This window comes from Xanthomonas sp. 1678, from assembly GCF_031455575.1.
In the GTDB taxonomy this organism is placed as follows: domain Bacteria; phylum Pseudomonadota; class Gammaproteobacteria; order Xanthomonadales; family Xanthomonadaceae; genus Xanthomonas_A.
Genome location: NZ_JAVDSZ010000004.1, coordinates 282,760 through 340,430, shown reverse-complemented (window position 1 = coordinate 340,430; position 57,671 = coordinate 282,760). Strand labels below are relative to the sequence as shown.

Below are 57,671 nucleotides of genomic sequence, written 5' to 3'. Positions count from 1 at the left end.
GAAGGCCGGCTGATCGCCACCTACGCGCTGTGCGGCTTCGCCAATTTCAGCTCGATCGCGATCCAGATCGGCGGCATCGGCGGCCTGGCCCCGGAGCGCCGCCAGGACCTGGCGCGGTTCGGCCTGCGCGCGGTGCTGGGCGGTTCGATCGCCACCTTCATGACCGCCACCATCGCCGGCGTGCTGTCGCACTTCGGCTGATGCAGTCCCCCTTTCCCCAGTTCCCGTTGAGAAGCAGCACATGCCTATGAGTTCGGTCATCGTCGTCGGTTCGTTCAATGTCGACCACGTCTGGCGCTGCGAAACCCTGCCCGCCCCCGGCGCCACCATCGCCGGCCGCTACAGCACCGGCCCCGGCGGCAAGGGCTTCAACCAAGCGGTGGCGGCGGCGCGCGCCGGCGCCCGCACCACCTTCGTGTGCGCGCTCGGCGACGACGCCGGCGGCGCGATGGCGCGCGCGCTGGCGGCGCAGGACGGGATCGACCTGGCCGCCGAGGCCAGCACCGAGCCGACCGGCACCGGCGGCATCTACGTCGATGGCCACGGCCGCAACACCATCGTCATCGGCGCCGGCGCCAACGCCGCGCTGAGCCTGGACTTCGTGCAGGCGCAACGCGCGCTGCTGGGTTCGGCGCGGGTGCTGCTGGCGCAGCTGGAATCGCCGATCGAGACCATCGAGGGCACCCTGGCGCTGGCGCGCGAGACCGGCCTGACCACGGTGCTCAACGCGGCGCCGGCCAATGCGCAGACCAGCATCGGCCTGCTCAAGCTGGCCGACGTGCTGACCCCGAACGAGACCGAGTTCGCCGCGCTGCTGGCGCGCCACGTCGGCGAGCGCGTGGAGGCCGACGACGTCGCCGCGGTCGACGGCGGCAGCCTGCACGCGCTGTGCCGCAAGCTGCTGCCGGGCGGCACCGTGGTGGTGACGCTGGGCGCGGTGGGCGCGTTCATCTCGCATCCCGACGAGCGCATGCGCGGCGACACCCAGCCGTACTACCGCATCGGCGCCGAGTCCGCACAGACCGTGGACACCACCGGCGCCGGCGACGCCTTCAACGGCGCGCTGGTGGCCTCGCTGGCGCAGTCGCCGAACGCCAGCTTCGCCACCCACGTGCGCTTCGCCAACCACTACGCGGCGCGTTCGACCGAGGCCGAAGGCGCTGCGGCATCGATGCCCGCGCTGGTGCCCGAGATCGGCTGAGCCGCCGGCAATATCCACCCAGGTCCCGCCAAAGCGCCCGTCGCCGCGGCGGGCGCGCATCCGACAAGGAGTTCCCGATGCCACGTTGTTCCTTCAGATCGTTCATCGCGCTATGCGCCTTGTTGGCGCCGCTGTCCGCGGCCGCCGCGCCACGCTGCGACTGGAACAGCATCGCTGCCGACGCCGACCGCGCCACGGTCACTGCGTCGGTGCGCACCCTGCAGCAGGCGATCGCGCCGCGCTACGAGGAGGCCGATCTGGAAGCCGGCGCAGCGCTGGCACGCGGCCTGCTGCAGCGCGCGCAGACGCCGCAGGCGTCGGGCAAGCTGGAAGGCCGCTGGAAAGTGCGCTCGATCCAGGTCGATCGCGGTTTCGCCTATGCCTATCCGTACTTCAAGGCCGAGATCGGCGCCGATCCGTGCGGCTACCGCCTGAGCAAGACCAGCGGTTCGCAGCGAAGGAGCGGCACGCTGTATCCGTTGGCCAGCGGCAGCCCCGCATTCGCGTTCCTGGGCGCCAGCACCGTCAACGACGAGCCGCAGGGCCGCTATGCGCCCGGCAACGTCTCCGACGGCACCCATGGCAACAGCGTCGGGCGCCTGGTCGCGCTCGGACCGGACGAACTGCTGCTGATCCTGGACGGCAACGCCGACGGCTTCGAGCTGTACCAGCTGATCCGCTGAGCGGTTGCGCCGGCGCCGGCCGCGCAGTTGGCAGCGGCCGCGGCGGCGGCGACAATGGCCGCATGCGCATCGGCCCCTACACGATCGAACCGAAGGTGATCCTGGCGCCGATGGCCGGGGTCACCGACAAGCCGTTCCGGCTGCTGTGCAAGCGCCTGGGCGCCGGCCTGGCGGTGTCGGAAATGACCATCTCCGACCCGCGCTTGTGGCAGACCCGCAAATCGCTGCAGCGCATGGACCACGCCGGCGAACCGGACCCGGTCAGCGTGCAGATCGCCGGCACCGAGCCGCAGCGACTGGCCGAGGCGGCGCGCTACAACGCCGACCACGGCGCGCAGCTGATCGACATCAACATGGGGTGTCCGGCGAAGAAGGTGTGCAACGCCTGGGCCGGCTCGGCGCTGATGCGCGACGAAGCGCTGGTGGCGCGCATCCTCAGCGCGGTGGTGAACGCCTCGCCGGTACCGGTGACGCTGAAGATCCGCACCGGCTGGGATTGCGACCACCGCAACGGCCCGGCCATCGCCCGCATCGCCGAGGACTGCGGCATCGCCGCGCTGGCGGTGCACGGCCGCACCCGCGACCAGCACTACAGCGGCCAGGCCGAGTACGCCACGATCGCGCAGATCAAGGCCGCGCTGCGCATCCCGGTGATCGCCAACGGCGACATCGACTCGCCGCACAAGGCCGCGCAGGTGCTGGACGCGACCGGCGCCGATGCGGTGATGGTCGGCCGCGCCGCGCAAGGCCGGCCGTGGATCTTCGGCGAGATCGCGCACTACCTGGCGAGCGGCGAGCTGCTGCCGGCGCCGCCGCTGCAGTTCGTGCGCGACACCCTGCTCGGCCACCTGCAGGCGCTGCACGATTTCTACGGCGAAGCGCAGGGCGTGCGCATCGCGCGCAAGCACCTGGGCTGGTACGCCAAGGACCGCCCCGAAAACGCGGCGTTCCGCGCCGTGGTCAACCGCGCCGAGACCGCGCAGGCGCAGCTGGCGCTGACCGCCGACTATTTCGACGCGCTGATCGCCGGCGTGCCGCCCGCCTTGCCCGCCTTGCCCGCGGCGGCCTGAGCGCCGCCAGGAGCACGCCATGAGTACGCCCACGCCGCCCACCTATCTGCATGGCTTTTCCGGCACCGAGCAGGCGCGGCTGCTGAAACAGGCGCGCCTGCTCGAAGCCACGCTGTTCAACCAGATCGACTACACCGGCGCGCGGCGCCTGCTGGAAGTGGGCAGCGGCGTCGGCGCGCAGACCGAAGTCCTGCTGCGCCGCTTTCCCGACCTGCACGTGACCGGCGTGGATCTCAGCGAGGTGCAACTGCAGGCCGCGCGCGACAACCTGCAGCGCATGCCGTGGTGCCGCGAACGCTACACCCTGCAGCAGGCCGATGCCGGCGACCTGCCGTTCGAGCCGCGCAGCTTCGATGCCGGATTCCTGTGCTGGGTACTGGAACACGTGCCGTCGCCGGCGCGGGTACTGAGCGAAGTGCGGCGCGTGCTGGCGCCGGGGTCGCCGGTGTACGTGACCGAGGTGATGAACGCCTCGTTCCTGCTGCATCCGTATTCGCCCAACGTGTGGCGCTACTGGATGGCGTTCAACGACTTCCAGTACGACCACGGCGGCGATCCGTTCGTCGGCGCCAAGCTGGGCAACCTGCTGCTGGCCGGCGGTTACCGCGACGTCAGCACCGAGATCAAGACGCTGCACCTGGACAACCGCGAGCCGGCCCGGCGCAAGACCATGATCGCCTTCTGGGAAGAAGTGCTGCTGTCGGCCGCCGAGCGGCTGCTGCAGGCCGGCGCGGTCGGCGAGGACACCGTGGCCGGCATGCGCCGGGAGATGGCGCAGGTGCAGAGCGATCCGGACGCGGTGTTCTTCTATTCGTTCGTGCAGGCGCGCGCGACGGTCTACTGACCGCCGCCGCGGTGCGCCCGCGGGACCAGGTGCACGCCCGTCGTGCTCAGTGCGCGGCAGGCGGCGCCGCGCCGACCGGCGTGGCCGCCGCCGGTTCGGTCCAGATCCGCCGCCACATCTTCGCCAGCGCGGTGCGGATCTGCCCGCGCGCCACCGGCGCGCGGTACGCGGCCTGCAGCTGGCGCGGTTCGATCGCCTGCCAGCCGCTGCCCTGCTGCCGGGCCACCGCGAAGTTGAAGTTGTAGTCCGGCTCCAGGCCCATGCGCAGGTCGCTGAGGACCAGCTCGCCGTCCTTGACCTGGGCGCGCATGAAGCCGCGGTTGAACCAGCTCAGCCGCTGCACCGCCGGCAGCGCGCGCACTTCGCCCAGCGCCTGGGCGTTGGACGGAAAGCCCTGGAAACGCATCGGTCCGTTGTCGGCGACCAGCGAGCGTTCGCCGATCACGTAGCCGCCCGGGGTCATCGCCACCACCCGCCACAGCAGCGTGTTGAACGGCATCGGCACCGAGAAGCGCGGCGCGTGCTGCAGGCCCATCGCCGCCAGCGCACGGTCGGCTTCGCGATCGACCATGTGCTTGGCCAGCAACGACCAGCCCAGGTAGGCGCTGCTCAGGATCAGCCCGGCCAGCAGCGCCTGCTGCGCGACGCGCCGCGTGCGCCCCCACCAGGCGACGGCGCAGGCCAGGATCAGCCACAGCGTGTAGCCCGGATCGATGATGAAGACGCTGGACCACATCGCCGGCGGCGGCCGCAGCGGCCACCACAGCTGGGTGCCGTAGACGGTGAACGCATCGAGCAGCGGATGGGTGATCAGCGCCAACTGGATCGCCCAGAACCAGCGTTGCGGGGCTGCGGCCACGCGGCCATGGCCGAAGCGCCGGTACAGCCACCAGATCAGCCAGCCGAGCAACGGCAGCACGAACAGCGAATGGCTGAAGCTGCGGTGCACCGTCATCAACGTGACCGGGTCGCGGGTCAGCGGCAGCAGGAGCAGCGAATCCAGGTCCGGCACGGTACCGAGCGCGGCGCCGGCGAGCAGCGCGGCGCGGCGATGCGCCGCGGGAGTGATGACGGCGGCGACGGCGGCGCCGAGCACGATCTGGGAGAGGGAGTCCATCGGGCGATGCTAGCAGGCGATGGGGCATCCGCGATCTGAAGCAACCGCGAGACCGCCGCTGCCAAAGGACTGCTGCCGATCAGTGTGGTGCACTCCGCTTGGCCTCGGGCCATCGGCCCGGAGCGCTTCCAGGACGAGCCTGCTTGCTGGCTTCGCTTGTCGCGGTTGAGAACGCTCCTACAGAGGCTTGCGGCAGGACCGCTGCATTGTGGAAGAGGCTTCGGCCCGAAGGGCATACGACACCGCAAGGCCTATCGCTCCGTTCGTCGCGACTGAAGTCGCTCCCACAAGGAGCGCTCCGCGGCGAACCCAGCATTTGTGGGAGGGACTTCAGTCCGACTGCATCCAGGCTGGCAAGCATTGCCGCTTCGTTCGTCGCGGCTGAAGCCGCTCCTGCAGGGATTGCGAAGACGGCTGGGTGCACTGTGGGAGGGACTTCAGGCCCGACTGCATCCAGGCTGGCAAGCATTGCCGCTTCGTTCGTCGCGGCTGAAGCCGCTCCTACAGGGATTGCGAAGACGACTGGGTGCACTGTGGGAGGGACTTCAGGCCCGACTGCATGCATGCTGGCATGCATTGCCGCTTCGTTCGTCGCGGCTGAAGCCGCTCCTACAGGTGAAGCCTGGCGCGAGTGGGTGGAAACGTCGCCGTCGCAATTCGCGCGCGATCAGGCCGCCTGCGGCAGGCGCAATATGCGTGGCGCCAAGGTCTCCAGAACCTGACCGGTATGCGACAGCAGCTGCAGCCGGCCCTGATGGTCTTCGCTCAGCGCGGTCAGGCTCTCGACCCAGTCGCCGTCGTTGGCGTAGACCAGGCCGTCGCGCTCGAACAGGCCGGCGCGGTGCACGTGGCCGCAGACCACGCCGTCCAGGCCGCGGCGGCGTGCGTCGTCCAGGCCGGCGTCGACGAAGCGTTCGATGTAGCGCTCGGCGGCGCTGCTCTGCCGCTTCAGGTAGTCGGCCAGCGACCAGTAGCGCATGCCGAAGCGGCGGCGCACGCGGTTGGTCAGTTGGTTGCCGGTGAGGATGCGGTAGTACAGCCAGTCGCCGAACTTCTCCTGCAGGCCGCCGAACTGGGTGACCGCGTCGTAGTCGTCGCCGTGCACCACCAGCAGCCGGCGCCCGTCGGCGGTCACGTGCACCGCGCGCCGGCGCACCTGCATCGCCGGCAGCGCCAGGCCGCAGAAACGGCGGATCGGGCGGTCGTGGTTGCCGGGCACGTAGATCAGCTCGGTGCCGCCGCGCGCCAGCGCATGCAGCGCATCGATCACGCGCTGGTGCGCCGCGCCCCAGACCGCGCGGCGTTGCGCCATCCACCAGAAATCGACGATGTCGCCGACCAGGTACAGCTGCTTGCAGTGCAGGCCTCCGAGGAAATCGGCCAGTTCGCGCGCATGGCAGTGCGGCGCGCCCAGATGCACGTCGGACACGAACACCGCGCGGCGCGGTGGGGACAAGCTGCTCACCTTGTTCATGCCATCACCTCTGCTTCGCTGCGGGGCCGTTCCAGGTAGCGCATGCGCTTCTTGCTGCGGATGCGCTGCAGATCCAGTTCGATCAGGCCGTCGACCGCGTCGTTGAACGCCGGGTCCACGCCGAAGGCGAGGAAGCGCGCGCCGCCGGGCTCGCACAGTTCGGTGTATTGCTTGTAGAGCATCGGCACCGCCGCGCCGAGCGCGTCCAGGTTGCCCTTGAGCACCTTGAACGCGGTGTCCGCGTCCAGCGCGTCGAACGCCGGCGGCGCCTGCGAATAGTCGAACGGCCGCGCCGAGGCCGCTTCGCCCAGCGCATCGCCGTAGTAGTGCGCGTAGTAGGCCACGATCTGCTCGCGCGCCTGCCGCGGCAGTGCCGCGCTGATCGAGACCGCGCCGTACAGGTAGCGCACCTGCGGGTAGTCGCGCAGGTAGGCGCCGATGCCCTGCCACAGGTAATCGATGCTGCGGCTGCCCCAGTAATCGGGCACCACGAAGCTGCGGCCCAGCTCCATGCCCGCGGCGATGCGCGGCAGCAGCGCTTCGCCGTAGCGGAACAGCCCGGCGGTATAGAAACCGGCCAGGCCGCGCTCGGCCAGCACCGGTGCGCCGCGGGCGACGCGGTAGGCGCCGACCACGCGCGCGGCGGCGCCGTCCCACAGCACGATGTGCTCGTACCAGGTGTCGTAGTCGTCCAGGTCCAGGCGCCGGCCGGTGCCCTCGCCGACCGCGCGGAAGGTCAGCTCGCGCAGGCGCCCGATCTCGCGCAGCAAGGCCGAGCCGGCGCGCAGCCGGCCGACCCGGATCTGCTTGCCGTCCACGGTCTGGCCCAGGCTGCGCAGCGCGGCCAATTCCGCCGCCACCGCGGCCGGGTCCTCGGCCTCGACCAGCGGCTCTTCGCTCGGCGCAGGCGCGCTGGCGCCGGCACGACCCAGCGCATACAGCTCGCGGCGCAGGCCGCGCATCAGGTCGGCGTCGGACTGATCCGGCGGCAGCGTGCGCGCATGGCCCAGGCTCAGCGCGATGCGGCGCTCGCGGCGGGCGAACATCTCCCGCGCCAGCAATGCGGTGCCGGCCGGCTTGAACAGCGCGGAGGCGCCGTAGAACAGCGCCGAGTTGCGCGCATGGATGCGCACCGGCAGCACCGGCGTGGCGGTGCGCAGCGCGAAGCGGGTGAAGCCGCGGCGCCAGCGCCCGTCGGCCACCCCGCCCCAGCCCAGCCGCGACACTTCTCCGGCCGGGAACACGATCACGCACTGCTCCTGCTCCAACGCCTGCTCGATCGCGCGCACGCTGGCCGGCGACGGCGCGCCGCCGAGGATGCGCACCGGCAGCAGCAGCTCGCGCAGGCCTTCCAGCGCCCACAGGAAATCGTTGGCGACGATCTTCACGTCGCGCCGCACCTGGCCCACGCAATCCAGCAGCGCCAGCGCATCCAGCGCGCCTGACGGATGGTTGGCGACGATCAGCAGGCGCCCACGCGCCGGAATGCACTCGGCGGGAGTCGGCGCGACCACGTAGCGCGCCTGCAGGAAATCCATCCCGGCCTGGACCAGGGCGAAGCCGCGCAGTTCATGGCTGGCGTCCAGGAACGCGTCCAGCGCGTCCAGGCCCGACCACTTCTGCAGGCCACGCAGCAGCGGCCGCACCAGCCGCGAGCGGCGGCCGGCGAACCAGTGCGGGTAGCGATCCTGCAGACGACGTTCGAGTGCGAGCACGGCAAGCCCCCTTGCTGACTGCGCACAGCTTCGGCCCCCGCGGCGACACCGATCTTGCAATATGACTACGGCAAGGTGACGGCGGGGGCCCTGCCGGCTGACCGGTTAACCTTGCCCAACGCCGCCAGGGGCACAATGCACAGCACCGCGCGCCCGTGTATCATGCGCGTCCATCTTTTCATCCGAATACAAGGATATAGCCGCGATGTCCAGCTATCTCTTCACCTCCGAGTCGGTCTCCGAAGGCCACCCGGACAAGATCGCCGATCAGATCTCCGACGCGGTGCTCGACGCCATCCTGACCCAGGACAAGCGCGCGCGCGTGGCCTGCGAGACGCTGGTCAAGACCGGCGTGGCGATCGTCGCCGGCGAGATCACCACCAGTGCCTGGATCGACCTGGAAGCGGTGACCCGCAAGGTGATCCTGGACATCGGCTACAACAGCTCCGACGTCGGCTTCGACGGCGAGACCTGCGGCGTGCTCAACCTGATCGGCAAGCAGTCGCCGGACATCAACCAGGGCGTGGACCGCAAGAAGCCCGAGGAACAGGGCGCCGGCGACCAGGGCCTGATGTTTGGCTACGCCACCCGCGAGACCGACAGCTTCATGCCGGCGGCGATCCACCTGTCGCACCGCCTGGTCGAGCAGCAGGCCAAGATCCGCAAGAAGAAGAACTCGCCGCTGGCGTGGCTGCGCCCGGACGCCAAGAGCCAGGTCACCCTGCGCTACGAAGACGGCGTGGCGACCGCGATCGACGCGGTGGTGCTGTCCACCCAGCACGACCCGGACATCAAGCAGAAGCACCTGATCGAGGCCGTGCGCGAGGAAATCCTCAAGCCGGTGCTGCCGGCCAAGTGGCTGCACAAGGGCACCAAGTTCCACATCAACCCGACCGGCAAGTTCGTGATCGGCGGGCCGGTGGGCGACTGCGGCCTGACCGGGCGCAAGATCATCGTCGACACCTACGGCGGCTGGGCGCGCCACGGCGGCGGCGCGTTCTCCGGCAAGGATCCGTCCAAGGTCGACCGTTCCGCCGCCTACGCGGCGCGCTACGTGGCCAAGAACGTGGTCGCCGCCGGCCTGGCCGACCGTTGCGAAGTGCAGGTCTCCTACGCCATCGGCGTGGCCGAGCCGACCTCGATCTCGGTCACCACCTTCGGCACCGGCAAGATCGCCGACGACAAGATCGAGAAGCTGATCCGCAAGCACTTCGACCTGCGTCCGTTCGGCATCATCCAGATGCTCGACCTGATCCACCCGATGTACCAGCAGACCGCCTCGTACGGCCACTTCGGCCGCACCCCGAAGGCGTTCACCTACACCGACGGCACCGGCGCGCAGCACAACGCCACCGCGTTCTCGTGGGAAAAGACCGACCGCGCCGACGCGCTGCGCGCGGACGCGAAGCTGAAGTAAGCCCGGTTCGACCGCGCTTGCACGAAAACGGGCCGCATCGCGGCCCGTTTTTTTTGGTCCGTCCCGGCGGCGATGACGCCTGCGTCGCGGTCGGAAGGCACTATCGCGACGGTATGCGGATTTCCACTGTGGGAGCGACTTCAGTCGCGACGGGCTTTATCGGTAAGTCCCGTCGCGACTGAAGTCGCTCCCACAATGTCCCCTGCACCGAATGCAGACATAGGTTTCGGGTCGCCGCCCCAACCGACTCAGCCGCGCCGCTGCAACGACTCCTGCAACACCTGCTGGAACTGCTGCAGCGTGCACAACCCGGTCTTGGCATCGCTGCAGCCGGGCACGCGCAAGGTCTGCAGCAGCGGTGGCGCGTGCAGGTTCAGCGGGGTCAGTTCGCGCAGCTGGTCCAGCGATTGCGCCTGGTAGCGCAGGCGCACGTAGCGCTGGCCGCTGCGTACGTCGCGCACCTGTTCCAGCACCAGCGCGCCGCCAGGCGGCGAATCGTCCAGGCCGAAGCCGGGCAGATGGAAGTGCAGGTCGAGCAATCCGCTGAGCGCGGCGATATGGGTGTCGCTGGCGACCAGCACGGTCAGTCTCGGCGCGTCCGCCACGCCCAGCGTGTCCAGCACCCGCTGCGCCAGCGGCGCGCCGGCGCGCGCGGCCATGTACTGCGGTCGCGCGTAGATCTCGAACAGCAGCGCATGCAGCCGCGACACCGCGCCGATGCGCGCGCGGGTGGCGCGGCCCCAGCCGACCTGGTCCAGCGGCAGGCCTTCGGCGTATTGCAGGATGAACACCTCGGCGGTGCCGGAGGTCAGGTCCAGCGGACCATGCAGGGCGATGCCGCGGCCGTCGGCGCCAGCGCTCAGCGACGACGGCATGCGCGCGAAATCGCAGTCCCTGGCGCTGCAGCCGAGGATCTTGCGCATCGTGCGCAGCTCCTTCGCATAGGGCGCCAGCACCGCGCCGGGACCGCCGGTCTGGCGCTGAATCGAAGCCACCGCGGCGGCGGCATCGAAGTCCACCGCGCCGGCCTCGACCGGACGGAACAGCGGATCGTCGCTGCCTTGCGCCCGATGCCCGGCCTGCAGCCCGCAACCGGGCGCCAGCGTCTCGGCCAGGACCTGCGCACTGGCGATGGTGCGCTGATCGGTGTTGGCGTAGACGCTGACCGCGCCGGCAGCGGGACAACCGCTGGCCGGCAGCACGCCGTCGCGAACCAGCCATTGCCGGGTGTAGTCGCCGCTCAGTTGCACGGCGACGCGGCCGTGCTCGGTGAGCAGGCTCGCCGGCGTGTTCCACACCGGCCACGGACGGTCGGCCAGCGCCGCCGCCGCGGCCTCGCCTTGCAGCGGCGCGCGCACGCCGTGGCGGAACAGCATCAGCACCTGCTCGACTTGCAGCTGTGGCGCCGTTGCCGCCTGCTGCGGTTGCCGCGCCTGTGCGCCCGCCGCCGTCGCCAGTACCACCCACAGCATCCAGCGCATGCGCTTGCTCATCGTCGTTCCAGGAAAAGGGAAAAGGAAACCGCTCACGGTCCGCCGCCATCGCAGCGCGCGCTGACCCGGTCGCAGCGCAGGCCCGCGGCGATGCCCAGCTGATAGCCCAGCCGCAGCGGGTCGGGTGCGCCGGCGTAGTAGTCGGTGCTGATCCATTGCGCGCCGGCGTCCAGCGCCGCCTGCGCGCGCCGCCGATCGTGGGCGCGCGCCTGCACGCCGTCCACGTCGGCACGGGTGCGCACGATGTAGCCCTGCGCGACCCGCGTGCGGATCAGCGCCGCATCGGCCTGCGGATCCTCGATCGACAGCACCGCGGCCTCCGCGGCGTCGGCCGCATACCAGCCGAACATCATGCGTCCGGCCAGCGAGGGATGGCCCTGCCGGTACAGCGCCTCGTGCCGCGGGTTGCCGTCGAGCACGAACAGCAGACGCCCGCGCGCCTGCGCCAGGGTCGGCCAGCGCCTGTCCAGCACCGCCGCGCGCAGACTCGGCGCAGTGCCGCGCACGTCGTCGGGCACGATCAGCCGCGCGCGGCCGAGGACCTCGGCGATGTCGCGGTCGAGCGCGTCCAGGCCGGCCGCATCGAACGCGGCGCGGTGCGGCCACACGCCCGGCGACGGATCGAAGTCCACCGCATTGACCAGCACCACCAGCGGCGCGTGCCGCGGATGCGCCTGCGACCAGCGCGCGAAGATCGCCAGGCAGTCGCGGAACCGCAGGCAATGGCTGGCGTAGTCCAGGCCCGGCTGGTGCAGCACCTTGGCGCCCGGCATGCGCATCTTCGCCAGCGTCGCCGCCGCGGCGCGGCCATGCGCATACGGCGCCGCGTACAGGCCGCCGTGCGGATCGGCGGCGACATCGAGTTCGAACTGCAGCAGGCCCAGCGCCAGTTGCGCCTGCAGCGGCGGATGGCCATAGGCCAGCGCCGGCCATTCGGATGGCGCATGCGCCTGCAGCCGGCGCTGCACCTGCGGCGTTGGCCACGGCCGGTAGCTGTTGTGCGACCCGAGCAGTTGCAGTTGGTCGAGCCGCAGCGATTCGGGCGGCGCCGGACGTTCCCGGGCACCGCCGTGCATGGCCGGCATCGCCAGCAGCGCGCCGATCCATGCGAGCCGCCGCACGCGCCCCGGCAGCATGCCGCGACGCGCGAGGGAAGCGGGCCCGTGCGAAGGCCGCCGGTTCAGAACGTGTACTTCACGGTCAGCAGGCTGGTGCGCCCGGCATCGACGATGTCCGAGATCGCGGTGCTGTTGCGGCCGACGTGCGCCCAGTAGCTCAGGCGGTTGGTCAGGTTGGCCACCGACAGGTCGGCGCGCAGGTGCTCGTTCACCGCGTAGCCCACGTGCAGGTCGACGCGGGTGATCGGCTTCACCCACAGGTCGTCCCAGCTGGCGCCCTGCTCCAGGTAGTCGTAGACCGACACGTATTCGCCCGAGTAGTGGTAGCTCAGGTTCACCGACAGCGGCCCCTTCTCGTAGAACAGCTCGGCATTGGCCATCAGGTCCGGCGCGTTCTGGATGCGCTCGTCGCGGAAGCCGGCCATGCCCAGGTCGACGCGGGTGGACTGGCGGGTGACGTTGGCGCCGATGCCGAAACCGTCCAGCGGCGCCGGCATGCCCTGCAGGGTCTGCCGCACCGCCGCTTCCACGCCCAGCACCTTGCCGTCGCCGCCGTTCTGCGGGCGCACGTAGCGCACGTTGCCGCTGCCGCTGCCGCTCGCGCCGGCATTGGCCGCGTCCGATCCGTTCTCGTAGATGTAGTCGGACAGGCGCTTGTAGTAGCCGGCCAGCATCGCGTGGCCGCCGGCGCCGTTGTCCCATTCGCCGGACAGGTCAACGTTGAGCGCCTTGATCGGCTTCAGGTCGGGATTGCCTTCGGTGATGGTGGTGACGCCGTCGCTGGACACGTCGTAGTTGGAACCGCCGCCGAGCTGCACGAACGCCGGGCGCGTGTAGCTGGTCCAGACCGAGGCGCGGTACACGGCACGGCCGTCGCCGGGGCGGTAGTTCAGGAACACGCTGGGCAGCGGTTCGTCGTAGGTGGTGTGGTTGTTCTGGAAGTAGCCGGCCAGCTCGTTGCCGCCGCTGTCCTTGGGCATCGTCCAGAACGTGTTGCGGATGCGGGTCTGCTCGAAGCGCAGGCCGGGGATGATCTCCAGGTCGCCGGTCTTGAACGTCGCCATCGCATACGCCGCGGCCACCGCCTCGGTGCCGCGCATCGTCGCGCAGTTCTGGTTGTTGATCGCCAGGCTGCCGCAGGTGTCGAAGGCCTCCGGGGTCATGTACTGGGCGATCGAAGCCTTCAACGCCGCATTGCTCAGCTTGACCGTTGGGTAGTCGTACTTGCCCGGATACACCGCATCGTATGCGCCGTTGACCAGGCCGGTGTCGGCCAGCAGGGTGCCGTCGGTGAACTTGGCGGTGGTCCAGTCGCGCGAGGTGAACTCGCGCGAGCTGTCCACGTACTTCACGCCGAACTGCAGGCTGCTCAGCGCGCCGTCGTCGAAGTCGTAGCGCGCGTCGAACTTGGCGCCGCCCTTCTTCTGCCCGCTGTAGGACTTGGTCAACTGGCCATGGCGGCGCGCGTACAGGCTGCCGATGTCGTTGGCCTGGTTCTGCATCGCCGCGGTCAGCTGCGGCACCGGGAAACCTTCGCTGTCGTAGCCGATGAAGCTGTTGGCGCCGTACGGGAACTGGGTGGAGGTGTACTGGTCCACGCGCGCGGAGACTTCGATGTGGTCCGGGCGATCGTTGTCGCCATAGCCGTAGAACAGGTTCGGCGACAGCGTCCAGTTGCCGAGCTGCTTGTCTGCGCCGAACTGGAACGTGGCCAGGTCCGCCACTTCCGGGTTGGTCTCGTACCAGTAGCGCAGGGCGACGCGGTTGATCTGCGGCTGGTACACGCCGCTGCTGCCGATCTGCGTGTAGCTGACGCTGGCCGGCACGAACTGCGTATAGCCGGTGTTCTGCTCGGTCTTGGCGTAGGCGTAGGTCATCCGCGCGTACAGCTGCAGGCTCGGATCGACATGCCAATCGAAGGAGACGTTGCCGCCGTAGCGCTTGGTGTCGCCGCCGGAATAGCCGATGTTGGTGCCGGTGGACTGCAGCGCGTCTTCCGGGTCGACGCCGGCGGCCAGCTTGCCGACGGCGGTAGTGCGGGAGAACTCCCACGAACCGTCGTTGCGCGCGGCGGAGGCGCTGGCCACTTCGCTGTTCACGTAGTGGCGCTCGTCGTAGTAGGCGCTGGCGTAGAGGCCGAACTGGCGTTCGCTGCCGAACTTGGCGTGGAATTCCCCGGCCGCACCCTTGCCCAGACCGCTCTGGTCGTAGTCGCGGGCGCGGCTTTCCATGCGCCCGCTGGCGGTGACGCTGCCGCCGATCGCGTCGCTGTAGTCGAAGCCGCTGGGCGTGCGGTAGTCGATGGTGCCGCCGATCGCGTCGCCGTCCATCGCCGCGGTGGAGGTCTTGTTCAACACGATGGTCTGCAGGCCCGAGGGCGGCAGCAAGCTCAGCTGCACGCTGCGGCTGTACGGCATACCCTGCGCGACGTTGACGCCGTTGATCAGGTTGACGTTGTATTCGGCATTGAGGCCGCGCACCGAAGCGAACATGCCCTCGCCGCGCGCGGCGCCGTCGACGCCGCCGAAATACGACTGCCCGGTGTTGACCACGTTGACGCCGGGCAGCAGGCCCAGCGCCTCGGCGATGTTGTGCACGGCGGTGTACTTCAGGTCGTCGGCCGACAGCACGTTGGCGGTGTTGCTGGCCGCCATCTGCATGTCGGCGGCGTTGTAGCGGTTGGCGGCGACGGTCACCGCCGACAGCGTCGTGGCGTTCCTGGCCGCGGCCGGCGCGGTGTCGTCGCTGGACTGCGCCTGCGCCTGTGCCTGCGCGGCATCTTCGGCGTGGGCGGTGGCGGCGACGGTCAGGCTCAGCGCCAGGGCGATGGAACCGGCAAGCCGGTGCGGCCTGGCGCGGTGCGATGCGTGGTTCATGGGGATTCCATCAGGACGTGGGGGTGTGACCCGGCGCGCAACGGCGTTGCGGCCGGGAAGGCAAAGCAGCGCCCGTATCGCCGGATTCGAGCCGGCAACTGGGCGAATATCTGGGGGAGGTTCCGTGTCGGAGCCGGACCGTGCGACTGACGGGCCGTTAGCAACTGCGGCGCATTGTGTGCGCCGATGTTTGCAGGTGCGTGACGGGGTTCATAGATGAACATGCGCGCACTGCTGGGCGATGCGTGCGTGGTGACATCGCGACCGCAGACGAGCGCAACGGTAAAACCAGCGGGGTCGCGTCGGGGCTGAAGCCCCTCCCACAGTGCACCCAGCCGACGTGCCGCACGGTCCTGTGGGAGCGACTTCAGTCGCGACGAGCGAAGCGGTGGATCTAGCGGCTTCGGATACGGTCAGGGGCTGAAGTCCCCTCTACAGTTCACCCAGCCGGCTTACCACAAGTCCCTGTGGGAGCGACTTCAGTCGCGACGAGCGAAGCGGTGGATCTAGCGGCTTCGGATACGGTCGGGGCTGAAGCCCCTCCTACAAGTACACCCAGCCGGCTTGCCACAAGTCCTTGTGGGAGCGACTTCAGTCGCGACGAGCGAAGCGGTGGATCTAGCGGCTTCGGATACGGTCGGGGCTGAAGCCCCTCCTACAGTGCATCCGGCCGGCCCGTCGCCGGACCGCGCCTCACTCCGCCGCGATCTCCGCGTGCAGGATGCGGCGGATCTCCAGGATCGCCTGCGGCGTCTCCTGCACGCTGTGCCCGGAGGTGATCACCAGTTCCGATTCGGCTCCATCGAGATGCGCGCTGCGGTACGGCACCAGCCCGTCGTCGGCGTCGGCCAACGGCACCGCCGGATTGCGCCGGGCGACGATCGAGTTGTAGCGCACGGCTGGCGAAATCGGGAGCTCGGCGGCCGCACGCACGAACGGATCGGTGTCGCGCAGGTTGTCGATGCCGTTGGGCAGGCGTTGCGGCACGCGGTCGTCGTCGCCGATATCGCGCATCACCTCGGTGAAACGCGCGAGCAAGGTCACCGGCAGGCGGATCAGCCCACCGACCAGGCGGCCGATGCGGCCCTCGGCGAACGCCGTCCCACGGTGCGGCGCGGCGATGAAGATGGCGCGGTCCACCTGCGGCAGCGGCGCGAAGCGCAACAACGGCTGCAGGCGCTCGCGTATCCGCACGCCGCGTTCGCCGCTCAGGTCGCGGCCGGCGAGCAAGTCGTTCCAGATCCGATCGCCGGAGCTGCTGACCAGCAGCCGCGCGATCACTCCGCCCATGCTGTGCCCGACCAGCACCATGTGCCGCGACGCCGGCGCCTGCCCCTGCGGATCGAAATCGTGCAGGGTCCGCTGCAGCAGGGTCTCGATCTGCGCGCGGTTCCAGGCGATCGGCATGTTGGTCGGGTAGTAGACCTGCCAGATCTGGTAGTGGCGGCGCAGTTGCTCGTCGCCCATGATCTCGTTGGCGACGTTGACCCAGGCTTCGGGACTGCTGGCCAGGCCGTGCAGCATCAGCACGATGCGTCGGTTCGGGTCGTAGGGCTGCATCAGGTACAGGTGCGGTTGCTCGATGCCGTGTTCGCGCCCGAGCATCGAGCGCAACGACTGCTCGGCGAAACCCGAACGCGCCAGCCACAGGCCGTAGGCGGCGGTGAAATTGGCCGCCAGCGGCAGCCGCTGGCCGTGCACGACGACCTCGTTGTCGCGATACGGATCGTAGGGCGCGATCACCACGCTGCGCGTTTCCAGCACCTGCGCCAGGCTGTCGCCGTCGAAGCGCAGCAGCACCGTGGTCGGCGCGTACGACAGTTCGCTGTAGCCGGCGGTGTCGGTGGCTGCTTGCCCTGGCTTCGCACCAGCCACGATCGCGGTCGGATCGCCGACCTGCGCCGGCGACACTTCCGCCACCAGCTCGGCGCCGAACCCGTCGCGGCGATAGGTGCTGCGCAGGCCATCGAAGCGCAGCGAAGCGGCAGGCACCATCGCATTCGGCCGCGCCACTCCGCCCGGCAGGCGGAAACTGTCCAACTCCGCGCGCACCTGCCAGCCGGCAGCGGCCTGCGTGTCGTCGTCGCGCAATTCGCCGCTGGGGCTGCGCGCGCGCCAACGCTCGAACATGGCGCCGACCACGTGCTGCACCGCGTAGTTGTAGTAGTCGCGCACCTGGGTCTGCCGGTCCTCGAAGGCGCGTGCACTGGCCGGGCGCTCGGTATAGAACAGGTAGGCATAGGCGTAGCGCGCCGTTTCCAGCCATGCCTGCAAGGCCGCATCGTCGAGCGTGACGATCGCCTTGGGCGTCCGCGTCGTCGCCGCGCGCAACCACAGCTCCGACAGCGTCGCCAGGCGCCGTTCCTCGTCCAGTCCCTGCACCGTGCGCAGCTGCGCGGCGCAGGCGGGGATGTCGGCCTCGCAGGGCTTGCGCTCGATCGCCACCACGCGCAGTGTTTCCTGGCTGGCGTCGCTGAGTTCGCCGGTGCTGAGCACGTCGCCGCGCTTGGTCGCGATGTAGTCGCCGGCCGCGCGCGACTGCACGGTGACCATGGCGCAGCCGGAGCCGGCGAGCAGGCCCACCGCCAGCAGCGCACGCGCCCCCAGCTGCCGTGCGGCCTGCGCGGCGCGCATCAGCGCGGCGCTCCGGGAAGCGCTTCGCCGGGAATGCCTTCGCGGATGCGCTGCGAGAAATCGGCGCCGCTGCCGGCCTGGCGCGCGCGTTCGCCGATGCGGCCGCGCGCCTGCAGCGTGGCCAGCGCATAGCCGGGCATGAAGCCGTGTTGCGCGTACACGTAGGACGGCAGGTAGCCGGACAGCAACAGCCGGTAGTCCAGCGGCAGCTGCGGATCGAGCTTGCGCACCAGTTCGAACACGATGGTGGTGCAGTTGCTGGTCGCGGTGTTGTAGAACTTCGGCCGATGCAGCAGTTGCTGCGCGTTCGCCACGTAGCCCAGGAACAGCTGGCGCAGCTGCGCGCGCGGGATGTTCAGCCGGTACAGGTAGACGTCCTCGCCGCGCACGTTGCTGCGCACCGCGAGGATGTCGCGCTCGTCGGCGGCGATCATCACCTGCTCGAAATTGCGGAAGAACCCGGCCAGCGCCGAAAACGATTCGCCGCGCTCCCGGCGGATCTCCAGCGAGAACACCACCCGGCGGCCATCGTCGAAACCGAACGAGACCAGGGTGTGGGCGATCGCCGGCCCCATCCAGTAGGACAGCGCCAGGTCCGCCGAGACCAGCCGATCCAGGTCGTACTGGCGGGTTTCCCAGCGCGGCGTGTAGTCGCTGTCGCTGCGCCAGGCGAAGTTGCGCACGTTGTGCAGGGTGACGATGTGGCCGTCGACCTGCGGCTGCAGCGGCTGCGCCACGTCGTCGGCCCAGTCGCGGTCCTGCTCGGGCCGCAGTTGCGACCAGCCGAACACCATGCCGGCGCAGCCGATGGCGAAGATCAGCGGCAGCACGCGGTAGTCGCGGGGGTGGCGCAGGCCCCACAGCGCGGCGCCGCCCATCGCCACCCACAGCAGCGCCGAGGCGTAGCGCACCAGCGCCCCGGTATGCGGCAGGTAGGCCAGGAACAGCGCGCCGCAGACGCCGGCCAGCACGATCGCCAGCGCCGCCGCGGCACGCGCCAGGCGTGCCGGCCAGCGCCGCGGCGCGCTGTCGCGCGCGGCTATGCCAGCGCCGCTGCCGCCCTGCCCTCGCCCGCGCCGCGTGCTCATAGCGCCGCCTCCGCCGCGGGCGTGGCCAGCGCATGGCACAGCAGCCGACAACCGCGCAGCGCCAAGGCCTTGCGTTCGGCTTCGTCGCCGCCGCGCTGGCAGGCGCCGAGCATGTCCATCAACAAAGCGAGATCGTCTCCATCCAGACCTGGGCGGCACAGGCCGGCAGCGGTGGCGCGCTGCAGGAACGGCAGCAGGATCGCCATCAGCCGCGCATGCGCCACTTCGATCTGCGGATGGTCGCGCGGCATCGAGCGCCAATAGTCGGCCAGCGGCGCGGACATCGCGATGTGCTCGGCGACATCGCGCAGCAGCAGGAACAGGCCGTCGGGGCGCTCGCCGATGTCGCGTGCGCAGTGTTCCAAGCCATCCAGGGCGCGCTGCAGCAGCGCGATCATCAGGTCGGTGCGATCGGCGAAATTGCGGTACAGCGTGGCCCGGCCGACGCCGGAGCGCTCGACCACCAGTTCCAGCGGCGCCAGCACGCCGTGCTCGCAGAACACTTCGTCGGCCGCGTCGAGCAGCAGGCGGCGGCGGTGGGCGGCATCGGCGCGGAGGTCCATGGCGGGGATTATCGGACAATTCTGTCCGCTTGCGATAGTGCCGCGGCTGCGGCCGGATTCGGAGCCCGTCCGGCAGCACTGCTGCCGGACGCGGCGGCCGCCGTCAGCCGGTGTTCTGCACGCCCTGGGAGACGCCGTTGACGCAGGCCACCAACGCGCGCAGCAGCTCCTCGTCCTCGCCATCGGTGGCGCGCCAACGCTGCAGCAGGTCCACCTGCAGCACGCTGATCGGGTCGATGTAGGGATTGCGCAGGCGGATCGACAGCGCCAGCCGCGGGTCGTGCTGCAGCAGCGATGCTTGCCCGGTCAGCGCCTTCACCCAGCCCTTGGTCAGCGCCAGCTCGTCGCGGATGCGCGGGAAGAAGCGCTCGTGCAGCGGCCCGGCCAGGCGCGAGAACATCTCGGCGATGTTGAGGTCGCCCTTGGACAGCACCATCGCGATGTCGTCGAGGAAGGTGCGGAAGAACGGCCAGTCGGCGGCCATCTCGCGCAGCGTGTCTTCATGGCCGGCGTCGATGGCCGCGCGCAGGCCGCTGCCGACGCCGTACCAGCCCGGGATCACCGCGCGCGCCTGGCTCCACGCGAACACCCAGGGGATCGCGCGCAGGTTGTCCAGCGCCGCGTCCTGGCCCAGCCGCCGCGACGGCCGCGAGCCCAGGGTCATCCGCTCGATCACGTCGATCGGCGTGGCCAGGCGGAAATAGCGCATGAACTCGGCATCGCCGACGAATTCGCGGTAGGCGCGGGTGCTGTGTTCGGCGACGATGTCCATCACCGGCCGCCACGCTTCCTCGCGCGCGTCAGGGGCGCGCGGGCGCAGGCTCGACAGCAGCACCGCGCCGGTCATCTGCTCCAGCGAACGCAGCGCCAACGCACGGATACCGTACTTGCGATGGATCACCTCGCCCTGCTCGGTCACCCGCAGCCGGCCGTCGACGCTGCCGCGCGGCGCCGCCTCCAACGCGCGCGTGGTCTTGCCGCCGCCGCGCACGATCGAACCGCCGCGGCCGTGGAAGAAGGTCAGGCGGATGCCGAGCTCGGCGGCGGCGTCGAGCAGTTCCACCTGCGCGCGCTGCAGGCCCCAGCGCGAGGCGGCGATGCCGCCGTCCTTGCCGCTGTCCGAATAGCCGAGCATCACCATCTGCACGTCGTCGCGCGCGGCCAGGTGGCGGCGGTAGACCGGATCGGCGAGCAGGTCGCGCAAGGTGTCGGTGCCGCCGCGCAGGTCGTCCACGGTCTCGAACAGCGGCACGATGTCCAGCGGCACCGCGCCGCCCGCGTCGACCAGGCCGCCGCGCCGCGCCAGCGCAAGCACGGTCAGCACGTCGGCGCGGTTGTGCGCCATGCTGATGATGTAGCTGCCCAGCGCATCGGCGCCGTGTCGCGCGCGCGCATCGGCGAGCGCGGCGAACACCGCGTCCAGGCGTGCGTTGCCGGCATCGTCGGGCGCCGCCGGCAAGGCCTGCTCGCCGCCGGCGTAGGCGCCGAGCACGGCCGCGCGCTCCTGCGCCGACCGCGCATCCCAGCCGTCGTCGCCCAGCGCCGTGGCCACCGCGCGCGCATGCACGCTGGACTCCTGGCGCACGTCCAGCCGCGCCAGGTGGAAACCGAAGCTGCGCACCCGCCACAGCAGGCGCCGCACCGCGAACCAGCCGGCGTGCAGGCCCTTGTTGGCCTGCAGGCTGTCCAGGATCAGTTGCAGGTCCTGCTCCAGCTCGGTCGGCGTGGTGTAGGCGCCGGGCGCATCGTCCAGCGTCGCCTGCAGGCGCGCGCGCATCAGATCGTTGAACAGCCGGTACGGCATGTCGCCGTGGCGCGGGCGCGAGTGCGCCGCGGCCTCGGGCAGCAGCTGCCGGTAGCGTTCCAGTTGCGCCAGCAGCGGCGCGCTGACCGCCACCAGCGTGGTCGACTGGCTGAGCAGGCTGGCCAGCTGCCACAGTTCCTTCAGGTAGCGGTCCAGCACCGCGCGGCGCTGCGCGTCGAGCGTGGCGGTGATGGTGCCGGCATCCACGTTCGGATTGCCGTCCATGTCGCCGCCGACCCAGGTGCCGAAGCGCAGCAGCCGCGGCAACGGCACCGGCACGCCGTAGGTTTCCTCGATCGCATGCTCCAGGGTCTCGTACATCACCGGGATCACCCGGTACAGCACCTGGGTCAGGTAGAAGCCGACATGCTCGCGCTCGTCTTCCACGGTCGGCCGCACCGGCGAGGAATCGGCGGTCTGCCACGAGGCGGTCAGCGCCATGCGGAAGCGCGCCGCGTCGGTGGCGCGCTCGCCGGGCGTGCGCATGCCGTCGAGGTTGTCGACCAGGCTGGCCACCATCAGTTGTTCTTTTTCCAGCAGCGCGCGGCGCACCGCCTCGGTCGGGTGCGCGGTGAACACCGGCTCCACGTCGATCCGCGGCAGCCATTCGCCCAGCTCCTGCGCGCTCACGCCCTGCGCCTTGAGCCGCTGCAGCGCATCGTGCAGGCCGTCCGGCTGCGGCGTGTCGGCGCTGTTGCGCTGGTAGTCGCGGCGGCGGCGGATGCGGTGCACGCGCTCGGCGATGTTGACCACCTGGAAGTAGGTGCTGAAGGCGCGCACCAGCGCCTCGGCATCGCGCGGCGCGCGGCCGGAAAGCTGCTCGCTCAGCGAGGACGGCGGCGCATCGCTCTCGCGGCGCGCGATCGCGGTGGTACGGATGGTCTCGATCTCGTCCAGGAACTCCGCAGACACCTGCTCGGCGAGCAGGTCGCCGACCAGCGCCCCCAATCGGCGTACGTCGTCGCGCAAGGGGATATCGGGCGTGGCAAACACGATGCTGCTGCGGTACTCGTTCATCGGAAACGCATGGCTCGGCTGTGGGGGCGCCGCAAGACTAACCCAAAAGTATTAGTCCCCCGCCCGGTCCTGATAACGGTTTCAAAGCGAACCATCGCCGGTGCCGCGACACGGGCACTCCTGTGGGAGCGACTTCAGTCGCGACGACGCCACGCCTGACGCGTCGCGACCAAAGCCGCTCGGCACAAGAGCCGGCCGCACTCGGCAACGCCGCCGGGGAGCCACCGGTCCGGAACGAGCGGCCCCGGCAGGTCTGGTCGCAACGCCGCCGCGGGAGCGGCGCCAACGCGCGCTGCATCCCAGGACGAGCGCCGCCCATTCAAGCAGCGCACGCCGCAGCCGCTATAATCGGCTGTCCCTCCGCCGAGGGGCGCTGCGACCGTGTCGATGCGGGGCTTCCCGCCTCCAGATCCGGCCAGGCTCGGCGGCAGGCTTGAGCGACAACGGCGCCCGGACCTTCGCGAGTTTTCTCGCCATTGACCGGAGCACTACCGATGAACGCTGTACGCAAGAGCTTTTCCACCGAGGGCGACTACAAGGTCGCCGACATCTCCCTGGCCGATTGGGGCCGCAAGGAGCTGGACATCGCCGAGCACGAGATGCCGGGCCTGATGTCGATCCGCCGCCAGTACGCCACCGCCAAGCCGCTGGCCGGCGTGCGCGTGACCGGCTCGCTGCACATGACCATCCAGACCGCAGTGCTGATCGAGACGCTGAAGGACATCGGCGCCGACGTGCGCTGGGCCTCGTGCAACATCTTCTCCACCCAGGACCACGCCGCCGCCGCGATCGCGGTCACCGGCACCCCCGTGTTCGCCTGGAAGGGCGAGAGCCTGGAGGAATACTGGGACTGCACCCTCGACGCGCTGACCTTCACCCTGGCCGACGGCACCCAGACCGGTCCGGAGCTGGTGGTGGACGACGGCGGCGACGTCACCCTGCTGATCCACAAGGGCTACGAGCTGGAGAACGGCTCCAAGTGGGTGGACGAACCGGCCTCCTCGCACGAGGAGCAGGTGATCAAGGACCTGCTCAAGCGCGTGGCCGTCGAGCGCCCCGGCTACTGGACCCGCGTGGTCAAGGACTGGAAGGGCGTGTCCGAGGAAACCACCACCGGCGTGCATCGCCTGTACCAGCTGGCCGAGGCCGGCACCCTGCTGGTGCCGTCGATCAACGTCAACGACTCGGTGACCAAGAGCAAGTTCGACAACCTGTACGGCTGCCGCGAGTCGCTGGCCGACGGCCTCAAGCGCGCGATGGACGTGATGCTGGCCGGCAAGGTCGCCGTGGTCTGCGGCTACGGCGACGTCGGCAAGGGCTCGGCGCACAGCCTGCGCGCCTACGGCGCCCGCGTCATCGTCACCGAGATCGACCCGATCTGCGCGTTGCAGGCGGCGATGGAAGGCTTCGAAGTCAACACCGTCGAAGACAGCCTGGGCCAGGCCGACATCTACGTCACCACCACCGGCAACAAGGACATCATCCGCATCGAACACCTGACGCAGATGAAGGACCAGGCCATCGTCTGCAACATCGGCCATTTCGACAACGAGATCCAGGTCGAGGCGCTGTACAAGTACCCCGGCGTGCAGAAGATCAACATCAAGCCGCAGGTGGACAAGTTCGTGTTCCCGAACGGCAACGCGATCTTCCTGCTGGCCGAAGGCCGCCTGGTCAACCTGGGCTGCGCCACCGGCCACCCGAGCTTCGTGATGTCCAACAGCTTCGCCAACCAGACCCTGGCGCAGATCGACCTGTGGCAGAACAAGGACAGCTACGAGAAGCAGGTCTACCGCCTGCCGAAGAAGCTGGACGAGGAAGTGGCGCGCCTGCACCTGGAAAAGATCGGCGTGAAGCTGACCAAGCTCAGCGACGACCAGGCCGCCTACCTGGGCGTGTCGGTCGACGGTCCGTACAAGCCGGAGCATTACCGGTACTGAGTGGTCGGCGGATTTGCCGCCGGACGCGAAGAGCAGGTAGAACGGGCGCCGAAAGGCGCCCGTTTTTTGTTGGTGTGGGCGCGCATCGTCGCTCGAATATGCAATCAGGCCAAAGCCGTTTCGCAACTGCGTCCAACTCAAGCGCCGGATGATAGGTGCTTCCTGCCCCCGGTATTGGCAGCCGGACCATCTTCGCAGACCGGCTAAACTCCCTCCGAGGGCCGCTCACGTCGGCAGTTCGAGGACTACGATGCCGTACGCGCTGATTCTTCCAATGGCCGCGCAAGTCGCACTTGCTGCATGCCTCTACGTACTACTTACCGTTGTGCGCGCTCCCGCAGTCTGGGGCATCGGCGGCCGCGCGGACGGCAGCAACCCATGGGCCGCCATCGAGCCACGCATCAGCGCCAACCTGTCCAACCAGTTCGAGTGGCCGCTGTTCTTCCATGTCGCCTGCCTGATTCTTCTCCAGCTTCATGCGGCGATCTCGGCCGCCGTGGCTCTGGCCTGGATCTTCGTGCTGGGCCGTATCCTGCACAGCGCCGTGCAGATCTTCACCACGAACGTCCGGCTCAGAGGCGCCGTGTTTACCGTCAATTTCCTCGCGGTGCTTGGCCTTTGGGTCCTGGCAGTGGTGGCCGCTGGCACAGTGGCTGCGAGCTGACATGCGGCCGAAGCCTGCCGTGGGAGCCGCGCTCGGCGCCCTCAGGGCATGCGCGGCGAGATTGCGGATTACGAGCTTGGGATGTGCAGTGGGCTCAGGATCGATTTCGATTCGCTGTATGTGGAGTACGCCGATGGCAACGTGCTGCGGGCTTATCACGTGCAGCACTGAAAGTCCCAACGATTCGTCCAGGCTTGCCTCTGCGAGTGCGAGCTGAAGAGCGAACGCTTGAGCCAACCTAACAATGCGCTTGGGGCCGGACCCTCACCCCAACCCCTCTCCCGGTGGGAGAGGGGCTAAGGCATGGTTCTCTCTGCGGATGCTCGTAAACCGCAGGCGGATCAGAACCGCAGGCTCAGGCCCAGGGTGAAGGCGCGGCCGTAGCGGTTGTAGCCCTGCGACAGCAGCGGGTTGCCGTTGATGCTGTAGGTCTGCTCGTCGTCCAGCAGGTTCTGGCCTTCCAGGCTGAGGCTCAGCATGTCATTGACTTCGTAGGACACGTGGGCGGTCAGCCAGGTGATCTTGTCGGCCTGTTCGTTGTAGCCGGCGCCCAGCACGTTGACCGCGGTGACGAAGCCGTCGGTGTGGTCGGCGGTGGCGCCGATCGACCACGGCCCCTTCTCGTACATCAGCCCGAGCGAATACACCGCCGGCGCGATGCCTTCCAGCGGGCGCTCCTCGCCGTTGACCCAGCTGCGCGACCAGTTGCGGGTGTACTGCGCGCGGAAGCCCAGGCCGTTGTCCCAGAAGTGCTGCAGGCCGGCCTCGATGCCGCGGACCTTGGCGTAGTCGCCGTTGATCGGCCGCATCACGTTGAACAGGTGGCCCGGCACGCCGATGTCCTGGTTCGGCTCCCAACTGGTGGTGATCTGGTTTTCGATGCGCTTGTAGAACACCGCCACGTTGGCGATGGACTGTTCGGCGAAGTACCACTCCAGCGACAGGTCGCCCTGCTTGGCGCTGTAGGGCTTGAGGTTGACGTTGCCGCCGTAGATCTGGGTGAACTCGCCCCAGGACACGCTGGCGGTGGTGTTGGTCGGCGCCAGCTTGTCCACCGAGGGGCGCGCCATGGTCTTGGCCGCGCCCACGCGCAGCAGCAGGTCGTCGCTGAAGCGCCAGGTGAAGTTGCCCGACGGCAGCACGAAGGTGTAGTCGCCGTCCTGCACGATCGGGGTCGGCTCGGCGTATTCGGCGGTGTAGTTGAACGCACCGTTCTCGGTGATGCTGAGGATCTTCGCGTCCCAGGCCTGGGCGCGGGTGCGGGTCTTGACCAGGCGCACGCCGACATCGGCGTTCCAGCGCTCGCCGGACAGGTCGGCCTGCACATAGAAGGCGTTGGTCTTCTCCTCGACCCGGTAGCTTTCCAGCGGGTTCCACTGCGGCGCGGCCAGCGCGTAGTCGTAGGTGCTGCCGTCCTGGCGCGGGTTGCCGTCGTAGGCCCGCAACTGGGCCAGGTAGTTGGGCACGTCGAAGGCCAGGAACGTGCGCGGGAACGTGGAGCCCACCTTGTCCATGAAATGCGGCAGGGCGAAGGTGTGATCGAGCACGTTGCCGCCCAGCGCGCCGACATTGATCGCGTTGTCGCCGGAATAGTAGTCGGCGCCGCCGTTGAGGGTGTTGTTGATCAGGTCGCGGCGCTTGCTGCGTTCGGTGCGGGTCATCCCGAAGTGCAGGTTGTCCACGCCCCACTGGCCGACGTAGAGCTTGCCGCCAAGGGTGCCGCCGGTGATCTCGTCGGCGATGTTGTCGCCGCGCAGCTCCATGTAGTGCGTGTTGAAGTCGGTGTCGGTGAACTGGCCGTTGGCCAGGCCGGTGGCGAGGTCGCGGCCGTCGTCGAAGCTGGCGGTGACGTTGGGCACGGCGTTGCGGCCCAGGGTGATGCGGGTGGTGTTGGGCTGGTTCATGCGCAGCACCACGTAGGTGTCCTGGCCGCCGGAATAGCGCTTGGAGGTGGAGCGGTACAGGTCGCCGGTCAGGGTCAGGCTGTCGCTGGCCTTCCATTGCCCGTTGATGCCGTACAGGTCGGTGTCGACCACCCGGTGTTCGGTCTGATTGAGGATCTCCGGATTCATGCGCAGCTCCGGATCCGGGTTGTCCAGGGTGAGGCCGGTGACGATGCCGTTCTGCACGGTGATGTCCGACCAGCGCCCCGGCGCGAACAACGGGTAGTACGACTGCTGGTAGGACACCTGCGGCGAATCGAGGCGGGTCTTGAGCCCGTCGACGACGATGCGCACGTCGTCGTTCGGCCGCCACTCGAACTTGCCGGAGAAGGCGCGGCGCTTCTTGTCCTCCAGGATCGAGCCGACGCGGAACTGGCCCGGTGCGATCAGCCCGTATTCGTCCGGATCCAGCTCGCCGTTGCCATTGGGATCGATATTGCCGCCCCAGGCGTTGCCGCCCCAGGTCGGGTCGCTCGGGTCGGGATTGCGGGTCCAGCCGCCGTCGTTGCCGGCGATGTCGGTGCGGTCCTTGCGCTCGGCGTAGACCACGCCCAGCAGCACGCCGAACGTGTCGTCGAGGAAGGTGTTGCTGTAGGCCGCCGACAGCTTGCGGCCGTTGAGTTCGGACATCTGGTTGCGGTCGCCTTCGGCGCGGACGATCGCATGCTGGCCCTTCTGGTCGAACGGGCTGGCCGAGCGCAGGTTGATCAGGCCGCCGATCGCGCCTTCGGTCAGCACCGATTGCGCGCCCTTGACCACATCGGCGCCGCTGATCACGTCGGCCGGCAGCACGTCGTAGGCGAAATCGCGCCCGGCGCCGTCGGTGGCCAGGATGCGGCCGTTGAAGGTGGTGAGCGTGTACTCCGGGCCGAGCCCGCGCACGCTGACCTTCTGCCCTTCGCCGCCGGCGGTGCGGCTGATCGACACGCCGGTGATGTGGCTGAGCGAATCGGCCACGTTGTCGTCGGGGAAGCGGCCAAGCTCCAGCGCGCTGATCGAATCCTGCACCGTCGCCGCGTCGCGCTTGAGTTCGGTGGAGCGCGCCAGGGCGGCGCGCACGCCGGTGACCTGGATCGTCTCCAGGTCAACCGGATTCTGGCTGGTCTCGGCGTTGCCGGTGGCGCTGCCCGGTGCCGGCTGCAGTTGCGACGACGACGGAGCGGCGTCCTGGGACCAGGCCGTGGCCGGCATCAGCAGGGCGAGGGCGATGGCATGAAACAGGCTGTGGCGATGCGGACGAACGGCGTTCACGGGCGGTCTCCTGGGGCTGGCGGGCGTAGGACGGCGGTGCGGGGGCCAGATGAAAAACAACGAAACCGAGCCTATAGCAGGTTTCGTTTTGTATCAATAGCGAAATGTAACGAACTGTCGCATACTCTGGACCGTTTGCAAGGAGCCCCCATGTCCGTCACCCGCGACACCAGCCAGCGCCGTCTCCAGATCAGCGAATTGGTTCGCCAGCACGGCAGCGTGCAGGTCTCCGCCCTGGCGCAGCAATTCGGGGTGAGCCTGCAGACGGTGCGCAAGGATCTGCGCTACTTGGCCGAGCGCGGGGTCATGGCGCGCGCCTACGGCGGCGGCATCGACAGCAGCGCGGTCAATGCCGTACCGGCCGAACCGCACTACGACGCCAAGCGCACCGTGCACCTGGAGGAAAAGCGCCGCATCGGCCGGCGCGCGGCGGCGATGGTGCAGCCGGGCAACACCATCGCCATCGATTCGGGCACCACCGCGATCCAGCTGGCCGAAGCGTTGCCGGACATCGACGTGACCGTGGTCACCAACGACTTCGGCGTGCTGACCGCGCTCAGCCCCAAGACCCACATCAACCTGGTGATGCTGGGCGGCGAACTGCGGCGCAAGAACATGGCCTTCTATGGCGGGCTGACGGTCGAAGCGCTGGACGCGCTGCACGTGGATCTGCTGTTCCTGGGCGTGGACGGCTTCGACCTGGAGCGCGGCATCACCACCCACTACGAACCCGAGGCGATGCTCAACCGCAAGATGGTGGAGGCGGCGCGCGCGGTCATCGCCATCACCGACAGCTCCAAGTTCGGCAAGATCTGCCTGCACCGGATCATCCCGATCTCCGAGCTGGACGCGCTGATCACCGATACCGGCGCGCCGGAAGACGTCGCCCAGGCCTGCCAGGCGCTGGGCGTGGACCTGGTGCGCGCCTGATCCCGGCCTATCGCGCAGCGGTCTTGGCCGCGGCGAATTCGCGCAGCGCATTGCGGTAGTAGATCTTGTCGATCACCGCGCGCGGCAGTGCCAGGCCGGGCACGTCGGTCTCCAGCACGGCGATGCGCTGGCTCTCGTCGGTGGCCAGATAGCGCCAGTCCGATTGCCACACACCGTGCGCTTCGGCGCGGAACTGCGCCGGGTCCGCGTCCGGCGCGTAGGTCAGGTCGGTGCCGTACAGCAGGCGGTCCTGGTAGCGGACGAAGAAGTCGCGCACCTTGGCCCGGTCGCGGTTGGACTGGTACTGCACCTGGCTCATGCGCGCGGCCAGGTCGACCGTGGCGTTGGGAAAGCGGTCCAGGAACTGCGCCAGCCGGTCGACGTCGTATTCGAGGCTGGCCATGTGCGCGCCGACCACCCGCAGCTGCGGATGCGCGCCGACGAAGCGGTCGCGCGCGGCCATCAGCGCGGCATGCGAGGGCATCTCCGGGTGCAGGTACATGTGGTACTGCGGATGCTTGGCGAAATACTCGCGGTCGTTGTTGGTGGTCATCCGCTCCAGCGGCAGCCAGCAGTTGTAGGGCTCGCCCTGGTGCGCGATCAGCGGCACGCCCAGTGCGCGGATGTGCTCGGCGACCGGCGCCAGGCCGGGATCGTCGAGCATGATCAGCTTGCCCTGCGCATCCTTCTCCACCATGCCGATGTTCTTCCACACCTTCACCGCGCGCGCGCCTTCGCGCACCGCCTGGTCGAGGCCGGCATCGACGCGCTCGCGCCATCCGGGCGTGGCGTAGCCGCGCATCGAGAACGTCGCCGCCCAGTGGAAGCGCGCCGGATCGGCCTTGGCCAGGGTCAGCGCATCGCGGTGCTGCCGCTCGATGCTGGGGAAATCCGGATAGTCGACGTTGATCGAGAGCAGTTCGAAGTTGTCGGCGCGCGCCTGTTCGAGGAAGGCGTGGTCGGCGCGGTTGGCATGGACATGCGCGTCGTACTTGCGGACCTTGGCGAAATCGGCCATCGCGTAGGGCGCGTCGGCCGCGCTGGCGCGCTTCGCGCCGGATTGCGCATGCGCCGCCGGCACGCCGCCCAGCAGGGCGATGGCCAGCGGAACGCCGAACAGGATCAGGACGGTCTTCATCACTCCACCTCGCGTTATCGAAACAAGTAGCAACATAACGAAACAAAACGCTTGCATCAATCGTCAGGGCGCGCGCAGAATGCCGGCAACGCCACCGGACCCGTTGCCCATGTCCCCGATTGGACGCCGCAGTGTCTTGAAGTACGTCGTCGGCAGCGTGGCCGGCGCTGCCGCATGGAGTGTGGCGCCCTGGGCGCGCTCGGCCGAACCCGTCGGCGCGACCGCCGCCGACGGCAAGCCGGCGATCGCCGATGCGGTGCTGTCCCTCGCCTTCGACCGGCGCATGCACACGCGGCTGTCCTCGCGCGGCAAGCCGCTGACCGCCTACCAGCCCAGCGAAGCGCTGCTGCTGGCCGATGGCAGCGAACTCACCGACTTCGCGCTGACCGGCCAGCAAACGCATGCGCTGGACGATCCGCGCCATGGCCGCGGCCGGCAGACCGTGTTCACCGGCCGCGCGACCAAGGCCGGCGTGGAGAAGCAGGTGGCGGTGAGCCTGTTCGACGCGCTGCCCGGCCTGGCGCTGCTGCAGGTGCGCTATCGCAACCTGGGCACCACCGCGTTGCAGGTGGCCGGCTGGCGCAACGGCGCGCACGAACTGCCGGCCGTCGCCGGCGGCTTCTGGAGTTTCTCCGGCGCCACCCACACCGACCGCCGCGATTGGGTGCAACCGCTCGGCGACGGCTTCGCGCAACGCAACACGCTGGCGATGGAGTCCTCCGACTACGGCGGCGGCACGCCGGTGGCCAATCTCTGGCGCCGCGACGTCGGCATCGCCGTGGGCCACGTCGAGCTGGTGCCGCGGCCGCTGGACATGCCGGTGCGCCGCACCGCCACCGGCGCTGCGATCGCCATCGAATCGGCGCAGGCGACGACGCTGGCGCCCGGCCAGCAACTGGTCACGGAGCGCACACTGCTGGCGGTGCACAGCGGCGATTTCTTCGCCCCGTTGCAGCAATACCAGGCGTTCATGCGCGCCGAGGGCATCGAAGGCCCGCGCCCGCCGGACTCGGCGTTCGCGCCGATCTGGTGCGCCTGGGGCTACGAGCGCGACTTCAACGTGCAGCAGATCTTCGCCACGCTGCCCAAGGCGCGCGAACTCGGCTTCGAATGGGCGGTGCTGGACGACGGCTGGCAGACCAACGAGGGCGACTGGAAGATCGACCGGCGCAAGTTCCCGCGCGGCGATGCCGACATGCGCGCGTTCACCGCCGAAGTGCGCAAGCACGGCATGCGCCCGCGCCTGTGGCTGGCGCCGCTGGCCGCCGATCCCGGCAGCGATGTGCTGCACGACCACGTGGACATGCTGCTGCTGGACAAGGAAGGCGCCTTCCAGACCGTGACCTGGTGGAACGCGCTGACCCAGTGCCCGGCCTACCAGCCGACCATCGACTTCTACGTGGCGCTGGTGAAGAAGGCCATCGGCGACTGGGGCTTCGAAGGCATCAAGCTCGACGGCCAGCATCTCAACGCGGTCGCGCCCTGCTACAACCCCGCGCATCACCACGCCAGCCCGAACGATTCGGTCGTGGGCCTGGCCAAGTTCTGGGATGCGATCTATCGCGCCGCGCACCAGGCCAATCCGCAGGCGGTGGTGGAACTGTGCCCGTGCGGCACCGCCTTCGCGTTCCACAACCTGCCGGCCACCGACCAGTACCCGTCCTCGGACCCGCTGTCGTCGTGGCAGGTGCGCAGCAAGGGCAAGTCGATCAAGGCGCTGATCGGCGCGCGCAGCAGCTACGCCGGCGATCATGTGGAACTGTCGGACAACCGCGACGATTTCGCCTCCAGCGTCGGCATCGGCGCGGTGATCTCCAGCAAGTTCACCTGGCCCAAGGACACCGACCATCCGTCGGTGCCGCTGCCGCCGGGCGGTTTCGTGCTGACGCCCGAGCGCGAAACGCTGTGGCGCAAGTGGGTGGAGCTGTACAAGACCCACATGCTGCCCAAGGGCGAGTACCTGGGCACGCTGTACGACATCGGCTTCGACAAGCCCGAAGCGCATGCGATCCGCAAGGACGGCGCGCAGTACTACACGTTCTATGCGCCGCAGTGGGACGGCAAGATCGAGTTGCGCGGCCTGGCGCCGGGCCGCTGGCAGGTGCGCGATCTGTTCAACGAACGCGACCTCGGCGTGGTCGATGCCGCGCATGCGTTCCTGCCCGCGCGCTTCGAGCGCTTCTTGTTCCTGCAGGCCACGCCGGCCAGGGATCCGGCATGAGCGCGGAACCGACGCCGACCGCGCGGCACCGCCCCTGGCTGGTCTTCGCCCTGACCACGGTGGTGCTGTGGGGGTTTTGGGGCGCGCTGTCGCCGCTGTCGGCGGCGCACGGCTTCCCCGACACGCTGGTGTACTGCGTGTGGGCGCTGACCATGCTGCCGCCGGCGCTGTACCTGCTGTGGCGCAATGGCTGGCAGCTGGAGCGCTCGCCCAGGGCGATCGGCTACGGCCTGACCATCGGCCTGCTCGGCGCCGGCGGGCAGATGCTGCTGTTCCACACGCTGACCATCGGCCCGGCGTACTTCGTGTTCCCGATCATCTCGCTGTCGCCGGTGGTGACCATCGCGCTGTCGTTCCTGCTGCTGCGCGAGCGCACCGGCTGGCAGGGCACGCTGGGCATCGTGCTGGCGCTGCTGGCCCTGCCGCTGCTGGACCTGTCGTTCGGCCGCGGCAGCGGCGGCGGGCTGGGCTGGTTCCTGCAGTCGCTGCTGATCATGCTGGCGTGGGGCGTGCAGGCCTTCTTCATGAAGCTGGCCAACGACAGCGTGCGCGCGGACAGCATCTTCGCCTACATGACGCTCGGCGCCCTGCTGCTGGCGCCGGTGGCGCTGGCGATGACCGACTGGCGGCAGCCGATCAACACCGGGCTGGACGGGCCGTGGATGACCGCCGCCATCCAGTTGCTCAACGCGGTGGGCGCGGTGACCCTGGTTTACGCCTTCCGCTACGGCAAGGCCATGGTCGTGGCGCCGCTGAGCAATGCCGGCGCACCGCTGGTCACCGCGGCGCTGGCGCTGCTGTTCGCCGGCGTCGTGCCCGGTCCGCTGAAGGCGGTCGGCCTGGTGCTGGCGCTGGTCGCCTCGCTGCTGCTGGTGCTCGAACCCGAGCGCGCGCCGCAACCGCAATCGCCCTCTCCCCCCTGACTGGATTTTCCATGCACGCTCTGCTCGACCTGATCGCGCGGCATCGGCAAGGCCACGCCATCGGCGTGACCTCGATCTGCTCGGCCCATCCCCTCGTCGTCGAAGCCGGACTGCGCCACGCGCAGCGCAGCGGCCAGGCGCTGGTGCTGTTCGAGGCGACCTGCAACCAGGTCAACCAGGACGGCGGCTACACCGGCATGCGCCCGGCCGACTTCGTCGCGTTCGTGTACGCCATCGCCGACCGCGTCGGCTTCGAGCGCGGCCGCATCGCGCTGGGCGGCGACCATCTCGGTCCCAACCCGTGGACGGCGCTGGACGCGGCCGCGGCGATGGACAAGGCCGAGGTCATGGTGGCCGCGTATGTCGCCGCCGGCTTCCGCAAGATCCACCTCGACTGCTCGATGGCCTGCAGCGGCGATCCCGAGCCGCTGCCCGAAGCGGAGATCGTGCGCCGCGCGGTGCGCCTGTGCCGCGCCGCCGAAGACGCCTGGTCGCAGGCGGGCGGCGAAGCGCCGGTGTACGTGATCGGCACCGAGGTGCCGGTGCCCGGCGGCGCCACCGAAGCGATCGACGGCCTGGCGCTGACCACGCCGGACGCGGCGCTGGCCACCATCGAAGCGCACCGCAGCGCGTTCGCACAGGCCGGGCTGGACGATGCCTGGGCCCGGGTCATCGCCTCGGTGGTGCAACCGGGCGTGGAATTCGACCACCACGCCGTCATCGACTACGACAGCGGCAAGGCGCGCGACCTGAGCCAGGCGGTGACCGCCGTGCCGGGCATGGTGTTCGAGGCGCACTCCACCGACTACCAGACGCGCACGGCGCTGGACGCGCTGGTGCGCGACCACTTCGCCATCCTCAAGGTCGGCCCCGGGCTGACCTTCGCCCTGCGCGAAGCGCTGTGGGCGCTGGACGCGATCGAGCGCGAATGGATCGACGCCACCCTGCGCGCCAACCTGCGCGAGGTGACCGTGCGCCGCATGCAGGCCGCGCCCGGCTACTGGCAGCGCTACTACCACGGGCAGGGCCGCGGCCTGGCCATCGACCTGCAGTACAGCCTCAGCGACCGCATCCGCTACTACTGGCCGGATGCGGAGATCGAGCAGGCGCGCGTGCGCCTGTTCGACAACCTGCGCGCTGATCCGCCGCCACTGCCGCTCCTCGGCCAGTATCTCCCCCACGCATTGCACGCCATCCGTACCGGGACCGCGACGCGCGATCCGCAGTCCCTGGTCATGGCCCACGTCAGTGCCGTTCTCGACGACTATCACCATGCATGCCATGCCCATGACCCCTCCTGATGCCCTCGGCATTGCCGAATCCGAACTGGACGCCAGCGGCGCGCTGTGGACCGCGCGCGAGATCGCGCAGCAGCCGCGCATGCTCGAACGCACCCACGCGCTGGTCGCCGAGCTGCACGCGCAGCTGCAGGCCTTCGCCGCGCCGATCGCCGACGACCCGCGCGCGCGGGTGATCCTCACCGGCGCGGGCACCTCCGCCTACATCGGCCAGTGCCTGGCCCCGCTGCTGGACCGCGTGCTGGCCGCGCGCGTGGACGCGGTGCCCACCACCGACATCGTCTGCGCACCGCAGCTGTATCTGGATCCGGCGCAGCCGCTGCTGCTGATCTCCTTCGGCCGCTCCGGCAACAGCCCCGAGAGCCTGGCCGCGGTGGACCTGGCCGAAGCGTTGGTCGCCGACGTGCGCCACCTGGTGGTGACCTGCAACCGCGACGGCGCGCTGGCGCGCGCGCCGGTGGCCAAGGCCATAACCCTGTTGCTGCCGCAGGAAACCCACGACGTCAGCTTCGCGATGACCTCCAGCTTCAGCTGCATGATGTACGCGACCCTGGCCGCGCTGCTGCCGGCCGGCGCGCTCGATGCCCGCATCGCCCCGATCGGCCGCGCCGTCGACGCGGTGCTGCTGCACGCGCGGCCGTTGCTGGAAACGCTCTCGCGCGGCGGCTTCGAGCGCGTGGTGTACCTGGGCAGCGGCCTGCTGCAGGGCCTGGCGCGCGAGGCCACGCTCAAGCTCGGCGAGCTCACCAACGGCGCGGTGGCCACCTGCTACGACTCGCCGCTGGGGTTTCGCCACGGGCCGAAGACCTTCGTCAACGAGCGCACCCTGGTGGTGGTGTTCGTGTCCAACGACCCCTACACGCGCCGCTACGATCACGACCTGCTCGACGAACTGCGCCGCGACGGCTGCGCCGCCCGCGTCGTGGAGATCACCGCGCAGCCGCGCCCGGGCCTGGACGCGGACACGCTCGCAGTTGCCGGCATGCACGCAGCCGCGGACGCGGACCTGCTGTGGCCGTACATCGCCGCCGCGCAGCTGTTCGCGTTCCTGACCTCGCGCGCGATGGGCGTGACCCCGGACAACCCGAATCCATCCGGGGTGGTCAACCGCGTCGTGCAGGGCGTGCGTCTGTACGCGTTGGACGCATGAGCGCAGCGCTCTACCTCGGCGTCGACGGCGGCGGCAGCAAGACCCGCTTCGCCGCGATCAACGCCAACGGCGTCTTGCTGGCCGAGGCGCAGCTGGGCACCACCTATCACCCGCAGGTGGGCCTGGACGGCGTCCGCGCCACCCTGGCCGACGGCATCGGCCAGGTGCTCGGCCAATTGCAGCGCAGCCCGGCCGATATCGCGCAGGCCTTCTTCGGGCTGCCCGCCTACGGCGAGGACAGCCGCGCCACCGCCGCGCTGCAGGGCATCCCGGCGCAGGTGCTGGGCCACGACCGCTACGCCTGCGACAACGACATGGTCTGCGGCTGGGCCGGCTCGCTGGCCTGCGCCGACGGCATCAACATCATCGCCGGCACCGGCTCGATGGGCTACGGCCGGCGCGGCGCCGCCGCCGCGCGCTGCGGCGGCTGGGGCGAGGCATTCTCCGACGAAGGCTCGGCCTACTGGATCGCGATCCAGGGCCTGAACGCGTTCTCGCGCATGAGCGACGGGCGTCTGCCGCGCGGTCCGCTGCATGCGCTGCTGCGCGAGCATTTCCAACTGGGCGGGCACGACCTGGACATCTGCGCGCACGTCTATGGCGAAGGCGTCGGCACCCGCGGCGACCTGGCCAGGCTGTCGCCGCTGGTCTCGCGCGCCGCGCAGGCGGGCGACGCGGTGGCCGCGGCGATCTTCGAACGCGCCGGCCGCGAGCTGGCGGCGATCGCGGTGGCGTTGCACGGCGCGCTCGGATTCGACGCAGGCGAGCCGGTGCCGGTGTCGTATTCCGGCGGCGCGTTCAGCGCCGGCGATCTGTTGATGCGCCCGTTCCGGCTGGCGCTGGGCGCGGCCGCTCGCGGCTTCGAACTGCGCGCGCCCTTGCACGCACCGCACTACGGGGCCGCGCTCTACGCGCGGCAACTGGCCGCCATTCCATCCCGCTGAAGCACCGCTGCGGACGCCGACCGCGTCCGCCAAGGACACGCCGATGAAACGCCCGCTGCTGGCCGCCCTGCTCTGCACCCTCGCCGCCGCCGCGGGCGCGGCGCAGCGCCCCGACGCCCTGCAACCCAGCGGCCGTTTCAGCGTGTACGGCCACGGCGCGGCCGCCACCCCGCCGATGGGCTGGAATCCGTGGAATGCCTTTCGCACCGACGTCGACCAGGCGCGGATCCTGTCGGTGGTCGACGCCATCCAGCGCCGCGGCCTGCAGCAGGCCGGCTACCGCTACATCAACATCGACGACGGCTGGTGGTTGCAGCGGCGCGCCAGCGGCGAGATCGCGATCCGCACCTCGATGTTCCCCATCGCCAGGACCGGCGACGGCGGCACCAGCTTCCGCGCCTGGACCGATGGATTGCATGCCCGCGGCTTCAAGGCCGGCCTGTACACCGACGCCGGACGCAACGCCTGCTCGCAGGCGTTCGACCGCACCAGTCCCAACCTGCCGGTGGGCAGCGTGGCCGAACGCGAGATCGGCCTGCAGGGCTTCGAATCCTCCGACCTGAAGACCATGTTCCAGGACTGGGGCTTCGACTACCTGAAGGTGGACGCCTGCGGCCTGGCCGACTTCGCTGCCGACAGCGTGCCGGTGCGCGATTCCGGCCAGCGCGCGTTGCGCCCGCTGATCGTGCGCGGCGACGCCGTGCGCAGCGACCGCGATGCGGTGGAGACGCACTACGCGCGCATCGGCCGGCTGCTGGCCGCGTTGAATCCCGACAACGACTACGTGCTGTCGATCTGCCCATGGGGCGAGGCCGGCGTGCGCGACTGGGGCGGCAGCCACGGCCACCTGTGGCGCACCAGTCCGGACATCGAGCCGACGTGGGATAGCATGCTGCACAACTTCGATTCGGCCTCGCGGCGCGAGCTGTACGCCGGCCCGGGCCGCTGGAACGATCCGGACATGCTGGCGGTCGGCCTGGGCGCGTTCGACGCCGCGCACCTCACCGAAGCGCGCACCCATTTCTCGCTGTGGGCGATGCTGTCCGCGCCGCTGCTGCTGGGGTTCGACCTGACCCGCGCGCCGGACCCACTGATCGAACTGCTGCGCAATCCCGAGGTGATCGCGGTCAACCAGGATGCGGCCGGCAACCAGGCCACGCTGGTGGTCGACGCTGCGCCGGTGCAGGTGCTGGTCAAGCCGTTGACCGCACGCGGCGAACGCGCGGTGCTGCTGTTCAATCGCGGCGACACCGCGGCCGTGGCGCAGGTCGATGCGCGGCAGATGAAGCTGGCCGCCAGCACGCCTCTGGCGGTACGCGATCTGTGGCGCCGCCGCGACTTGCCGTCACACCAGGGCCCGCTGCGCTATTCGCTGGCGCCGCATGCCGCGGTGATGCTCAAGGTCAAGGGCACGCCGGTCGAAGCGGACGCGACCCTGCTGAGCGAAATGACCGCGCGCATCCATGTCGCCGCCGACGGTCTGCCGAGCTACGCCACCGTGCTGAACGCCGCCTCCGGCACGCCGCGCGCCGACGTCACGCCGTATGGCCAGCCGCTGAAGATCGGCGGCAGCGCATACGCGTATGGCATCGGCGCCCATGCCGATTCGCGGCTGGAAATCCTCACCCGGGGCGAGTTCTCCAAGTTCAACACCTCGCTCGGGCTGCAGGACAGCGCCGCGCGCGGTACCGGTACCACCGTGTTCCGCATCTACGGCGACGCCAGGCTCCTGTACGAAAGCGCGCCGATGCGCAGTGGCGATGCGGCAGTCGCCGTCGAACTGCCGCTCGGCAACGTCAGCGTGCTCGAGTTGGTCGCCGCTGCCGACGCAGTGCCGGCCGGCGAGTTGCCGCCGCTGGTGGTCTGGGCGAATCCCGTGCTGCGCTGAGCGCGCATGCGGCGAGCTTGCGCCTGTCGACGGCGGGCCGCTGGCAATCACACACCCGCTCGCTACTGCGACGCCGGCGCGTGGCTACGGCCGCCAGTTCGCGTTGCGCTCCCAGAACGCCACGCTGCGCCGATAGGCCTCGCGGTCCAGCGCCACGCCCGAGCCGCCCTCCTCCACGCCCAGCGCGTTGCGCAGCATGGTGATCGGCGCCATCGGGATCTCCTGCGGCTCGGCCGTATAGAGGCAGCCGACCACGCCCCACTCGGCCTCGATCGGTGCGCCTTCGCGCGCCAATTGCTCGCGGCTGTAGAGGATCGGCAGCAGGTACGTGGCGACCGGCGGCTCGACGCCTTCGAACCAGCGCACCAACACCGGCAACTCCTCCCTGCTGCGCGCTTCGTAGCCGGAACGCAGCAGGTGGCGATTGGCCTCGGTGATCGGCACGGTCAGGCAGCGGGTGGACGTCCAGTTGGGATGCACGTGCAACTTGCAGAACGGCGCGTAGCCGTCCAGCACCTGCAGCGGCGCGCTGTCGTTGAGGTGACGCTCGAACTGCTCGGGCGCGCAATCCTGGATCGCGTTGCGGCGGCGATCGCGCGGGAACAGACGGGTGCGGGCGAAGGGCGTGAGGACGATGGACATGGCGGTGACGGACGCGAGGAGCGGGCAAGCGTAGCGCGCCCGGCAGGCGATGGACACTGCGGACGACTTCGGCTGTGCAGCCGAAGAGCATGGCATTGCGCAACGCCGACCGTTCACGCTGTTTCTGCAGGAGGAATGCCAATTCCGACGCGCTGCCGGCAAGGCATTGCGCTTGAATCCGTTCCACCCAAAAGCCGGCGTGGCGCTGCGACGTCCGCCATCGCGCAGGCAAGCAACGTACTCATCCGCCACATGCCTCGTCTATTGCAGCCCCCTTGTGGGAGCGACTTCAGTCGCGACGCGACTCCGCTGGATGCGCCAACGCATAGTCGATCGCCGCACGAACCGCCGCCACCTGTGCGGCATTGCACTGCTCGGGCGTGGCGCTCGGACTGTCGGGATAGACCTCGGTGGTCGTGGTGTAGCGCGCGTCGCTGATGCCCGCACACAACCCCAGCTTCTTCATCGGGTAGCGGATGACGCCATGCGCCACCACCGGCGAGCCGATGATCTTGCCCTCGGCATCGGCCGGCGCGATATGCGTCACCTGCTCCACTGCCGCGATCACCGCCTGCTGGAACGCCGGTTGTGGATTCTCGCTGTCGTCGACCAGGTAGAAACCGTCGGGAATGCCATCGGGCTCGTAGGCGACACCATCGCGCGCGGCCAGCGCCGGCCGGAATTCGGACTCGTCGCTGTCGGTGGTCTCGTGCAGGTCGATGTGCATCGCGATCCGCCCACGCAGCGGCGCGACCAACCGCAGCAGCGCGGCCGACTCCTGCGCCGGGCTGTCTTCGCGGAACGACCGGTTCGGATCGATCGCGTCCGCGTTCCAGCGGTGGATCCGCTCGTAGGCCCACGGGCTCACGCACGGCGCCACCAGCAGGTTGGCGCGGCCGGCGTAATCGTCCGCGTGGCGTTGCGCGAACTGCAGCGCGCCGTGCACGCCGCTGGTCTCGTAGCCGTGCACGCCACCGGTCACAAGCATGCACGGCAGCGCGTCGTCCCATCCGCGGCTGCGCAGCGCCAGCAGCGGATGACGCTCTTCGGCATACGCCAGCACGCCGTATTCGACGACATCCCAAAGCTCGCGCAGGCGCTCGATCGCCGCCACGACGTCCGCCTGGTAGCTGCGTTGCCGGCGCTGCCGCGAAAGCCAGGCCGCTTTTTCCGCCGGCCCCCACGGCGTGCCAGGCGTACCGATGGGATAGAAGGCATCGAATGTCATGGTGCGGTCCACGTGTGCAGGTGATGCGAGTGACTTTAGCATCGGAAAAACCTGGCCGTCTTGCGCAGCGCAAGGTGGATCGGCGCGCGAGACAACGCATGTCTGCGTTGAGGTGCCGTGGCCGCCGGCGCCGTATCGACCGCAACATGTCGCGCGACGGCCAAGACCACGCGTGCGACCGAATGCATGCAGCCAATCGCATCTCCAACCTTGCCGCAATATGCAGCGCGGCCCATCGGGGAACAGCGCAACGCACTCGCCGGACAGCACGCAAACGTATCCGCCTGCCCATGGGCCCGCGCAGGAACACCGCGCCATGACGCGCAGCCGAACCGACAGAACCGGATACCGATCCCGCTTTCGACCGGCACTGCAATGAATACGTATGTAGCGCATCCATGTTGCGCCGCGATGCGCGCTTAGCATCGCTCACCGCTGCATTCCCAGCGCCGCTGCCGCCGCGATGGGAAGCAGGGCCGACGCGCAGGCACGTCGCCTGCGCACTTCCACCAAGGAGACCCGTGTGATGCGCGACCTGCCCGCCGCTCCGATCGTCCCGCCGCGCCCGCCACGCTGGCGCATGTTGCTTGTCGGCCTGTTGTTGACCCTGGCCACCGCCAGCGCCCAGGCCGACGCCATCCTGCACGCCTTCAACTGGCCCTACGCCACCGTGGAAGCGCGCGCGGCGCAGATCGCTGCCGCCGGCTACCACAAGGTGATGGTGGCGCCGGCCTATCGCTCGCAGGGCAGCGAGTGGTGGGCGCGCTACCAGCCGCAGGACATGCGCGTGATCGACAACCCGCTCGGCGACACCGAGGACTTCGCCAGCATGGTGCAGGCATTGGCCGATGTCGGCGTGGAAACCTATGCCGACGTGGTGCTCAACCACATGGCCAACGAAGCGGCGACGCGCCCGGACCTGAACTACCCGGGCAGCGCGGTGCTGTCGCAGTACGCGGCGAACCCATCGCACTACGCATCGCTGCGGCTGTTCGGCGACCTGTCGGCGAACGTCCTCGGCGCCGGCGATTTCGGCCCGGCGCAGTGCATCGCCGACTACGGCAATGCCTACCAGGTTCGCACCTACCGCATCTGCGGCGGCGGCAGCGATCCGGGCCTGCCCGACCTGGTCGGCAACGCCTGGGTGGTGCAGCAGCAGCGCAGCTATCTGCAGGCGTTGAAGACGCTGGGCGTCACCGGTTTCCGAATCGACGCGGCCAAGCACATGCCCTTCGACCATCTCAACGCGGTACTCGACGCCGGCATCCGTTCCGGCGTGCACGTGTTCGGCGAGGTCATCACCACCGGCGGCGCCGGCACGGCCGATTACGACCAGTTCCTCGCGCCCTACCTGCAGGCGACGCCGCACGCCGCCTACGATTTCCCGCTGTTCAACGCGATCCGCAACGCCTTTGCGTTCGGCGGCAGCATGGACGGCCTGGTCGATCCCGGCGCCTACGGCCAGGCACTGCCCGGTGGCCGCGCGGTGACCTTCGCCGTCACCCACGACATCCCGAACAACGCCGGCTTCCGCTACGCGATCCTCGACCCAGTCGACGAGACCCTGGCCTACGCGTATCTGCTCGGCCGCGACGGCGGCGTGCCGATGGTGTACTCGGACAACAACGAGAGCGGCGACAACCGCTGGGTGAACGCCTACCAGCGCGACGACCTCAAGCGCATGATCGGCTTCCACAACGCCGCACAGGGCAGCGACATGCAGGTGCTGTCGCACGACGCCTGTCATCTGCTGTTCCGCCGCGGCGACTTGGGCATCGTCGGCATCAACAAGTGCGGCACCACCGTCACCACCACCGTGGCGATGAACGGCAGCGTGCTGCGCTGGAACGTGGACTACAGCGACGCGCTCGGCTCGGGCAACGTGGTGCGCATTTCCAGCAGCAGCTACACCTTCAGCCTGCCGCCGCGGCAGGCGCGGATGTGGAAGCGCTGACGTCGGCGGCGCATGACGGCGGGTTCGATCCGACGATCGAATCCGTCATTGGACGGCAAGCGACCGGAGCGTGGAGGCGGCGCAGGCGCGCGCCCGGATGGCGCGCCTGCGCGAGGGGTTCGCTGAGCCCTACGAGCACCGTCGCCGCGGGCACGGCAGCCGACCGGCATGCCGATTGCGCGGCCGCCGGATCATCCCGCCGTGCAGGCCCCGACGCACCGCCGAGGCACACCGGCCACGCCCCGTGAACATCCATCCGGATGAAGAGATATACTCTACGCATCACCTGACGCGCCGCGCCCATGACCGCCATCAGTTTCGAGTTCTACCCGCCCAAGACCGACGAACAGCGCGCGCAGCTGGACCGCACCGCCACGCGCCTGAAGACCTACGCGCCGGAGTACGTGTCGTGCACCTTCGGCGCCGGCGGCTCGACGCTGAGCTACACCTCCGAAACGGTGCGCCACCTGAAGCAGCACCACGGCTTCGAGGCGGCGCCGCACCTGTCGTGCGTCGGCGGCAGCCGCGAAGAGATCCGCGAACTGCTCAAGCTGTACCGCGCGATCGGCTGCCGGCGCCTGGTCGCGCTGCGCGGCGACCTGCCCTCGGGCATGGGCCATCCCGGCGACCTGCGCTACGCCGCCGACCTGATCGCCTTCATCCGCGCCGAGCACGGCGACGCCTTCCACCTGGAGGTCGGCGCCTATCCGGAGACGCATCCGCAGGCCAGCGACGCGTTGAGCGACCTGCGCCACTTCAAGGCCAAGGTCGATGCCGGCGCCGATGCCGCGATCACCCAGTATTTCTACAACGCCGACGCCTATTTCGCTTTCGTGGATGCGGTGCGCAAGCTCGGCGTGCAGATCCCGATCGTGCCGGGAATCATGCCGATCTCCAACTTCAGCCAGCTGCGGCGTTTCTCCGAGCAGTGCGGCGCCGAGATCCCGCGCTGGATCGGCAAGCGCATGCAGGCCTACGGCGACGATGCCGACGCGATCCGCGAGTTCGGCGCCGACCTGGTCGCCTCGCTATGCGAACGCCTGCTCGCTGGCGGCGCGCCGTCGCTGCACTTCTACACGCTCAACCTGGCCAAGCCCACCGTCGGCGTGCTGTCGCGATTGGCGTAAGCGCCGTCCGCCGCTGGCACGCGCATCTGCGCTGCGACGTTCATGGCCATCGGCGAGGCGGCAGGCATCCCGATGGCGGACAGCGTCGGGACTGAAGTCCCTCCCACAAGCCGCCTCGCTGCGGCACCTGGCCGCTTCCCTGTAGGAGCGGCTTCAGCCGCGACGAACGGAGTCGAAAACCTAGCAGGCTTCGGAACCGGGTCGGGGCTGAAGCCCCTCCTACAAAGCCGTGCTGCTTCACCTCGCCGAATTCCGTGTAGGAGCGGCTTCAGCCGCGACAAACGGAGTCGGAAACCTGGCCGGCTTCAAAACCGGTCGGGGCTGAAGCCCCTCCTACAACAGCCATGCTGCTTCACCTCGCCGAATTCCCTGTAGGAGCGGCTTCAGCCGCGACAAACGAAGTCGGCAACCTGGCCGGCTTCAAAACCGGTCGGGGCTGAAGCCCCTCCTACAACAGCCGTGTTGCTTCGCCGTGCCGAACGCACTGTGGGAGCGACTTCAGTCGCGACGAGAGAAGCGGCCAGACCCCCGCCTCGCGAAAGGTCGGGACGATGCACATCCCACAGCACTCGTGCCTCGCCCCACGTTGCCGCGCTTGCGCCCCCCTCTGCGGCAGCTTCCCAGACACCAGGCGTACGGCTAGGCTGACGCGATGCGCGCGCCCTCGTCGATCCTCCTGTTGCTCTGCCTGTGCGCCGCGCCCGCAGCCGCGCAGCAGGTCAATCGCTGCACCGGCGCCGACGGCGCCACGGTGTTCAGCGATCGCCGCTGCGAGGACCTGGGCGCGATCGACCGGCTGCCGCCGCGGGCCGCGCCCAGTGCCGCCAGCGAAGGCGCCAGCGGCCTGTACCGGCCGCAGTGCGTGCGCCGGCTCAGCGAACTGGCGCAGCAGATCCGCACTGCGGTGGACGCACGCGACATCAATCGCCTGTCCACGCTGTATTGGTGGAACGGCGTCTCGGACGAAGCGGCGCGACGCATCCTCGATCGCCTCGACGCGATCGTCCAGCGCCCGCTGGTCGCGATCGTGCCAGTGCTGCCGTCAGCGCCGGCGTCCTTCCCCACCATGCCGGCAACGGCCGACACCGCGCCCGGCGCCGAACCGCAACCCGCAGCCGGCGCCGCACCTGCAGCAGCGCCCACCGCCACCGACGCCGTGCCTGGCGCTGCCGCCACGCCGCCGCGCGCACGCGCGACCGCGTTGCGCCTGGAGCAGACCCTCGGCGGCAGCGCGACGCCGACCTCCACGGTGCTGAGCCTGCGCCGGCAGTACAACTGCTTCTGGATCAGCTTCTAGCGCATTCCCGACTTGGGTTTTCGCAGTCGGCACCCTGATGTGGGAGCGACTTCAGTCGCGACGGGCGTTACCGATAAAGCCCATCGCGAGTGCAGCCGCTCCCACAGTGGCGGCAGTAGCTTGACCGGGCGCTACACGCCGCGCACGCACAAGCAACGGCCGCGATCGGCGCGCACTGCGTCGCCCAACCTTGCACCACGCAACAAGCCGCGACCGCCTCACCTCGCATCGCGCGCGCTGCGGCGCCAGCGCCACCCGATCAGGCGGCGTCCACGTCCACCGGCCACAGCCCGCGGATCGCGGCGATGCCTTGGCCGCCATGGCGGCGCGCTTCGGCAATCTGGGTCGGCAGCAGGCCGCCGATCGGATACAGCGGCAGCGCCACTTCCTCGCGCAGCCGTTCGAAGGCGTCCCAGCCCAGTGCCGCGGCGCCGGGATGACTGGCGGTGGCCGCCAGCGGGCCGACCACCGCGAAATCGCAGCCGAGCCGCTGCGCCGCCTGCAACGCTTCCACGGTATGGCAGGACGCGGCGACGCAGTGCCCCGGCGGCAGCGGACGGGCATCGAACTGCGACAGTTGTTCCGACCCCAGATGCACCCCGACGCCCAGCTCCTGCGCCAGGGCCAGATCGCGATTGACCAGCACCTGCACGCTGCGCGCCGCGCACAGCGCCGCTGCGGCCCGCGCCAGCGGCTGCCAGCGCTCCGCCGGCAGGCTGCGCGCGCGCAGCTGCACGCGTTGCACGCCACCGTCCAGCGCGCGCTCCAGCGCCGCCAGCCAGCGCCCGGGCTCGACCGGCTCCGGCGTCACCAGATAGCGATCGGGCTGGCGCAGCATCGCCACCACCGGCTGGTCGGCCGGCGGCATCGCGTAGCGGCCCAGTTTGTCGGGCGTCACCCAGGTCAGCGCCTGACCCTCGCGGCCGCGCGCGGTGCCCTTCCACGACAGCACCTGGCGCATCTCCAGGCGCAGCCGCTTGTCCGGGTAGCGCTGCGGCACTTCCATCAGCTGCGCGCCGACCGTCGCCTCGATGCCCAGTTCCTCCTGCAGCTCGCGCACCAGCGCCTGCTCGGAAGTCTCGCCCGGCTCGCGCTTGCCGCCGGGGAACTCCCACAGGCCGGCTAGGTCGCGGCCCTCGGTACGCCGGGCCAGCAGGATACGGCCACGGGCATCGGTGATCACCCCGGCGACGACATGAATGGATCTGAGCGGTTCGGACATGGCACAAGCTTGCCGTCTTCGGCGGTGCCAACGCAATGAACCGGCTCACATCGTCGGCGATCCGCGCGTCAGCGCAATGATTCTTACGTTTCGATCCGAACCCGCCGGGCACGGTACAGGCACGACTCAACGGCGAACCCGACCGCATGCGGCCATGTGGGCCCCGACACCATGCGAACGTGAAACGGCGGGCAAACGCGACGGCCTGGCATGGACGGCGCAGCGAAGGCGATGCGCAGCGCTCAGCCCGGCAGATCGTGACCGATCCGCCACAGCACCCCGCCCGGATCGTGCAGGGTGAAGTCGCGCATGCCCCAGGGCCGATCCTCCGGTACGCCGACGCGCGCGCCATAGCGTCCGGCCAGATCGGCGGCATCCAGCCGCCGCCACCAGGCGTCGGCATTCTCCACCCACAGGTGCAGCATCAGGTTGTGCGCCAGCGCCTGCTCGTAGAAATCCTGCAGCAGGAACGCACAGCGCTCGCCGTGACGGAAACAGACGAGCCCGGCGCCAAGCGGCTCGGCCACGAATCCCACCTCGCGATAGAACTCCATGGACAGCGCAAAGTCCCGCGCCGGCACGAACACCTTCAATTCAAGACTGGGAGAAAGCTCCACGGCATCCGTCCAACGGCAATGGCGACACCCGGCACCCTACCCGCAGAACGCGCGATACGCCACGCCGGCAAGTGCTCCATCCGGGGCCTTCCCCAAAACAAAACGCCCCGCACAAGACCGGCTATAGATATAGATACAAGGGTTGACCAACAACCGCACCACGGATGGAGCACAGCCTAGCCCCTCTCCCGTCGGGAGAGGGGTTGGGGTGAGGGTACGGCGCGAAGCGGCTCGTGGTGTTTGGGTGCACGAGGCTACGCCCGTACCCTCATCCGGCCCTGCGGGCCACCTTCTCCCGGCGGGAGAAGGGAACAGCCGCTTAGCCCCTCTCCCGCCGGGAGAGGGGTTGGGGTGAGGGTCCGGCGCGAAGCGTCTCGCGGCGTTTGGGGGGCGCGCCGACAGGTGCGGGGTTATGGAGAGTGATGAGCAGGGCCCGCGTTTTGCGAAGCCAAACGTGGGGCTGTTGCGCGAATGCGCAACAGCGCTCGCCCCTCTTAGCTCAACTGCCCATGGCAATGCTTGTACTTCTTGCCGCTGCCGCACGGGCACGGATCGTTGCGGCCGACCTTGGGCGCCTCGCGCGTGACCTGCGCCACCGCCGGGGCGTTGGCGCCCAGCGCCACCTGCTCGGCTTCCTCGTCGGCGCTGTAGCCGCCGGCGTCCTGGTGCTGGAACTGCGCCTGGCGCAGCTGCGCCTCCATCTGCTGCCGTTCCTGCGCCTCCAGCGCCGCCACCTCTTCCTCGCTGCGGATGCGCACGCGCGCCAGCAGGGTCACGACCTCGCGCTTGGCGTGCTCGAGCATCTCCGAGAACAGCTCGAACGCTTCCTTCTTGTATTCCTGCTTGGGCTGCTTCTGCGCGTAGCCGCGCAGGTGGATGCCCTGGCGCAGGTAGTCCATGCGCGCCAGATGCTCCTTCCAGCTCTGGTCGAGCACGGTCAGCATCACGTGCTTCTCCAGCGCGCGCATGGTCTCGCCGCCGATCGCCGATTCCTTCTCCTGGAAGTGGCGGTCGACTTCCTCGCGCACCTTTTCGGCGATGCCGGCCGCGTCCAGTTCCTCGTGGCGCTTGACCAGGTCGGTCAGCGATAGCGGCAGGCCCAGGTCACTGGACAGGGTCGCTTCCAGGCCCGCCAGGTCCCACTGCTCGTCGACCGAGTTCGGCGGCACGAAACGCGCCACTAGGTCGTAGATCACGTCGTCGCGGATGCCGTCGACGTTGTCCTTGACCGACTCGGCATCGAGCAGCTCGTCGCGCTGCGCGTAGATCACCTTGCGCTGGTCGTTGTTGACATCGTCGAAGTCGAGCAGGTTCTTGCGGATGTCGAAGTTGTGCGCCTCGACCTTGCGCTGCGCCTTCTCGATCTGGCGGCTGACCAGCTTGTCCTCGATGACGTCGTCTTCCTTCATGCCCATCATCCGCATCGCCTTCTGCACCCAGTCCGAGGCGAAGATGCGCATCAGGTTGTCTTCCAGCGACAGGTAGAAGCGCGAGGAACCCGGATCGCCCTGGCGGCCGGAGCGGCCGCGCAGCTGGTTGTCGATGCGCCGCGATTCGTGGCGCTCGGTGCCGATGATGTGCAGGCCGCCGGCGGCCTTGACCGCGTCGTGGCGCTCCTGCCACGCGGCCTTCAGGCGCGCGCGCTCGTCCTCGCTCAGGTCCTCGCCCAGCGCGTGCAGCTCCGCTTCCAGCGAGCCGCCGAGCACGATGTCAGTACCGCGGCCGGCCATGTTGGTGGCGATGGTCACCGCGCCCGGCTGGCCGGCGTTGGCGACGATCTGCGCCTCGCGCTCGTGCTGCTTGGCGTTGAGCACTTCGTGCTTCACGCCCGCCTTGCGCAGGTGCTCGGACAGCATTTCCGAGGTCTCGATCGAGGTGGTGCCGACCAGCACGGGCTGGCCGCGCTTGGCGCAGTCCTCGATGTCGGCGAGCACCGCGTTGAACTTACCCTGGCGGTTGAGGAACACCTGGTCCGGCCAATCCTTGCGGATGGTCGGGCGGTTGGTCGGGATCACCACCACTTCCAGGTTGTAGATGCTCTGGAATTCGTAGGCTTCGGTGTCGGCCGTACCGGTCATGCCGGACAGCTTCTTGTACATGCGGAACAGGTTCTGGAAGGTGATGCTCGCCAGCGTCTGGTTTTCGCGCTGCACCGGCACGCCTTCCTTCGCTTCCACCGCCTGGTGCAGGCCGTCGGACCAGCGTCGGCCCGGCAGGGTGCGGCCGGTGAACTCGTCGACGATGACCACTTCGCCATCGCGCACGATGTAGTCCACGTCGCGCTGGTAGATCGCATGCGCGCGCAGCGCGGCGTTGAGGTGGTGCACCACGCTGAGGTTCTGCGCGCCGTACAGGCGGTCCTCGTCGTTGGTCAGGATGCCGGCAGCGCGCAGCAGCTCTTCGGCGTGCTCCATGCCGGCCTCGGACAGGTGCACCTGCTTGCCCTTCTCGTCGACCCAGAAGTCGCCCTCGCCTTCCTCCGACTCCTGCTTGGTCAGCTGCGGCACGATGCGGTTGACGCGGATGTACAGCTCCGGCGAATCGTCGGCCGGGCCGGAGATGATCAGCGGGGTGCGCGCCTCGTCGATCAGGATCGAGTCCACCTCGTCGACGATGGCGTAGTTCAGGCCGCGCTGGTAGCGGTCGGCCTTGGACAGCGCCATGTTGTCGCGCAGGTAGTCGAAGCCGAATTCGTTGTTGGTGCCGTAGGTGATGTCGGCGGCGTAGGCGGCGTGCTTGTCGCTGTGCGGCATGCCCGGATAGACCACGCCCACGCTCAGCCCCAGCCAGTTGTACAGCTTGCCCATCTGCGCGGCGTCGCGGCGCGCCAAATAGTCGTTGACGGTGACCACGTGCACGCCCTTGTCTTCCAGCGCGTTGAGGTACACCGGCAGCGTCGCCACCAGGGTCTTGCCTTCGCCGGTGCGCATTTCCGCGATCTTGCCCAGGTGCAGGACCATGCCGCCGATCAGCTGCACATCGTAGTGGCGCATGCCGAGCACGCGGCGGCTGGCCTCGCGGCACACCGCGAACGCTTCCGGCAGCACCTTGTCCAGGCTCTCGCCGCCGGCGATGCGGCCGCGCAATTCGGGGGTCTTGGCCTGCAGCTGCGCGTCGGAGAGCTGCTCCATCTCCGGTTCCAGCGCGTTGACCTTGGCGACGATACGGTGGAGCTGACGCAGCTGGCGTTCGTTGCGGCTACCGAAAACGCGAGTAAGCAGACTGTTGATCATTGAAGGAACCGGTTGGAAAGGAACGCCCGCACGGCCCAATCCCCAGGGAATCGAAGGGCCGCAAACGAAACAGGGCGCGAGGCGCCCTGTCGTGGCAAAGCCTATTGTAGCTTGGGGCGGGCCCCGGCGATTCAAGCGCCGGCATCGCCGCCCCAGCGATCCCTCAGCCGCGGCCGCGGCGGCCCACCGGGGTGGCGCCATCGCCGAGGAACTTGGCCGGATTCATCACCACGCCGTCCTTCCACACCTCGAAATGCACGTGCGCGCCGGTGGAACGGCCGGTGGAGCCGGCCTTGGCCACTTCCTGGCCGACCCGCACCAGATCGCCGACCTTCACCGACAGCCGCGAATTGTGCGCGTAGCGGGTGACATAGCCGTTGCCGTGGTCGACCTCGACCACGTTGCCGTAGCCGCCGCGCACGCCGGAGTAGCTGACCACGCCATCGGCCACGGCCAGCACCGGGTCGCCGACGTTGGCGTGGAAGTCGATGCCCTTGTGGTTGCCGGCACCGCCGCCGAACGGATCGGCGCGGCCGCCGAAGCCGGAGGTGATGTAGCTGTTGCGGATCGGCATCTGCGACGGCACCGCGTTCTGGTCGAGCTGGTGGTCGAACAGCAGCGATTCGAGCACCGACAGCTGCTGGCCGGAGGTGGCGAACTGCTGCTGCAGCCCGTCCAGTTCCTTGTCCAGCTGCGGCGCCGGCATGTCCTGGCTGACCTCGTCGTCACCGCCACCGACGCCGACCGGCTGGTCGAAGTCGAACTCGCCGTCCTGCAGCTTGCCCATCCGGGTCAGGCGCTCGCCGAGCGCGTTCAGCCGGGTGGCCTGCGCCTGCAGTTCGCCCAGCCGCGCGGCCAGCGCGTTGACCTGGGTCTGCGCGTCGCGGCGCACCTGCGCCAGTTCCGCATCCTGCTTTTGCACCTTGGCCCGCAGCTGCGCCGAACCGGCCAGGCCGGTCGCGGCGCTGACGCCGATGCCGAGTACCATGCCCACGCCGAGCACCGCACCGAGCACGGCCAGGGGACGCCGGTCTGCGAACTCGCGCAGTCGCCACGGCAGGTCCTTGATCCCCTTTTCACGTGAATTGATTACGATCTTCTTAAACGCCATATGAGTTTTCATGTCTAAGCGAAAGTCCGGCGAGGGCCATACCACCGCGCCGATGCCGGCGTTGGACGCCGCATTGGCGGACAAGGTGGGCGACCCGTTGCGACGTGCCCTGTGGCTCGACGCGCTGGACCGACAGTTGCGCCCCCATCTGCCGCCGAACCTGGCCTCCCGTTGCCGGTTGGCCAATGTGAACGGCGAACAGCTCGTTTTTCTCGTTGACTCTCCGGTCTGGCATGCCCGGGTCAGGCTCGCCGAGGCCGATATCCTCGCTGCGGCCCGATCCCTCGGGCTGAAGGCCACCAGGGTGACCGTCAAGATTGCGACTTCACCTGCGCATTCCCCAATGCAGCAGGCAAGAAACAAGCCAGCACCGGTTTCCGCAGCGACGCACAAAGGATTGCGCGACGCGCTGGCATCCTTGCAGGACGTCGACTCCACGACGCCTGAAGCAGCTACGACCTCCGGCCGTAACGGTCTGCGTACGTAGACACGCACGACCTGACCCGACGCATCCTAACGGGCGCCGGCCTCGAGGTCGTTACCGATTCGTTAAATAGAAGTTAAGAACGGACGAAGCGTGGGACGGATCGCCCCATTCCGTGACCGCGGGCCACCCCGGCTGCGGGGCGCCGAACTTTAGGCGTAGGCCACGGCCCCGTAGGCCACCGGCGCCGGCTGCGCGCCGCCATCGAAGCTGACCCACTCCCATGCGGCCTGCTCGGCGAGCAGCGCGCGGACCAGCTTGTTGTTCAGCGCGTGGCCGGATTTGTAGCCTTCGTAGGCGCCGAGGATGGCGCCGCCGGCCAGGTACAGGTCGCCGATCGCATCGAGGATCTTGTGCCGCACGAACTCGTCGGCGTAACGCAGCCCGTCGTCGTTGAGCACGCGGAACTCGTCGAGCACGATGGCATTGTCCATCGACCCGCCCAAACCAAGGTTGCGTTCGCGCATGTACTCCAGGTCGCGCATGAAGCCGAAGGTGCGCGCGCGGGAGATTTCCTTGATGTAGGCCATGGTCGAGAACTCGATTTCCTGGCGCGACTGCTTGGCCGGGATCATCGGGTGGTCGAACTGGATGGTGAAACCGAGCTTGTAGCCGTCGTAGGGATCGAAGCGGGCAATCTTGTCGCCGTCGCGCACTTCCACCGGACGCTTGATGCGGATGAAGCGCTTGGGCTTGCCCTGCTCGACGATGCCCGCGGACTGCAGCAGGAATACGAACGGGCCGGAGGAACCGTCCATGATCGGCAATTCGGCCGAGGACAGTTCGACGATGGCGTTGTCCACGCCGAGGCCGGCCATCGCCGACATCAGGTGTTCCACCGTCTGGATCTTGGCGTCGCCGCGACTGAGCCCGGTGCACAGCGTGGTCTCGGTGACCAGCTCGGCATCGGCCGGCACTTCCACCGCCGGTTCCAGGTCGACCCGACGGAACACGATGCCATGGTCGGCAGGCGCCGGACGCAGCGTCATGTACACCTTGTCGCCGCTATGCAGGCCTACGCCGGTGGCGCGGATCGTGTTCTTGAGGGTGCGTTGCTGGGTCATGGGAGACAGTCTGGGAACGTCCGCTCAGACGGGAACTGAACGAAATTGAGAATATCACGCGTTTAGCCAAATTTTAACAATACAGTCACAGCGTCCTATTTGCGCAACGCTGGCGCATGCCGGCGTCGTGGTCGCAAAAACCTGCCGGGTCGCGTCGACCCGGCAGCAAAGGACACGGCGCGCCGATCGGGCGAACAGTCCCGATCGGCGGTGTTGCGGCCGGCGCAAGGCCGGCCTGGCGCGGTCAGTCCGCCTGGCGGCGCAGGAATGCCGGAATGTCCAGGTAGTCGTTGGGCAGATCGGCCGCGGCCGGTGCCGGCGCCGACGAGCCCATCGCATCGCTGCTCGGGCGACGCAGGCCCAGGCCCATCGCACCGCCGACGGCCTTGGACACGGCGTCGCCGCCATGCTCGAAGTCGCCGAATTCCGGCTGGCCGGTGGTCGCGTTGCGCACCAGCTTGATCGGCGCGCGCTGCTCCGGACGCTGGGTCTGACGCGACACGGCGCGGTTCAGGCCGGTGGCGACCACGGTCACGCGGACCTCGTCCTGCATGTCCGGGTCGAGCACGGTGCCGACCACGACGGTCGCGTCTTCCGAGGCGAAGCCTTCGATGGTGCGGCCGATCTCGTCGAACTCGGCCATGGTGAAGTCCGGACCGGCGGTGATGTTGACCAGGATGCCGTTGGCGCCGGCCAGGTTGACGTCGTCCAGCAGCGGGTTCTGGATCGCCGCTTCGGCCGCCGCCTGCGCACGGTCGTCGCCGCGGGCCGAGCCGGTGCCCATCATCGCCAGGCCCATTTCCGACATCACGGTGCGCACGTCGGCGAAGTCGACGTTGATCAGGCCCGGACGCACGATCAGGTCGGCGATGCCCTGCACGGCGCCCTGCAGCACGTCGTTGGCGGCACGGAACGCCTGGATCATGGTGGCGTTGCGGCCGAGCACGGTGATCAGCTTTTCGTTGGGGATGGTGATCAGCGAGTCGCAATGCTGGCTCAGTTCCTCGATGCCCTTCAGCGCGACCTGCATGCGCCGACGGCCCTCGAACGGGAACGGCTTGGTGACCACGGCCACGGTCAGGATGCCCATCTCCTTGGCCAGCTGCGCGACCACGGGTGCGGCGCCGGTGCCGGTGCCGCCGCCCATGCCGGCGGTGATGAACACCATGTCCGCGCCCTGCAGCGCGTCCATGATGCGTTCGCGGTCTTCCAGCGCGGCCTGGCGGCCCACTTCCGGATTCGCGCCGGCGCCCAGGCCCTTGGTGACGTTGGTGCCGAGCTGCAGCTGCAGCTTGGCGCCGCAGTTCTTGATCGCCTGCGAGTCGGTGTTGGCGGTGATGAACTCCACGCCATCCACGCTGCTGCTGACCATGTGCGCGACCGCGTTGCCGCCGCCGCCGCCCACGCCGACCACCTTGATTACCGCGTTGGGTGCCATCTTTTCAATCAGTTCGAAATGCGCCATGTCCGTTTCCTCTTGTTATGGGGCCGGGACTGGGGACTCGGGACTCGGGACTCGAAAAGCAGCTTCGATTCCCTGCCCGGCCTTTCGCGCCGGCTATTTTCTTAGTGGATGTTGCCGTTACCGCTTACCGTCTCTCTCCGCCCTTCCGCTCTCCGCTTTTGCTGTTCCGGGTCCCGAGTCCCGGGTCCCGAGTCCCGGCTTTCAAAACTCGCCGCGATACCAATTCTTCAATTTCTTGAACAGGCTGCCGGCGCGCCCGGTCGGCAGCGACGGGCGCCGCGGGTGTTCGATCTGGCTGCCCATCAGCAGCAGGCCCACGCCGGTGGCGTGCACCGGGTTGCCGACCACTTCACCCAGGCCGGTGACGTGCTGCGGAATGCCCACGCGGACCGGCATCTGCACCATTTCCTCGGCCAGTTCGACCACGCCTTCCATCTTCGAGGCGCCGCCGGTCAGCACCATGCCGGCGCGCACCAGCTCCTCGAAACCGGAGCGGCGCAGTTCGGCCTGCACCATCTCGAAGATCTCTTCGTAGCGGCCCTGCACCGCCTGCGCCAGCGAGTGGCGCGGCATGCGCCGCGGCGGGCGGTCGCCGACGCTCGGCACCTGGATGCTTTCCTCGGCGGTGGCCAGCTGCGCCAGCGCGCAGGCGTAGCGCACCTTGATCTGCTCGGCTTCCGGGGTCGGCGTGCGCAGCATGTGCGCGATGTCGTTGGTGACGTGGTCGCCGGCGATCGGCAGCGAGGCGGTGTGGCAGATCGCGCCCTGCACGAACACCGCCAGGTCGGTGGTGCCGGCGCCCATGTCGACCAGCACCACGCCCAGCTCGCGCTCGTCGGCGGTCAGCACCGCGACCGAGGACGCCAGCGAGGACAGGATCAGGTCGTCCACCTGCAGGCCGCAGCGCTGCACGCACTTGCTGATGTTGGCCGCGGCCGACTGCGCGCACACCACCAGGTGCGCGTGCACCTCCAGGCGCACGCCGGTCATGCCGACCGGGTTGCGGATGCCTTCCTGCGAATCGTCCAGCACGTACTCGCGCGGGATCGCGTGCAGGATGCGCTGGTCGGCCGGTATCGCCACCGCCTTGGCCGCTTCCAGCACCCGGTCCAGGTCGTTCCAGGTCACTTCGCCGTCGCGGATCGGCACGATGCCGGGCGAGTTCTTGCACTGCACGTGGTTGCCGGAGATCGACGCGTACACCGAGCGGATCTCGCAGCCGGCCATCAGCTCGGCTTCCTCGACCGCGCGCTGGATCGACTGCACGGTGGATTCGATGTCCACCACCACGCCGCGCTTGAGCCCGCGCGATTCGTGCGAACCGATGCCGATCACCTCGATCGGGTTGCCGGGCGAATACTCGCCGACCAGCGCGACGACCTTGGAGGTGCCGATGTCCAGTCCAACGATGAGGGATTTGTCGCCTTTGCGGTTCATGTCTTGGAGCCGGGATTTGAGATTCGGGAGTTGAGATTGGTGAAGGCAGGCTGGCTTGGGATGCGTGGCAGATCGGCGGAAGCGGAGCGTTGCGAAGCCGGTTTCTTTCCCGATCCCGAATCTCGAATCTCCAATCCCCGCCTTTCGACCGTGAACCCATTGGTGTAGCGCAGGTCGGCGCGCGCGATCGGCGCCTGCTCCGGCGTGATCAGCTGCGGCAGCACGCGGGCGAAGCGCGCCAGGCGCGTGCGGGCGTCGTCGCGGCCGACCACGATCTGCACGTCCTCGCCCAGCTGCAGCGACCAGCTGCCGCGCGCGTCCATCGCCACGCCATTGACCGGCAGCCCGGCCGGCGCGAACAGCGCGCGCGATTCGTTGTACAGCGCGACCACGTCCTGCGCCTTGGCGTCCGGCCCGGCCAGCTGCGGCAGCGCCATGCCGCGCAGTTCGCTCGGCAGCGCGAAGATGCGGCCCTGCTCGGACAGCATGCGATCGGTACCCCAGCGCGCGAACGGACGGTGCTCGGTGACCCGCACTTCCAGCACATCCGGCCAACGCTTGCGTACCCGCGCGCTCTCCACCCACGGCAGCCGCTCGATCGCGTCCTGTGCGTCCTGCAGGCGCACCGCGAAGAAACCGCGGCGCGCGTACGGCAACACCACCTGGCGCAGCTGCTCGGCCGGCACCCGCTTGAAATCACCGCTGACCTGCAGCCGGCTCAGCGGCCAGCGCTCGGCGCCGACCCAGCCGTTGAGCACCGCCACCACCGGCAGCGCGACCAACGCCAGCGCCAGCACCCAGGCTAGGATGCGCAGGAGGGTGCTCATGCAGCACTCCGTGCCGCGGGATTCGGGATTCGGCATTCGGGATTCGCGCAAAGCGCGCAGCAGGGCGCACCGACAGCGCGACGCTGCCGCTGTGCGAATCCCCAATCCCCAATCCCGAATCCCGGCTTCACAGCGTCTGCTCCAACACCCGCCACACCAGTTCCTCGAAGCCGATGCCGGCCTGGCGCGCGGCCTTGGGCACCAGCGAGTGACTGGTCATGCCGGGTGCGGTGTTGGCTTCCAGCAGTGCGAAGGCGCCGCTGGCGCCGTCGCGCATCACGTCCACGCGGCCCCAGCCGCGGCAGCCGGCGGCGCGGAACGCGGCCAGCGCCAGTTCGCCGAGCGCGCGCTCGTCTTCGCCGTCCAGGCCCGGGCACAGGTACTGGGTGTCCTCGGCCACGTACTTGGCGTGGTAGTCGTACCACTGGCCCTTGGGCACGATGCGGATCGACGGCAGTGCGGTGTCGCCGAGGATCGCCACGGTCAGTTCGTCGCCGACGATCATCTGCTCCATGAGCAGCTCGCCGTCGTAGCGCGCGGCCAATGCCACCGCCTCGTCCAGCTGCGCCGGCTCGAACACGCGGGTCACGCCGACGCTGGAGCCTTCGTTGGCCGGCTTGACGATCACCGGCAGGCCGATCTGCGCCGCCGCCGCGTGGATCGCGTCGGCCTGCGCGGTCGCCGCCAGGCGCACGTAGCGCGGTGTCGGCAGGCCCAGCGACAGCCACACCTGCTTGGTGCGCACTTTGTCCATGCTCAGCGCCGAGCCGAGCACCGGCGAGCCGGTGTACGGCACACCGAAGGCGTCCATCAAGCCCTGCACGATGCCGTCTTCGCCGCCACCATTGTGGCCGTGCAACACGTTGAACACGCGGTCGAAGCGCTTCTCCACCAGCGCCTGCGCCAGCGCCGGGATGCCGTCCACCGCGACCGCGTCGACGCCGCGCGCGCGCAGCGCCTCAAGCACGTTGCGGCCGGAGTCCAGCGACACCTCGCGTTCGCTGGAGGTGCCGCCGAGCAGCACCGCGACGCGGCCGAACACGGCCGGGTCGGTGTGGCGCGGCGGCGCGAAGGTCGGCGCGCTCATGCCTTCACCCCCGCGGCGAAACCGTCCTGGGCGATGTGCTGGGCGACGTAGCCGATGTCGCCGGCGCCCATCATCAGCAGCAGATCGCCGTCCTGCAGCACGTCCGGCAGCACGTCGCTCAGTTCGGCGACCTGGCCGACCACCACCGGCTCGCTGCGGCCGCGCGCACGGATCGCACGCGCCAGCGAGCGCGCGTCGGCGCCGGGAATCGGCGTCTCGCCGGCCGGATAGACTTCGCTGAGCACCAGCGCGTCCACTTCCGACAGCACCGCGGCGAAGGCATCGAACTGGTCGCGGGTCCGGCTGTAGCGGTGCGGCTGGAACGCGACCACCAGGCGCTTGTCCGGCCAGCCGCCGCGCGCGGCGGCGAACACCGCGGCCAACTCGCGCGGATGGTGGCCGTAATCGTCGACCAGGCGCACGCGTGCGCCGCTGGCGGTGACCACTTCGCCCAGGTCGTTGAAGCGGCGGC

At 69.3% G+C, this 57,671-nt stretch carries 43 protein-coding genes and 1 riboswitch (2 of these 44 only partly in view); of the genes, 19 read left to right on the top strand and 24 right to left on the bottom strand.

The genetic code is table 11. The annotated features are described in order from the left end of the window. From J2Y70_RS10610 to J2Y70_RS10590, 5 genes are all read left to right on the top strand, one after another. Positions 1–201, top strand: partial view of a NupC/NupG family nucleoside CNT transporter gene (locus J2Y70_RS10610; protein WP_263397319.1) — the 3' end only. 1,098 nt of this gene lie to the left of the window's left edge; the window shows 201 of its 1,299 coding nt (coding positions 1,099–1,299); its start codon lies off the left edge, out of view; it ends in the stop codon at positions 199–201. 46 nt (positions 202–247) lie between these two features. Next, entirely contained in the window at positions 248–1,201 is a 954-nt protein-coding gene (locus tag J2Y70_RS10605; RefSeq protein WP_309917080.1) for a ribokinase, read from the top strand. A 77-nt stretch (positions 1,202–1,278) separates the two neighbouring features. Then, positions 1,279–1,884 (top strand): DUF4893 domain-containing protein, encoded by a 606-nt coding sequence (locus J2Y70_RS10600; RefSeq protein WP_309916990.1) that lies wholly within the window; start codon positions 1,279–1,281, stop codon positions 1,882–1,884. 62 nt (positions 1,885–1,946) lie between these two features. After that, positions 1,947–2,954 carry a tRNA dihydrouridine synthase DusB gene (dusB, locus tag J2Y70_RS10595; RefSeq protein ID WP_309916987.1) on the top strand — a complete coding sequence of 336 codons (1,008 nt, stop codon included), beginning with the start codon at positions 1,947–1,949 and terminating at the stop codon, positions 2,952–2,954. A 19-nt stretch (positions 2,955–2,973) separates the two neighbouring features. Further along, positions 2,974–3,798, top strand: a complete 825-nt coding sequence (locus tag J2Y70_RS10590; protein ID WP_309916984.1) for a methyltransferase domain-containing protein — start codon at positions 2,974–2,976, stop codon at positions 3,796–3,798. 46 nt (positions 3,799–3,844) lie between these two features. Here J2Y70_RS10590 and J2Y70_RS10585 read toward each other — a convergent pair whose 3' ends face one another. The 3 genes from J2Y70_RS10585 to J2Y70_RS10575 all read right to left on the bottom strand — a co-directional run bounded on the left by J2Y70_RS10585 (position 3,845) and on the right by J2Y70_RS10575 (position 8,104). After that, positions 3,845–4,915, bottom strand: a complete 1,071-nt coding sequence (locus tag J2Y70_RS10585; RefSeq protein ID WP_309916981.1) for a metal-dependent hydrolase — start codon at positions 4,913–4,915, stop codon at positions 3,845–3,847. Positions 4,916–5,582: 667 nt separating this feature from the next. Beyond that, positions 5,583–6,389 (bottom strand): UDP-2,3-diacylglucosamine diphosphatase, encoded by an 807-nt coding sequence (locus J2Y70_RS10580; protein ID WP_309916978.1) that lies wholly within the window; start codon positions 6,387–6,389, stop codon positions 5,583–5,585. Beyond that, the gene (locus tag J2Y70_RS10575) at positions 6,386–8,104 is read right to left on the bottom strand and encodes a GNAT family N-acyltransferase (protein ID WP_309916975.1); all 1,719 of its coding nucleotides are present in this window, start codon (positions 8,102–8,104) and stop codon (positions 6,386–6,388) included. Before J2Y70_RS10575 ends, J2Y70_RS10580 begins: the two co-directional genes overlap by 4 nt. A 205-nt stretch (positions 8,105–8,309) precedes the next feature. On the opposite strand from J2Y70_RS10575, the gene metK reads away from it, so the two are divergent. Continuing rightward, entirely contained in the window at positions 8,310–9,521 is a 1,212-nt protein-coding gene (gene metK, locus J2Y70_RS10570; protein ID WP_263397312.1) for a methionine adenosyltransferase, read from the top strand. A 248-nt stretch (positions 9,522–9,769) separates the two neighbouring features. Here metK and J2Y70_RS10565 read toward each other — a convergent pair whose 3' ends face one another. The 7 genes from J2Y70_RS10565 to ppc all read right to left on the bottom strand — a co-directional run bounded on the left by J2Y70_RS10565 (position 9,770) and on the right by ppc (position 22,114). Next, a complete protein-coding gene (locus tag J2Y70_RS10565; protein WP_309916970.1) occupies positions 9,770–11,014 on the bottom strand; it encodes a histidine-type phosphatase in 1,245 nt (414 codons plus the stop codon). A gap of 32 nt (positions 11,015–11,046) precedes the next feature. Continuing rightward, entirely contained in the window at positions 11,047–12,150 is a 1,104-nt protein-coding gene (locus J2Y70_RS10560) for a Ca2+-dependent phosphoinositide-specific phospholipase C (RefSeq protein WP_309916968.1), read from the bottom strand. Positions 12,151–12,194: 44 nt separating this feature from the next. Then, on the bottom strand, positions 12,195–15,008 hold the full coding sequence (locus J2Y70_RS10555; RefSeq protein WP_309916965.1) for a TonB-dependent receptor: 2,814 nt from the start codon (positions 15,006–15,008) through the stop codon (positions 12,195–12,197). 693 nt (positions 15,009–15,701) lie between these two features. Next, complete coding sequence (locus J2Y70_RS10550) at positions 15,702–17,642, bottom strand: alpha/beta fold hydrolase (protein ID WP_309916962.1); 1,941 nt, start codon at positions 17,640–17,642, stop codon at positions 15,702–15,704. Next, positions 17,642–18,730, bottom strand: a complete 1,089-nt coding sequence (locus tag J2Y70_RS10545) for a DUF4105 domain-containing protein (RefSeq protein WP_309916959.1) — start codon at positions 18,728–18,730, stop codon at positions 17,642–17,644. The genes J2Y70_RS10550 and J2Y70_RS10545 overlap by 1 nt, the downstream gene beginning before the upstream one ends. Then, positions 18,727–19,293: a helix-turn-helix domain-containing protein gene (locus J2Y70_RS10540; protein WP_309916956.1), complete on the bottom strand. Its 567-nt coding sequence runs from the start codon at positions 19,291–19,293 to the stop codon at positions 18,727–18,729. The genes J2Y70_RS10545 and J2Y70_RS10540 overlap by 4 nt, the downstream gene beginning before the upstream one ends. A 103-nt stretch (positions 19,294–19,396) precedes the next feature. After that, positions 19,397–22,114 (bottom strand): phosphoenolpyruvate carboxylase, encoded by a 2,718-nt coding sequence (gene ppc, locus J2Y70_RS10535; protein ID WP_309916952.1) that lies wholly within the window; start codon positions 22,112–22,114, stop codon positions 19,397–19,399. Positions 22,115–22,473: 359 nt separating this feature from the next. Next, positions 22,474–22,573, top strand: a riboswitch (S-adenosyl-L-homocysteine riboswitch). Between the two features lie 35 nt (positions 22,574–22,608). Here ppc and ahcY point away from each other — a divergent pair. Together ahcY and J2Y70_RS10525 are read left to right on the top strand one after the other, a co-directional pair. Next, positions 22,609–24,054 carry an adenosylhomocysteinase gene (gene ahcY / locus J2Y70_RS10530; protein WP_309916949.1) on the top strand — a complete coding sequence of 482 codons (1,446 nt, stop codon included), beginning with the start codon at positions 22,609–22,611 and terminating at the stop codon, positions 24,052–24,054. A gap of 250 nt (positions 24,055–24,304) precedes the next feature. After that, entirely contained in the window at positions 24,305–24,718 is a 414-nt protein-coding gene (locus J2Y70_RS10525) for an MAPEG family protein (RefSeq protein ID WP_309916946.1), read from the top strand. A gap of 341 nt (positions 24,719–25,059) precedes the next feature. On the opposite strand, the gene J2Y70_RS10520 is transcribed toward J2Y70_RS10525, so the two are convergent. Continuing rightward, complete coding sequence (locus J2Y70_RS10520) at positions 25,060–27,912, bottom strand: TonB-dependent receptor (RefSeq protein WP_309916943.1); 2,853 nt, start codon at positions 27,910–27,912, stop codon at positions 25,060–25,062. 150 nt (positions 27,913–28,062) lie between these two features. On the opposite strand from J2Y70_RS10520, the gene J2Y70_RS10515 reads away from it, so the two are divergent. Then, positions 28,063–28,842 (top strand): DeoR/GlpR family DNA-binding transcription regulator, encoded by a 780-nt coding sequence (locus tag J2Y70_RS10515; RefSeq protein ID WP_309916940.1) that lies wholly within the window; start codon positions 28,063–28,065, stop codon positions 28,840–28,842. Between the two features lie 7 nt (positions 28,843–28,849). Here J2Y70_RS10515 and J2Y70_RS10510 read toward each other — a convergent pair whose 3' ends face one another. Further along, positions 28,850–29,980 (bottom strand): amidohydrolase family protein, encoded by a 1,131-nt coding sequence (locus J2Y70_RS10510; RefSeq protein WP_309916938.1) that lies wholly within the window; start codon positions 29,978–29,980, stop codon positions 28,850–28,852. Between the two features lie 109 nt (positions 29,981–30,089). Here J2Y70_RS10510 and J2Y70_RS10505 point away from each other — a divergent pair, with 109 nt between their 5' ends. Genes J2Y70_RS10505 through J2Y70_RS10480 form a run of 6 tightly spaced genes read left to right on the top strand, consistent with a single transcriptional unit; the run spans position 30,090 to position 38,404 of the window. Beyond that, positions 30,090–32,201 (top strand): alpha-galactosidase, encoded by a 2,112-nt coding sequence (locus J2Y70_RS10505; protein WP_309916934.1) that lies wholly within the window; start codon positions 30,090–30,092, stop codon positions 32,199–32,201. Then, positions 32,198–33,124, top strand: a complete 927-nt coding sequence (locus J2Y70_RS10500) for a DMT family transporter (RefSeq protein ID WP_309916931.1) — start codon at positions 32,198–32,200, stop codon at positions 33,122–33,124. The genes J2Y70_RS10505 and J2Y70_RS10500 overlap by 4 nt, the downstream gene beginning before the upstream one ends. A gap of 11 nt (positions 33,125–33,135) precedes the next feature. Beyond that, complete coding sequence (locus J2Y70_RS10495) at positions 33,136–34,425, top strand: D-tagatose-bisphosphate aldolase, class II, non-catalytic subunit (protein ID WP_309916928.1); 1,290 nt, start codon at positions 33,136–33,138, stop codon at positions 34,423–34,425. Beyond that, positions 34,412–35,572: an SIS domain-containing protein gene (locus tag J2Y70_RS10490; RefSeq protein ID WP_309916926.1), complete on the top strand. Its 1,161-nt coding sequence runs from the start codon at positions 34,412–34,414 to the stop codon at positions 35,570–35,572. Before J2Y70_RS10495 ends, J2Y70_RS10490 begins: the two co-directional genes overlap by 14 nt. Next, positions 35,569–36,516 (top strand): BadF/BadG/BcrA/BcrD ATPase family protein, encoded by a 948-nt coding sequence (locus J2Y70_RS10485; protein WP_309916921.1) that lies wholly within the window; start codon positions 35,569–35,571, stop codon positions 36,514–36,516. The genes J2Y70_RS10490 and J2Y70_RS10485 overlap by 4 nt, the downstream gene beginning before the upstream one ends. Before the next feature lie 43 nt (positions 36,517–36,559). Next, on the top strand, positions 36,560–38,404 hold the full coding sequence (locus tag J2Y70_RS10480) for an NPCBM/NEW2 domain-containing protein (protein ID WP_309916918.1): 1,845 nt from the start codon (positions 36,560–36,562) through the stop codon (positions 38,402–38,404). 84 nt (positions 38,405–38,488) lie between these two features. Here J2Y70_RS10480 and J2Y70_RS10475 read toward each other — a convergent pair whose 3' ends face one another. Continuing rightward, complete coding sequence (locus J2Y70_RS10475) at positions 38,489–39,046, bottom strand: DUF3228 family protein (RefSeq protein WP_309916915.1); 558 nt, start codon at positions 39,044–39,046, stop codon at positions 38,489–38,491. A 289-nt stretch (positions 39,047–39,335) separates the two neighbouring features. Continuing rightward, entirely contained in the window at positions 39,336–40,274 is a 939-nt protein-coding gene (locus tag J2Y70_RS10470; protein WP_309916912.1) for a M14 family metallocarboxypeptidase, read from the bottom strand. Positions 40,275–40,857: 583 nt separating this feature from the next. Between J2Y70_RS10470 and J2Y70_RS10465 the strand changes: the two genes are divergently transcribed. The 3 genes from J2Y70_RS10465 to J2Y70_RS10455 all read left to right on the top strand — a co-directional run bounded on the left by J2Y70_RS10465 (position 40,858) and on the right by J2Y70_RS10455 (position 44,652). Continuing rightward, on the top strand, positions 40,858–42,228 hold the full coding sequence (locus J2Y70_RS10465; RefSeq protein ID WP_309917077.1) for an alpha-amylase family protein: 1,371 nt from the start codon (positions 40,858–40,860) through the stop codon (positions 42,226–42,228). Positions 42,229–42,530: 302 nt separating this feature from the next. Then, positions 42,531–43,355 (top strand): methylenetetrahydrofolate reductase [NAD(P)H], encoded by an 825-nt coding sequence (metF, locus tag J2Y70_RS10460; RefSeq protein ID WP_309916909.1) that lies wholly within the window; start codon positions 42,531–42,533, stop codon positions 43,353–43,355. 652 nt (positions 43,356–44,007) lie between these two features. Further along, positions 44,008–44,652, top strand: a complete 645-nt coding sequence (locus J2Y70_RS10455; RefSeq protein ID WP_309916907.1) for a DUF4124 domain-containing protein — start codon at positions 44,008–44,010, stop codon at positions 44,650–44,652. Positions 44,653–44,911: 259 nt separating this feature from the next. Here the strand turns inward: J2Y70_RS10455 and J2Y70_RS10450 are convergent, their stop codons facing one another. From J2Y70_RS10450 to J2Y70_RS10435, 4 genes are all read right to left on the bottom strand, one after another. Further along, entirely contained in the window at positions 44,912–45,874 is a 963-nt protein-coding gene (locus J2Y70_RS10450; protein ID WP_309916904.1) for a Nudix family hydrolase, read from the bottom strand. 242 nt (positions 45,875–46,116) lie between these two features. Beyond that, positions 46,117–46,491: a glyoxalase gene (locus J2Y70_RS10445; RefSeq protein ID WP_309916902.1), complete on the bottom strand. Its 375-nt coding sequence runs from the start codon at positions 46,489–46,491 to the stop codon at positions 46,117–46,119. Positions 46,492–46,985: 494 nt separating this feature from the next. Next, a complete protein-coding gene (gene secA / locus J2Y70_RS10440) occupies positions 46,986–49,724 on the bottom strand; it encodes a preprotein translocase subunit SecA (protein WP_309916901.1) in 2,739 nt (912 codons plus the stop codon). Positions 49,725–49,887: 163 nt separating this feature from the next. After that, positions 49,888–50,835, bottom strand: a complete 948-nt coding sequence (locus tag J2Y70_RS10435) for a M23 family metallopeptidase (protein ID WP_263397283.1) — start codon at positions 50,833–50,835, stop codon at positions 49,888–49,890. A 10-nt stretch (positions 50,836–50,845) separates the two neighbouring features. Here J2Y70_RS10435 and J2Y70_RS10430 point away from each other — a divergent pair, with 10 nt between their 5' ends. Beyond that, entirely contained in the window at positions 50,846–51,322 is a 477-nt protein-coding gene (locus J2Y70_RS10430; RefSeq protein ID WP_309916899.1) for a DUF721 domain-containing protein, read from the top strand. A 149-nt stretch (positions 51,323–51,471) separates the two neighbouring features. On the opposite strand, the gene lpxC is transcribed toward J2Y70_RS10430, so the two are convergent. The 6 genes from lpxC to murC form a co-directional block, all read right to left on the bottom strand. After that, positions 51,472–52,383 (bottom strand): UDP-3-O-acyl-N-acetylglucosamine deacetylase, encoded by a 912-nt coding sequence (lpxC, locus tag J2Y70_RS10425; protein WP_263397281.1) that lies wholly within the window; start codon positions 52,381–52,383, stop codon positions 51,472–51,474. Positions 52,384–52,627: 244 nt separating this feature from the next. After that, on the bottom strand, positions 52,628–53,848 hold the full coding sequence (gene ftsZ, locus J2Y70_RS10420; RefSeq protein WP_179568378.1) for a cell division protein FtsZ: 1,221 nt from the start codon (positions 53,846–53,848) through the stop codon (positions 52,628–52,630). Positions 53,849–54,049: 201 nt separating this feature from the next. Further along, positions 54,050–55,285: a cell division protein FtsA gene (gene ftsA / locus J2Y70_RS10415; RefSeq protein ID WP_003465508.1), complete on the bottom strand. Its 1,236-nt coding sequence runs from the start codon at positions 55,283–55,285 to the stop codon at positions 54,050–54,052. Beyond that, positions 55,282–56,112 (bottom strand): cell division protein FtsQ/DivIB, encoded by an 831-nt coding sequence (locus J2Y70_RS10410; RefSeq protein WP_309916893.1) that lies wholly within the window; start codon positions 56,110–56,112, stop codon positions 55,282–55,284. Before J2Y70_RS10410 ends, ftsA begins: the two co-directional genes overlap by 4 nt. Before the next feature lie 127 nt (positions 56,113–56,239). After that, positions 56,240–57,199 carry a D-alanine--D-alanine ligase gene (locus J2Y70_RS10405; protein WP_263397279.1) on the bottom strand — a complete coding sequence of 320 codons (960 nt, stop codon included), beginning with the start codon at positions 57,197–57,199 and terminating at the stop codon, positions 56,240–56,242. After that, a protein-coding gene (murC, locus tag J2Y70_RS10400; RefSeq protein ID WP_309916889.1) for a UDP-N-acetylmuramate--L-alanine ligase crosses the window boundary here: on the bottom strand, positions 57,196–57,671 show its final stretch. The gene runs 961 nt beyond the window's last position; 476 of the gene's 1,437 nt are visible here — the last part of the coding sequence; its start codon lies off the right edge, out of view; the stop codon is at positions 57,196–57,198. The genes J2Y70_RS10405 and murC overlap by 4 nt, the downstream gene beginning before the upstream one ends.

What these genes read in the sequence shown, in the direction of transcription:
- metF (WP_309916909.1), top strand. Translation starts at nt 42,531, where the DNA reads ATGACCGCCATCAGTTTCGAGTTCTACCCGCCCAAGACCGACGAACAG.
- ahcY (WP_309916949.1), top strand. Translation starts at nt 22,609, where the DNA reads ATGAACGCTGTACGCAAGAGCTTTTCCACCGAGGGCGACTACAAGGTC.
- J2Y70_RS10495 (WP_309916928.1), top strand. Translation starts at nt 33,136, where the DNA reads ATGCACGCTCTGCTCGACCTGATCGCGCGGCATCGGCAAGGCCACGCC.
- J2Y70_RS10450 (WP_309916904.1), bottom strand. Translation starts at nt 45,874, where the DNA reads ATGTCCGAACCGCTCAGATCCATTCATGTCGTCGCCGGGGTGATCACC.
- J2Y70_RS10435 (WP_263397283.1), bottom strand. Translation starts at nt 50,835, where the DNA reads ATGGCGTTTAAGAAGATCGTAATCAATTCACGTGAAAAGGGGATCAAG.
- secA (WP_309916901.1), bottom strand. Translation starts at nt 49,724, where the DNA reads ATGATCAACAGTCTGCTTACTCGCGTTTTCGGTAGCCGCAACGAACGC.
- dusB (WP_309916987.1), top strand. Translation starts at nt 1,947, where the DNA reads ATGCGCATCGGCCCCTACACGATCGAACCGAAGGTGATCCTGGCGCCG.
- J2Y70_RS10475 (WP_309916915.1), bottom strand. Translation starts at nt 39,046, where the DNA reads ATGTCCATCGTCCTCACGCCCTTCGCCCGCACCCGTCTGTTCCCGCGC.
- J2Y70_RS10605 (WP_309917080.1), top strand. Translation starts at nt 248, where the DNA reads ATGAGTTCGGTCATCGTCGTCGGTTCGTTCAATGTCGACCACGTCTGG.
- J2Y70_RS10500 (WP_309916931.1), top strand. Translation starts at nt 32,198, where the DNA reads ATGAGCGCGGAACCGACGCCGACCGCGCGGCACCGCCCCTGGCTGGTC.
- J2Y70_RS10585 (WP_309916981.1), bottom strand. Translation starts at nt 4,915, where the DNA reads ATGGACTCCCTCTCCCAGATCGTGCTCGGCGCCGCCGTCGCCGCCGTC.
- J2Y70_RS10540 (WP_309916956.1), bottom strand. Translation starts at nt 19,293, where the DNA reads ATGGACCTCCGCGCCGATGCCGCCCACCGCCGCCGCCTGCTGCTCGAC.
- J2Y70_RS10550 (WP_309916962.1), bottom strand. Translation starts at nt 17,642, where the DNA reads ATGCGCGCCGCGCAGGCCGCACGGCAGCTGGGGGCGCGTGCGCTGCTG.
- J2Y70_RS10565 (WP_309916970.1), bottom strand. Translation starts at nt 11,014, where the DNA reads ATGAGCAAGCGCATGCGCTGGATGCTGTGGGTGGTACTGGCGACGGCG.
- J2Y70_RS10410 (WP_309916893.1), bottom strand. Translation starts at nt 56,112, where the DNA reads ATGAGCACCCTCCTGCGCATCCTAGCCTGGGTGCTGGCGCTGGCGTTG.
- J2Y70_RS10515 (WP_309916940.1), top strand. Translation starts at nt 28,063, where the DNA reads ATGTCCGTCACCCGCGACACCAGCCAGCGCCGTCTCCAGATCAGCGAA.
- ftsA (WP_003465508.1), bottom strand. Translation starts at nt 55,285, where the DNA reads ATGAACCGCAAAGGCGACAAATCCCTCATCGTTGGACTGGACATCGGC.
- J2Y70_RS10525 (WP_309916946.1), top strand. Translation starts at nt 24,305, where the DNA reads ATGCCGTACGCGCTGATTCTTCCAATGGCCGCGCAAGTCGCACTTGCT.
- J2Y70_RS10485 (WP_309916921.1), top strand. Translation starts at nt 35,569, where the DNA reads ATGAGCGCAGCGCTCTACCTCGGCGTCGACGGCGGCGGCAGCAAGACC.
- J2Y70_RS10555 (WP_309916965.1), bottom strand. Translation starts at nt 15,008, where the DNA reads ATGAACCACGCATCGCACCGCGCCAGGCCGCACCGGCTTGCCGGTTCC.
- J2Y70_RS10490 (WP_309916926.1), top strand. Translation starts at nt 34,412, where the DNA reads ATGACCCCTCCTGATGCCCTCGGCATTGCCGAATCCGAACTGGACGCC.
- J2Y70_RS10600 (WP_309916990.1), top strand. Translation starts at nt 1,279, where the DNA reads ATGCCACGTTGTTCCTTCAGATCGTTCATCGCGCTATGCGCCTTGTTG.
- J2Y70_RS10510 (WP_309916938.1), bottom strand. Translation starts at nt 29,980, where the DNA reads ATGAAGACCGTCCTGATCCTGTTCGGCGTTCCGCTGGCCATCGCCCTG.
- J2Y70_RS10580 (WP_309916978.1), bottom strand. Translation starts at nt 6,389, where the DNA reads ATGAACAAGGTGAGCAGCTTGTCCCCACCGCGCCGCGCGGTGTTCGTG.
- J2Y70_RS10545 (WP_309916959.1), bottom strand. Translation starts at nt 18,730, where the DNA reads ATGAGCACGCGGCGCGGGCGAGGGCAGGGCGGCAGCGGCGCTGGCATA.
- J2Y70_RS10560 (WP_309916968.1), bottom strand. Translation starts at nt 12,150, where the DNA reads ATGCTGCCGGGGCGCGTGCGGCGGCTCGCATGGATCGGCGCGCTGCTG.
- J2Y70_RS10590 (WP_309916984.1), top strand. Translation starts at nt 2,974, where the DNA reads ATGAGTACGCCCACGCCGCCCACCTATCTGCATGGCTTTTCCGGCACC.
- J2Y70_RS10430 (WP_309916899.1), top strand. Translation starts at nt 50,846, where the DNA reads ATGTCTAAGCGAAAGTCCGGCGAGGGCCATACCACCGCGCCGATGCCG.
- J2Y70_RS10470 (WP_309916912.1), bottom strand. Translation starts at nt 40,274, where the DNA reads ATGACATTCGATGCCTTCTATCCCATCGGTACGCCTGGCACGCCGTGG.
- J2Y70_RS10480 (WP_309916918.1), top strand. Translation starts at nt 36,560, where the DNA reads ATGAAACGCCCGCTGCTGGCCGCCCTGCTCTGCACCCTCGCCGCCGCC.
- lpxC (WP_263397281.1), bottom strand. Translation starts at nt 52,383, where the DNA reads ATGACCCAGCAACGCACCCTCAAGAACACGATCCGCGCCACCGGCGTA.
- J2Y70_RS10455 (WP_309916907.1), top strand. Translation starts at nt 44,008, where the DNA reads ATGCGCGCGCCCTCGTCGATCCTCCTGTTGCTCTGCCTGTGCGCCGCG.
- ppc (WP_309916952.1), bottom strand. Translation starts at nt 22,114, where the DNA reads ATGAACGAGTACCGCAGCAGCATCGTGTTTGCCACGCCCGATATCCCC.
- J2Y70_RS10505 (WP_309916934.1), top strand. Translation starts at nt 30,090, where the DNA reads ATGTCCCCGATTGGACGCCGCAGTGTCTTGAAGTACGTCGTCGGCAGC.
- metK (WP_263397312.1), top strand. Translation starts at nt 8,310, where the DNA reads ATGTCCAGCTATCTCTTCACCTCCGAGTCGGTCTCCGAAGGCCACCCG.
- J2Y70_RS10405 (WP_263397279.1), bottom strand. Translation starts at nt 57,199, where the DNA reads ATGAGCGCGCCGACCTTCGCGCCGCCGCGCCACACCGACCCGGCCGTG.
- ftsZ (WP_179568378.1), bottom strand. Translation starts at nt 53,848, where the DNA reads ATGGCGCATTTCGAACTGATTGAAAAGATGGCACCCAACGCGGTAATC.